Raw genomic sequence first — 57,139 nt, forward strand, 5'->3', positions numbered from 1 at the left:
CCATAAGCTGTAAGATTCGTGGAAAATATCTGGTTAGTGAAGATGCACTTGCTCCTCTTGCTGATAATGAGATATTTCCAGCCAAATAATCCACCTCTTCATTAAAAGCATCTTTTGAAATAGATGTCGTTCCATTTCCCATCAAAGCTAATGTAATTTCAGAAATTCCCGCCTTATCTCCCTCAAGAATAGGAGCTTCATCAATGTTCAAACTAACACTTATTTTAGGAAGCTTATGATTTTCTACCACTAATAATGTTAATCCGTTAGGCAATTTATACGTTGTGGGAGTTCCCAAATTAATGGTAGGAGTTTTTCCTGAAACAGGCATTTTTGACCTATCTACCTGAGCCTTTGTCATTGACATTGCAAATAAAAAAATTGATGTTATTAGAAATTTTATATTCAGTTTCATACGCGTAATCATTAAAATTATTGTTTTAAGTTTTCAGGCAAATAATCAAGATCTAAACGCTGATTTTCATTAAGATATCTTTTAGCTACACGCTGAATATCTTCTCTGGTTATAGAGCGATATATATCTATTTGCTTGTTTATCAAACCAGTATCTTTATAAAAAAGATAATAATTTGCCAATGAAAGAGCAATTCCCTCCATATTTGAATTGGCACTTACAAAGCGACTCTCTATTTGATTTTGGAGTTTGTCGAACTCTCTTTTTGAAATCAACTCATTTTGAAGTTTTTGAATTTCCTCATCCATTTCTTTACCAAGCGTTTCTAAGCTGATTCCTGCCATTGGCAAAGCCCCCATAATATATGTTCCGTAATCTTCCTGCGAATCTGAAAAAGCTAACACCTGCAAAGCTGTTTTCTTTTCATCAACCATCTTTTTATACATACGTGAACTTTTTCCTCCTGTTAAAATTGAAGAAATTAAATCTAAAACATACGCATCTTTTTCAGTCATTCCAGGAGTTCGATAGGCGTATATTTTTATAGGCAGCTGAATATTTGCATCATAATCAGTTACTTTAATAGCTTTTGTAATCGGTTCTTCCTGAATTTTTGTACGAACGATTTTTTCTCCCGTATTAGGAATTGACCCAAAATAGTTCTCAATCCACTTTTTAGTTTGGAGCTTCTCAAAATCTCCTGTAACAACCAAAACGGCATTATTCGGATTGTAGAATTTCTTTTTGAAAGCGATAAATTCTTCCAACTTTGCCGCGTCTAAATGTTCAATTTGTCCAATAACGGACTCTCCATAGGGATGTTTTTTGAATAAATGTGGGTTTATTCCTGTACGATACATAATTTTCCCATAAGGAGCATTGTCAAGACGTTGCTTTTTCTCCTCTTTCACGACAGAATTCTGTGTACTTACGCCAATTTCATTAATTACAGGGTGTAAAAGTCGTTCAGATTCCATCCAAAGTCCTAATTCAAGACTGTTTGAAGGAAAAACTTCGTAATAGTAGGTCTTGTCTTGTGTCGTGAAAGCGTTATTTGTACCTCCGTTTGAAGATACAATATCGAACCATTTTCCCCGTTCAATGTTTTGCGTACCTTCAAACAAAAGATGTTCAAAAAAATGCGCAAATCCTGTACGAGTCCTGTCTTCGTCTTTTGCCCCCACGTGGTACATAACTCCCACAGCTACAACGGGTGCCGAATTATCCTGATGCAAAATAACGTGTAAGCCATTTGTCAGGTCATACTCCTCAAAAGCAACTTCCTGTGCCATACTAAAACTTCCTGAAAGCATAACTGCTGTTAATAATAATTCATTTTTCATACATTAAATGGTAAAATTTCGGCTAAAATAAAAATTAATTCTTTTAAAAAATACATTTTTTCAAAATGTCTTACAAAAAAATTCTTCAAGCTTTCATTTCTCTAAAAAATTAAAAAAACAACAACATACTTTTTTCTAAAAAACTGCATTTATTTGAAATAATATAATATATTTGCCGTTGATATTTAGCATATATTTATAATGGAACACAAAAACAAAACTGCATTTAAATGGCTTTTGGTAGTCATTGTTTTGAGTTTGGGAATTGGTAATTTATTTGCCCAAACAAAGATTGTAACAGGAAGAGTTACAGATGCTACTGGTATTGTTTTACCAGGGGTTAGTGTTATTATTAAAAACACAAAGAAAGGTGTAGAAACTGATTTTTACGGACAATTTCAGATTGAAGCTCAAGAAGGTGACATACTTGTCTTTTCATACTTAGGTATGGACACTCAAGAAAAGAAAGTAACTTCAACGGACAGCAATTTTTCAATTGTTCTTAAGGAATCTATCAATCAGCTTGATGATGTTGTGGTGGTAGGTTATGGCTCTGCTAAAAAAATTAGCACCATTGCAGGTTCCATTGTAAAGGTAGAAGGAGAAAAGCTAACAAATAAGCCTTCAGCAAGTGTTTTAGACGCTTTGCAGGGAAAAGTAGCTGGACTTTCTATTTTTTCTACCTCTGGTGAGCCTTACGGAATGGGAAGCATTCGTTTACACGGAATGGGTTCTACCTATGGAGGAGCAGATAATCCTCTGTTCATCCTTGATGGTTCGCCTGTATCAAAAGACGTCGTAGTTTTGCTTAATCCTTCTGATTTTCAAAGCGTTTCAGTTTTAAAAGATGCTTCAGCTACATCAATCTATGGAACCAGAGCTGCCAACGGAGTGGTTTATATAACAACCAAAAGTGGAAAAACAAGAGAATCTGCTACAGTTACCATAAGTTCTCAGTATGGTTTTTCAAGTTTGGCAAGTAGAAAGTTCTTTGATGGTATGATGAATCCAGAAGAATATGCAAGTTTCTTGGTTGAAAAGGGAGAAAAAACACGAGAAGAGGCTGATGAACTTCTTAAAGAATTTCCTAATAAGGTGCGTTGGGACAGGGTTTACTTTAAAGATAATGTACCTGACCAACAAATAAATATCTCCTTTATGGGAGGAGGAAGTAATACTCGCTACTATGCTTCTGGGGGCTATTATGAACAAGAAGGACTTATGTATCGTTCTGGTTTTAAGAGATATACAGCTCGTTTCAATCTTAATAGTAATATAAATAATTGGCTTAAAACTGAACTTAGCCTTTCATCTGGATATGCAGAATATATGCAAAATCCTAACGCAGGTGGAGGTATTAATAGTTTTTATGGAAGTCTTTCTGTACTTACCCCCCCTATTTATTCACCTGTTGATGAAAATGGAAATCGTTACGACTATATACCTGTCATAGGGCTACCTCACCCACACTATTTGGCAGAAAACAATCCATCTTTGTCAAAAAATACTAATTTTACTCCACAGGCAAATATTACAATTACACCAATCCAAAATTTGATATTGAAATCACAATTTGGGCTGCAATATTTCAATGTGCGTAGTGAAGAGACATTACTTCCTTCGTATGTAGAAAGAGCAAAAAGAGAGTATTTTTTCAGAGGAGAGGCTTTTGCAAGTAGAACCATTGTAGAGCGACTCATAAAAACATTCACCAATACTGCTGAATACAAATGGAATGTTAATGATAGTAATACCCTTACTTTCCTATTGGGGCAAGAAAGTATTGACGAAAATTATGGTTTTGTTAGTGCTTCGACACAGGGGCAAACTTCAGATAAAGCCACATTACTCATACACGGAGATAAAAACAAAGAAATAGGAGAAAGACGTTCAGAAATTGGTTACAATTCATTCTTTGGACGTATTGATTATCAACTTAAAGACAAATATTTCTTTGATATTTCTGCACGTCGTGATGGTTCTTCTCGTTTTGGTGCAAATAATCAATATGCTAACTTTTGGGCTTTTGGTGCATTGTGGAAAATTGGTGAAGAAAACTTCCTTAAAAAGCATTCGTGGATAGACAATCTTGATTTGAAATTCAGTATTGGAACCAGTGGAAATTCAGATGTAATTTCTGACTATGCCTCTTTAGCTTTAGTTCGTAATAATAGTTACTATAAGGACAAAACAGGCTATTTGTTGAGTGATCCTGGCAATCCAGATTTACAATGGCAAAAACAATTAAAAACCACTATTGGATTCAATGTTGCTCTTTTCAAAAAAATCAGCTTAGGTGTTGATTTTTACGAGCGAAAAACTACCGATATGTTAGGTCATATTTATCGTCCTTCCTTTTCAGGTACTATAGGAATTATGGAAAATGGAGGAAGCTTTAGAAACAGAGGTGTTGACGTTTCATTTTCAGCTAACCTATTTGCTAATGAGAAAAATAAATTCTATGTAACACCTTTCATATCTCTTAATTACAACCAAGAGAAAATTCTTTCTTTACACGAAGGAAGACCATACATTATCGGAGAATCTAGCCCAGTTAGCCAAATTGTAGGGCAACCCTTATTGTATGTATATCCTATATTCAAACACGTAAATCCTGAAACTGGACGTTCAGAGTGGTATGTACCAGGAGAAGATATCACACAACGAGTTAAAGATGATAGCAAGGTTACGACTACTTTTGATGAGCACGATCTTCGACAAAATACGGGTATCAAGCGAAATCCTCCTTTCAATGGTGGTTTTGGTTTGAATGCTGGTTATAAAGCTTTTAGTTTGCAGATGTCTTTTTCGTTTTCATCAGGAAAATATATGATAAACGCAGACCGTTATTATACTGAAAATCCAATTAATACAACTTTACATCCAGATAATAACCAAAGTAGAACAATATTTGACAACTGGAAAAAACCTGGTGATATCGCTCGTTTCCCAAGTTATGAACATGGAAATTTATTTACACAGTACGACAGCCGCTTGATTGAAGATGCTTCTTTCATTCGTATGAAAGATATAACACTCTCTTACACTCTTCCTGAGGAAGCTATCAAGCAAATAAGATTTTTCAAACAAATTCGTTTCTTCGGAACAGGACGTAACTTACTTACATTCACTAAATACACAGGATTAGACCCTGAGTTTGATGTGGATATATCATCAGGAGCAAACCCAAGTACGAAACAATATACTTTTGGAATAGAAGTTCAATTTTAATTAAAAGCAAAATGAAAAAGTTTACATATATTATCATTTTTGTAATTACCTTATCATTAGGTAGTTGTAGTAACTTAGATAAGTCACCCTATGAAGAAATTTCTAGGAATGAAACTTTTGAAAAAGTTATAGATGCCGAATATTGGACAAATGGTATGTACATTCGTCTACGACAAACTGTATATGGAGCATATGTAGGTATTAATGAAGTACAAGCAGACTTACTCAATATGGTCTCTTCAAGATCTTATAGCGATATACACCGTTGGGAACCTTTTACAGCCTCAGATGGTAACATTCGAGAAATATGGGCTGAGAATTATAGAACTATTGCTAATATCAATACAGCCCTTGAAGGATTCCCAAAAATTAAGCCAAAAGACGCTGATGAAGAGGAATTGCTAAAACAATATACTGGTGAAATGCATTTAGGTAGAGCCTTTTTGTACACACGATTAGCAACTGCTTTTTGTAAAGTGTATGATGCCAATACAGCTTCTACTGATTTAGGATTACCTTTGGAAAAAGTTTATGATGTGAAAACTAAAAACCAAAGAGCCTCTTTACAAGAAACTTATGATTTTATTCTATCCGACATAACAAAAGCAGAAGACTTGCTAAAAAATAAAACAGGAGCTATCAATGCCGATACTTTTACTATTGATGCTGTTAAAGCCTTAAAAGCAAGAGTTTTAATGTATATGGGAAAATGGGAAGATGCTTACAAAGTAGCAGAAGATTTAATTTTTTCGAATACGTATGCCTTAGCTACTTCTTCTGATGAATTGAGAGAAATATGGCACAAGGATAATGCACAGGAAAGCATTACGCAACTTTACATTGCTACTCCTAATCAGTTGCCTTCTACTAATAACATATATTTTTACATAGATTCCTCAAAACGATATAAGTCTGATTACGTTCCTACAAAATGGACTGTTGATTTGTTCGAAGATAACGATTACAGAAAAAGCGTTTATTTTGAAAAAGTTGAGTTATTTACAGCATTTAACAAACCTTACTCTGATATTTACATCGTACATAAATATCCTATAAATGAAGCCTTATCAACAACAGGAAGCGATAACTATGCTCACGCACCAAAGGTTTTCCGCATTCCAGAGTTGTACTTAATAGCCAGTGAAAGTGCTTTCAAAAATAATGATGAGGGTAACGCACGAAAATACCTCAACTTATTAAGAGAAGCAAGAGGTTTATCAAGTGTAACAGTTACTGGAGATGCTTTATTTCAGGAAATTAAAAATGAGCGTTCACGTGAGTTAGCTTTTGAAGGATTCCGACTTTTTGATTTAAAAAGATGGAAGGAGGGCGTTACCAGAAGAACTCCGCAAAATACGGAATTTTTGGAAGATACACCAAAAGACCAATATTATGAGTTAAATCGTCCAGCTGACGATTTCAAATTCGTGTGGCCTGTTCCTGCAAGAGATAGAGAACACGGAAAGTTGCAACAAAACCCTGGTTGGTAGAAACTTATCATAATATAAAAAAGGAGCGAAAATTTGCTCCTTTTTTTATATCTTATTTTTCAATAAAATTCTATTTTTCTTTCACTAAAATATTATTTTTAAATAAATTTCGTGAGTTTTCAATAAAAATATTCATTGAATCGATTGTTTTTTTATCTAAATCCTTAAAATTATCCTTCTCATATTCTTTACACGGAAGTATTTCAAAAAGATGATGTTTACTATTGATTTTCTGAGTTTTATTTACCCAAACCAAATGATAACCTTTATCTATAATTTGGGTTGTTTGTCCATCTTTAAAAAATGTTATCTCGAACATAGCTCCACCATCACAAGGACTTTTTCTTTGATTTGAAATAAAATTTCCTAAAGAATATACCACCAGACGCTCGTTATGCAAACTCGTCATTGGAGTGTAGTACATCGGTTGCAAAACGTGTGGATGTCCACCAATGATAACATCTACTCCATTTTCAAATAAGAAATTCGTAATGTCCTCTTGTTTTTTATTCTGTTTTTGCTGATATTCTACTCCCCAATGAATCACCACGATTAGTTTATCAAGATTTTGCTCTTTTGCCTTTTCTACATCTAACTTAATTCGCTCTAAATCAATCAAATTCACTATAGTAGGTTCAGGAATAGGTAAGCCATTTGTACCATAAGTATAGTTTAAAATTCCAACACTTATTCCATTTTTTGATAAAATCAAGAGATTGTTTTTACCGAAATCTTCCTGATTTCGGAAAGTTCCTGTATGAGCTATTTCAAGTGAATCCAATACATTTAAAGTCCTGATGATTCCTTCCTTCCCCCTATCACACGAATGATTATTTGCTGTAACAAACACATCTATTCCGCTTTCTTTACAAGCAACTGCCAAAGCATCAGGTGATGAAAATTGTGGATATCCTTTATAGGGTTTTCCTGCTAAAGTCACTTCCAAATTAGCAATAGCAAAATCAACCTTTTGAAAAAAATGTTTTACTTTTTCAAAAACAGGCTGATAATCATAGGTTTTTGTTTCAGGATTATACGCACCATCAATTTGAGGACTATGCCCCATTACATCTCCCATAAACAAAAGAGACATTGTATTACCCGATTGTTGAGCTTTAACTTCGAAAATAAAAATTGAAAATAGTAAAAAAAATATTTGCTTCATTACAGATTTTTTTCGCAAAAATAGTAAAATCTTTGACAATTACGCATTTTCACGTTTTATTCTACTTTATGTAACCTTTGTTACAAAATCATTGTTATTGATATATTACTTTTGCCCCCAATTAAATACAAAATATACTTTTTATGGAATGGATTTTACAGCCTTGGCCTTGGTATATAGGAGGTCCCTTAATTGGTTTACTAATGATTTTACTTATTCTATTAGGGAAAAGTTTCGGATTTTCCTCCAACTTCAGAACGCTTTGTTCCGCAATGGGAGCTGGGAAATCGTGTAGTTTTTTCAATTTTGATTGGAAAGCCCAACGATGGAATCTATTATTTTTAGTAGGGTCAATTTTGGGAGGAGCAATTGCTTTCCACTTCCTGTCGGATAACCACGTTCCAGAAATTTCCGAAAAAACAATCGTTGAATTGAAACAACTTGGTTTTAATAGTGCGGGTGTAATGTACTCTCCTTCAGAACTTTTCAATGACTTATCTGTAAAAAATATAATTATTTTACTTGTTGGAGGTTTACTTATTGGTTTCGGAACGCGTTACGCTGGAGGATGTACATCAGGACACGCTATTTCAGGATTAAGTGACTTACAACTTGGTTCATTAATTGCCGTGATAGGCTTCTTTATTGGAGGTCTCATAATGTCTCACTTTTTACTACCTTTAATTTTTGGATAAAATGAAAAATCTGGTTTACATATCTTTAGGAGTTATTTTTGGAATCATAATGTACAAAACTGAAACTGCTTCTTGGTTCAGAATTTATGAAATGTTTCACTTCCAATCGTTTCATATGTACGGATTTATTGGAGGTGCCTTAGTTATTGGAATACTAGGCATTCAATGGATAAAACGAACAGGTGAAAAAGATTTTGAAGGCAACCCCATTGTTATTCAACCTAAAGAAAGAAAAATTGCTCGTTATCTTATCGGAGGGACTTTCTTCGGATTGGGTTGGGCTTTAGTTGGAGCTTGTCCAGGACCTATGTTTGTGTTATTAGGAGCTGGTGTCTGGTCTATTTTGATTGCCATTATCGGAGCCTTAATTGGGACTTATCTGTACGGAGTTTTTAAAGATAAATTACCTCATTAATCGTCGTTTTTTTCGAACAAATATCATAATTTTGTACATTCGAGTTTTCTATCTCTTTAAACAAAAGTAGAAAATCAAAATAAATTATTGATAAAATGACTTACAAAGAGCTTGTTACTAAAGCTTACAGCCATATTTTTGAAGATGAACTAATCTCTGAAATAGTTGAAGTATCTCACTTCGTGGAATTTAAGCAAGACGATGTACTGATGGACATAGACGCATATATCAAGTCGATACCTCTAATTTTATGCGGAACTATCAAAGTTATGCGGAGAGATTTCGACATTGGTGAGTTATTGCTTTATTTTGTTGAAAGAGGTAACACTTGTGCTATGACCTTAAATTGCAGTTCTGGAAACAAAAAAAGTAAAATTCGAGCTATTGCTGAAACTGACGGAATTGTAGCAATGATTCCTGTTCAAAAAATGGAAGAATGGTCAGGAAAATACAGAAGTTGGCGAACATTCATTTTTGAAAGTTACAATAATCGCTTTGAAGAATTGCTTTCTGCCATAGACAATATCGCATTTATGAATATGAATGAACGTTTGTACAATTACCTTTCGGAACGAAGTAAAGTTGAAAATTCAAGCATAATCAACAAAACGCATCAAGAAATTGCTGGGGAGCTCAATAGTTCGCGTGTTGTTATTTCCAGGTTATTAAAACTTCTTGAAAGAGAACAAAAAATAAAACTCAACAGAAATAGTATTGAACTCTTGTAAAAATTACTTTTTTTCCGTGAGATATTTCCAATATCTTTTAGGAAGATGTTGTAAGTGTAATTTTTTATTTTTTCGTTCTTTTATATTGGTACTATCAAAATAATTTTTCCAAAGTAACTCATAATTTCGTTCTTTTTCGTGTAAAAGTGATGACGGATTGTGAAGATTTTTTTTCATTTGTTCATCAGGAATGAAAAAATCAACCTGTTGTAAATCATAAAATATACCATAATTTCTGTGCAAATCGTAAATCATCCATTTTTGAGAGGAATAACGATTTTTGAAATGTGGAGCAATTAAGGGAAGTACATCAAAATCAGGAGCTATATGAGCATAAAATGAAGAATCCTGAAGTTGCTGAAAGCGAACAAAAGCCTCCATACGATGCTTTTCCCTTTTTACAGATTTTACAATTTTCGAAATTTGCATTATGTAATTGTCGGCAAAATTTTGGAAAATATTTCTTTTTTCTTGTACAAGGTATTTTATGGCATAGAAAATTAAATTTTCTCGTGAATTATTTTCTGATAGGAAAACCAAAAGCAACATCGTCACCGCCGCTCTGTCAGCATATTTTTCAACGCCTTTTATAACACGCTCTGCTTTTTCTGAATTGGTAACAACAAGATGCTTTTCAGCGAATAAATGTGTCATAACAAACTGATTTGAAACAATATTCACATCATTATACTTGTACTCAAACACTTCAAAAACAGCAGTGAGTAGCCCTTCAAAACTACCATCGTAAATCAGTTGTGTCATCAGAATAAACTCAATTGTTGCGAAAAATCTTTTCTGTATTTTGATTGTGAATCTTTCAGAATAATTTGACGTAAAGATATTTTATCCAAATGCTTTAAGAAAGGATTTGTCGTCTGAAAATCAATAAAAAACTTAGCTCTATTAACAGCTACTCCCATTTTTTTCAAATGTTCTATTCCAATGATTTGGAATCTCCGTGCATTGATTATTTTTCTGACTGAAATTTGTCCTATTCCAGGTACTCGAAGTATCATTTCTAATGGAGCAACTTGCAGATTTACAGGAAACTTATCTATATTCCTTAATGCCCAAGCCAATTTTGGATCAATTTCCAAATCCAAAAAAGGACTTTTAGGGTCAAGTATTTCCTGTGCCTCGAACCCATAAAAACGCATTAACCAGTCAGCTTGATATAATCGATTTTCCCGAACCATAGGCACAGGTGTAGAAATAGCTGGTAATCGATTATCTTGAATTACAGGAACATAACCAGAATAATAAACACGTTTCAGATTGAATTTTTTATAGAAATAATCAGCACTTCGTATTATTTGAATGTCATTTTCACCAGCCGCTCCAATTATAAACTGACTGCTTTGTCCTGCTGGTGCATATTTGGGAGTTGATTTGATTATTTTCTTTTCCGTTTTATGACGAACGATTTCATTTTTCACGAAATCCATTGGTTTCATCATTTCTTGATGATTTTTGTCTGGAGCGAGAAGTTTTAGTCCTGAAACTGTCGGAATTTCAAGATTTATACTTAATCTATCGGCATACAAACCCGCCTCAAGTAGTAGCTCTTCAGAAGCTCCTGGAATAGTTTTCAAATGTATGTATCCGTTAAAGTTGTGCGTCAATCTGAGCTCCTTTGCAACTCGTACCAAACGCTCCATTGTATAATCAGGATTTTTAAAAATTCCTGAGCTCAAGAACAAACCTTCAATATAATTCCTTTTGTAAAAATTAATTGTTAAATCCACCACTTCTTCCACAGTAAAAGCAGCTCGTTTAATATCATTGCTTTTTCGTGAAACACAATAAATACAATCGTAAATGCAATGATTTGTAAGTAAAATTTTCAGTAAAGATACACATCTTCCATCTTCCGTATAGGTATGGCAAATCCCTGAAAAAGAGGAATTTCCCAATCCTCCTTGAGTGTTTTTTCTATTACCTCCACTTGAAGAACAAGACACATCATACTTGGCAGCATCTGCCAAAATGGAGAGCTTTTCGTTGATTCTATCAAAATTCATTTAGATAATTTTCCAGTTATTTTTTAGGATTTATTTTGACAAATATGAATTTTATTTATTACTTTTCAAAATATTTTGCAGTAGTTTTGACATAATCATCTATTTTTTCAGAACTTTTAAGCATTTCTAATTGATTTTCTGTGATTCTGGTAGGGCGACTAAAACTTTTGTAGTAACCATCTTTGCTTATCAGAATATTATGAGGAATTCCTGCTATCTGAAAAGCCTCTCTCGTTTGCCTCTCATTAGTTGAATTCAACTGAATTCCAGCAGGTTTTTGTTCTGATATAAATTTTTCCCACGAGGAACGATTGGTATCTAAGGAAATATCTATAAAGATAAGATTTTCGTCATTTTTAAACATTGCCTTAATTTCCTCAAGTCTTGGCTTTTCAGCCTTGCAAGGTCCACACCAAGTAGCCCAAAAAGTCACATACACATTTTTACCTTCAAAATCAGAAAGTTGCACATCTTTTCCTTCTAAATTTTTAAATGTATATTGAGGTAACTTCGTAGGTGATGACTCTCTGAAATCCCACAAAACCATCACATTATGCAAATTTCCCATTTCATCTACGGAAAAGCCTTTCTTTCTGATTATCAATGGTTGTGAAAATAAAAAATATCCAAAAATTCCTAACAGAGGAATCAAAAACAGGAAACGTGTTTTTGGTAGAATTTCTTTTCGCGAAAGTAGCAAAGCCAATACAGCACACAAAATCAAGACAAAAACGAACGGAATGTAAAAAAATTTTAACGGAACGAAAGCAAAAAGTCCTACAAGTAAAAAAGGTAAAAGAGACAATCTAGTTTTTTGATTAATACGTCCAGCAAGGTAAAATCCCAAACAAGTCATTAGTATAGGAATCCACTTTAATGTTCTTATTTGGTGTATCTCAATAAATCTTGCTAACAAAAATATTATCCCAAAAGTTGCTGCATAAACTAAAACTCCTAATATCAACCTACGAAAATCTCCCGTTTTATTCATAATGTATAATCCTTTTCTGGCAAAGTTAGCACAATATCAAAATAAAAACAAAACATGACAAAAAGTCATCATTAAAACAATATGTAACAAAAATAACAATCTAAATAAAAAACTATTATACAGACATCTAAAATAAAAAATTACTTTTAACATATTGAGTTATCAATTTAAAAACAAGACAAAAAGTCATTTATTTTTCAATGGTATAAAAATTGACTATACGTAACCGAACACACAAAAACATTAGGACTATGAATTTTAACAATTATACCATCAAATCGCAAGAAGCCGTACAACGAGCCCAGCAAATTGCTCAAAGTTACGGACATCAAGAACTGCAAAACGAACACTTTTTCAAAGCCATTGAAGAAGTTGACCAAAACGTATTGCCTTTCTTACTTAAAAAACTAAATATCAACAGAGAGCAACTCTCAAAAGTGTTAGAAACTGCCTTACAAAGTTTTCCAAAGGTTAGTGGCGGACAAATGTCGCTCTCACGCGAAGCAAACACAATGCTAAACGAGGCGGCTAACATCGCCAAAAAGATGAATGACGAATACGTTTCTATCGAGCATTTAATTTTAGCTATCTTTAAGTCAAACAGCAAGATAGGACAATCTCTTAAAAACCAAGGCGTTAAAGAAAAAGACCTTGAAAAAGCCATTCAGGAATTGCGTAAAGGCGAACGCGTAACTTCGGCTTCCGCAGAAGAAACTTACAATTCGCTTAACAAATATGCGAAAAATCTGAATCAAATGGCGGATAGCGGCAAACTTGACCCTGTGATTGGGCGTGATGAAGAAATCCGTCGTGTATTGCAAATCCTTTCCCGACGAACCAAAAACAACCCAATGCTCGTAGGAGAACCTGGTGTAGGGAAAACTGCCATCGCCGAAGGATTAGCTCATCGTATTGTTCAAGGAGATGTTCCTGAAAATCTGAAAGATAAATCCATCTATTCTTTGGATATGGGAGCCTTGATTGCAGGTGCGAAATACAAAGGCGAATTTGAAGAACGACTAAAATCCGTTGTAAAAGAAGTTACTTCTTCAGACGGAAATATCATTCTTTTCATTGACGAAATCCATACGCTTGTGGGAGCTGGTGGTGGCGAAGGAGCAATGGACGCTGCCAACATTCTCAAACCTGCTTTGGCTCGAGGCGAATTACGTGCAATCGGAGCTACAACATTGGACGAATATCAAAAATATTTCGAAAAAGACAAAGCCTTAGAACGTCGTTTTCAGAAAGTTATGGTAGAAGAACCCGATACAGAAAGTGCTATTTCTATCCTTCGCGGAATTAAAGAAAAGTACGAAACGCATCACAAAGTTCGCATCAAAGACGAAGCTATCATTGCCGCCGTTGAACTCTCCGAGCGTTATATAACCAATCGTTTTCTGCCCGATAAAGCCATCGACCTAATGGACGAAGCCGCTGCAAAATTGCGTATGGAAATCAATTCGAAACCCGAAGAATTGGATGTTCTCGACCGAAAAATAATGCAGTTAGAAATTGAAATTGAAGCCATTAAGCGTGAAAATGATGAACAAAAACTCAAAATGCTTTATGCCGATGTAGCCAATTTGAAGGAAGAGCGAAACGCTATTTTCGCCAAATGGCAAAGCGAAAAGAATGTGATTGACGAGGTGCAAACCACTAAAGAAGCCATCGAAAATTACAAACTCGAAGCTGAAAAAGCTGAACGCGAGGGCGATTATGCCAAAGTAGCCGAACTTCGTTATGGAAAAATCAAAGAAGCTCAAGACAAATTAGTACTTCTTCAAGAAAAATTAGACGAAGCACAAGGAAATTCACTTATAAAAGAAGAAGTTACATCGGAAAATATCGCCGAAGTAGTTGCCAAATGGACAGGAATTCCTGTAACGAAAATGTTACAAGGCGAACGCGAAAAATTGCTGAAATTAGAAAGCGAACTGCACAAACGTGTCGTAGGGCAAGAGGAAGCCATCGAAGCCATTTCCGATGCTATCCGCCGAAGCAAAGCAGGTTTACAAGACCCGAAAAAGCCTATCGGTTCGTTCCTTTTCTTGGGTACAACTGGGGTCGGAAAAACTGAACTTGCCAAAGCTCTTGCCGAGTATCTGTTTGACGATGAGAATGCTATGACGCGTATTGATATGAGTGAATATCAAGAACGCCACGCCGTAAGCCGATTGGTGGGAGCGCCTCCGGGATACGTTGGATACGATGAAGGTGGGCAACTTACTGAAGCCGTTCGCCGAAGACCTTATTCGGTAATTTTGCTGGACGAAATCGAAAAGGCTCACCCCGATACGTTTAACATTCTGTTACAAGTACTTGACGAAGGACGACTTACAGACAACAAAGGGCGTACTGCCGATTTCAAAAATACAATTATCATTATGACCTCCAATATTGGCAGCCATTTGATACAAGAAAGTTTTGAAAAATACGCGAACGACCTTGAAAAAGCCACTGAAATTGCCAAAGATGATGTTTTGAAATTATTGAAGCAATCGATTCGTCCTGAGTTCATTAACCGAATTGATGATATTGTGATGTTTACACCACTCACTCGCGAAAATATCCGAAGCATTGTACGTTTGCAATTGCGTTCTATCATTAAAATGGTGGCTCGTGAAAATATTTTGCTCGACGCTACCGATGAAGCGATTGATTATCTGGCAGAAAAAGGCTTTGATCCTCAATTTGGAGCTCGTCCCGTAAAACGAACACTTCAAAAAGAGGTACTCAACCGATTATCCAAAGAAATTTTGAGTGGCAACATCCACAAAGACAAAACCATTCTGTTAGATGCCTTTGATAATCAATTAGTTTTCAGAAATTAGAAAATTGAAAAATGAATAGTGAAACAAAACTTTGCTGAAGTAAAATCTCGGCAAAGTTTTTGTTTTTATACCTCAATTCATAATCATCTCTTTTTAGGAAATTTACAAATCAAAATTGATATCATTTTTTTAGCTTTCAATATCTATTCAAAAATAATTTTGAAATTTCAATAAAAAAGTATAGTTTTGCTGAGTACTTAAAGCATAAGAATATGAGTGTACTAGTTAATAAAAATTCAAAAATAATTGTACAAGGTTTCACAGGGAGTGAGGGAACTTTTCACGCTGAACAAATGATTGAATACGGAACAAATGTAGTCGGAGGAATTACGCCAGGAAAAGGTGGACAAACTCATTTGGGAAAGCCTGTTTTTAATACTGTTAAAGAAGCTGTTAAAGAAACTGGAGCCGATGTTTCTATTATTTTCGTTCCGCCAGCCTTTGCAGCTGATGCTATTATGGAAGCAGCCGATGCAGGAATAAAGGTAGTTATTACTATTACTGAGGGAATCCCTGTAGCTGATATGATTCGAGTAGCTAATTATATAAAAGGAAGAGATTGTCGTTTGGTAGGACCTAATTGCCCTGGGGTAATTACGCCTGAAGAAGCAAAAGTAGGTATTATGCCAGGCTTTATATTCAAAAAAGGAAATGTAGGTATTGTTTCAAAATCAGGAACTTTAACATACGAGGCTGCTGATCAAATTGTGCGTCAAGGACTTGGCATTACAACTGCTATCGGTATTGGAGGCGATCCAATCATTGGAACAACCACTAAAGAAGCCGTAGAGTTATTGATGAATGACCCTGAAACAGAATGCATCGTGATGATTGGAGAAATTGGAGGTCAGTTGGAGCCTGAAGCAGCACGTTGGATTAAAGCTAACGAAAATAAAAAACCAGTGGTAGGATTCATCGCGGGAGAAACTGCACCAAAAGGAAGAACGATGGGACACGCTGGTGCTATCGTAGGTGGAGCTGATGATACTGCCGAAGCTAAAAAACGCATATTAAAAGAATGCGGTATTCACGTGGTTGATTCTCCCGCAAAAATTGGAGAAAAAGTAGCTGAAGTCATTAGAAAGTAATTTTTCAAAATATATGCAAAAGCAGAATTCAAAATAAGGAACTTCTGCTTTTATTTTTTGTTTCAACCTAAAAACACTTTAAATCAAGTACATACTTATAAAAAATGCAAACAGATAATATACAATATTACAACAACGTTTTGGAACTAATGGGAAACACTCCTTTAGTTTCTTTAGAAAAAATCACAAAAAATTTAAAAGGACGTTACTTTGCTAAAGTAGAAGCCTTCAATCCAGGGCATTCAGCAAAAGACCGCATCGCTCTCTATTTAATTGATGAAGCGGAACGCAATGGAGAATTAAAACCTGGCGGAACAATCGTTGAAAATACATCTGGCAACACAGGTTTTAGCTTAGCGATGATTAGTGCCATCAGAGGTTATCGATGTATTTTAGCCATTAGCGATAAATCTTCGCAAGATAAAATAGATATGCTAAAAGCTATGGGAGCAGAAGTACACGTTTGCCCTGCAAGCGTTCCTGCTGATGATCCTCGCTCATATTACAAAACTGCCGAACGACTGCACAAGGAAACTCCTAATTCTATCTACATTAATCAGTATTTCAATGAGAAAAATATTGATGCTCACTACCACTCCACAGGAAAAGAAATTTGGGAACAAACCTCTGGAAAAGTCACACATGTGGTGGTTTGTAGTGGAACAGGCGGAACTATATCTGGAATAGGACGTTATCTGAAAGAAAAGAATCCGAATATAAAAGTTTTAGGAGTTGATGCCGAAGGTTCTGCTATTAAAAAGTATCACGAAACTCGTGAATTTGACCCAAATGAATTACACTCGTATCAAGTAGAAGGATTAGGTAAGAATATGATTCCTACTGCAACTGATTTCGATATTATTGATGAATTCGTTAAAGTAAACGATAAAGAAAGTGCTTTGGCTGCCCGTAAAATCACCACCGAAACAGGAATCTTCTGCGGATATACCAGCGGTTCGGCATTTGTGGCAACAGAAAAATTCGCTCAAAAAGGCTCTTTTGACGAAAACAGCGTAGTTGTTATCCTTTTTCCTGATCACGGCTCCCGCTATATGAGTAAAATTTACAGCGATGAATGGATGAAAAAACAAGGTTTTTTATAACAACAAAATATAAAAATCTTAAGTAGATATTTATACAAAAATCAATCTTATAGATATAATTTTCATCAACAACAAAGTAAAAACAACACAAAACATATATACATCTTCTAAAAGATATGTATATAAAATAGTAAAAATGTATATATATTTTCAAAAAGATATATATACATTTTTTATGAGTTATAAATATCAAAATATAAATACATATACTAACAACTTAACTATCTTGATTTCAATTATTTTATTTTAAATATATTTTTATGAGAAATTATTTATTTTTACTATTAATCACAAGTGTTTTTATTAGTTCTTGTATCAGAGAAGAAGGAGCTAATCTTGAAGCTGATATTGAAAATGCAACTATTCCTGATGCAAAAAAAATGCTTCGTTCTGAACCTATTATCGAAAATAGTTCAATTATTTTCACGCTAAAAGAATTCAACGGAAATTACTTATTCTCTCCAAAATTTGAGCTTAGCAAAGGTGCTACAATATATCCAAATAATAGCACTGAATTAGATTTTAGTAAGCCTCAGAAGTATACTGTTATCTCCGAAAATGGAGAATGGAAAAAAGAATATAGCGTATCTTTTGTTGTTGATAATAACACTGCTCTTCGACATTATTCTTTTGAAAATGCAGAAACTATTAACACAACTTACCCAGAAGGACACTTTCATAAATTCTTCGAAATACTTCAAGAACAAAAAAGATATGACTGGGCTACTGCTAATGAAGGTTATAATACATTAGCAAAGAACTTATTAAAAAAGGGAGAAGAGTTCACTCCTGCTGTATATCCTTCGGCACAAATTCCTGATGGATATAGAGGAAATGGTATAAAGTTACAGACAAAAAGTACGGGTATTTTAGGAGATTTTTTTGGAACTCCTCTAGCAGCTGGAAATCTTTTCTTAGGAACGTTCAAACAAACTTTCCCAATTATTAAATCAACAAAGTTTGGAATGAACTATAACTTCAAGGAAGCACCTAAAGCTATTAAAGGTTATTTTAAATATTCTGCTGGTGAAAATCTAACGATAACCAAGAGAGGAACAAACCTAACACGCGATACGTGGGACGCTTATGCTATATTATTTGAAAAAACCGAAAAGGATAATTTTCTATACGGAAACCACGCTTTTAAAGACCCGAGAATAGTTAGTGTGGCACGTTTAAAGCCCGAACAACGAATTGAAACTAATGAATGGACACCATTTGAACTATTTTTTGAGAATATTGATGGGAAGAAATTCAATCCCGAATCCGAATATATGTTTACTATTGTACTGACTTCCAGCATTGAAGGCGACGTATTTAACGGAGCTGTGGGTAGTACTTTATATATAGATGAAATACAAATTATCACTGAATAAATTAATTTTATGAGAAAAATAATACTTGGAATTGCCCTGCTAACAGGGATTATGTGTAATGCACAACAAGCAGAAACATCAAAAAATCACTTCTTTAACACTAATATTGATTACCAAATAAGAGCTAATTTCAGCGTTGGAGGCAGTGCTCCAATAGGTATTCCTCGGGAAATCCGAAAGATAGAAAGTTATAACCCTATGATACTTTTGGGAGCAGAAATCAATACAACTAAATGGTTTTCTGACGAGAAAATATGGGGAATACGCTTAGGAATCCGTTCTGAAAGAAAGGGAATGGAAACAAAAGCTCAAGTAAAAAACTACATCACTGAGATTGAAAAATCAGGAGAAAAGATACGAGGTTACTATACAGGAATGGTTAAAACTGAAGTTATAAACTCATATATTAGTTTACCTATTTCGGTAGTTTACAGAATTTCTGATAGATGGAATCTTTACACAGGTGGATATTTCAGCAGAGCCATTTATCAACAATTTAAAGGTTCTGTATCAGAGGGTTATTTACGACAAGATACTCCCATTGGAGCAAAAATAAGTTTTGAGCAGAACGAACAAGCTAAATATGATTTTTCTGATAAAATTCAGAAAACAGAATGGGGAGCTTTGTTAGGAGCAGAATGGTATTTAAATGATAAATTTTGCTTTTTCCCAGAAATCACATACAGCTTCAATAGTTTACTAAATCCAAATTTTGAAGCTATTTCTTTCAGTTTGCACAATGTATATCTGAATTTAGGTTTCGGATATAGTTTCTAAATTATTTACTAAAAATATAGAGAAAAAAAGGTGATTGATTTAATAAATTTTTAGTAAAACAAGTTCATCAAAACGATAAAAACATACACAGTTGATTGACCTCTCAAAAAAAGATAATACAATTTAAATCAACAACTTAAAACAAAAATACATTATTAAAAGGGATAATTCTAAAAGAAAAATAATGTTAAAAGCAGATAGACTTTAAGAACTTTATGAAAAATTAAATGGTAAATAAAAATTTACTCTTAAATTTGTCCCTCAAAAACGATGAAAAATTAAATAAATATGAAAGATTTATTTGAACACATAAAAGAGAATAAAGGAAATATCGGTCGTTGGGCATCACACGCCGAAGGGTATTATGTTTTCCCTAAATTGGAGGGAGAATTAGGACCAAGAATGCAATTTCAAGGAAAAGAAATCCTAAATTGGAGTATCAACGATTATTTAGGTTTGGCAAATCACCCTGAAATTCGTAAAGTTGATGCCGAAGCTGCTGCTGAGTACGGAGCTGCTTACCCAATGGGAGCTAGAATGATGAGTGGACACACGTCAATGCACGAAGAGTTAGAAAGAAACTTAGCTGAATTTACGCATAAACAAGCGGCTTACTTGCTTAACTTCGGTTATCAGGGGATGGTTTCTATCATCGATGCGTTGGTAACGAAAAACGATGTGATTGTGTACGATGTGGATTCGCACGGTTGTATTATTGATGGGGTTCGTCTTCACTTCGGAAAACGATTTACTTACAAACATAATGACGTAGAGAGTTTTGCTAAAAACATTGAACGAGCTAAGAAACTTGCCGACACTACAGGCGGAGGTATTTTGGTAATTACTGAAGGTGTTTTTGGAATGCGCGGACAACAAGGAAAACTTAAAGAAATCCTTTCATACAAAGAGAAATATGGTTTCCGTATTTTGGTAGATGACGCTCACGGTTTCGGAACGCTCGGAAAAACAGGAGCAGGAGCAGGTGAAGAGCAAGGCGTTCAAGACCAAATCGATTTGTATTTCTCTACTTTTGCCAAGTCAATGGCAGGAATTGGGGCTTTTGTTTCGGGAGATAAAGAAATTATCGACTATTTGAAGTACAATTTGCGTTCGCAGATGTTTGCTAAAGCCTTGCCGATGATTTACGTAAAAGGGGCTTTGAAACGTTTGGAAATGCTTCGCACGATGCCAGAGTTAAAACAAAAACTTTGGGACAATGTAAACGCACTCCAAAACGGACTAAAATCCAGAGGATTTAACATTGGCGATACAAACACGTGTGTTACACCTGTCTTCTTAGAGGGAAGCATTCCTGAAGCTATGGCAATGGTAAACGATTTACGCGAGAACTACCGTATTTTCCTTTCCATTGTAGTATATCCAGTAATTCCAAAAGGAATGATTCTTTTGAGAATGATTCCAACGGCTTCTCACACAATGAAAGACATTGAAGAAACGCTTAATGCTTTTTCTGCTATCCGTGAGAAATTGGAAAGCGGTGTATATCGTGAGCAAAACGCAGCCTTAGCGGAGCAAATGGGACATATGTAGCAATTAACTACATCATACAAAAATAATAATAGGGCGAATTACAGTTCGCCCTTACTAATTAAGTATCCATACAAATTACGAATGCTTGTAATCATTCCCACATATAACGAAATTGAAAATATTGAAGCTATCATCAGAGCGGTTTTTAGCCAATCCGAAAAGTTTCATATTTTGATTGTAGATGATAATTCTCCTGACGGAACAGCTAAAAAAGTGCAAGAATTACAGCAGATATTCCCTGAAAGATTGTTTTTAGAAATCAGAACAAAAAAAAAAGGGCTTGGAACAGCATATATTCACGGGTTTAAGTGGGCTTTACAGCATAATTACGACTATATTTTTGAAATGGATGCTGATTTTTCGCACAATCCAGCTGATTTATTGCGTTTACACGCTGAATGTAGCCAAAATGGAAGTGATATAGCAATAGGTTCACGATATGTTAAGGGAGTAAATGTGGTAAATTGGCCTCTTTCTCGTATTTTGCTCTCATACGGAGCTTCTCTGTATGTAAAAATTATCACAGGAATGAAAATTCACGATCCAACAGCAGGATTTGTTTGTTATTCTCGAAAGGTAATTGAAAGTATTAACCTTGATGAAATCAAGTTTGTGGGATATGCATTCCAAATTGAGATGAAATATAAATCTTTCCTTAAAAACTTTAAAATCAAAGAAGTACCTATTATTTTTATAGACAGGGCAAAAGGAAGATCTAAAATGAATGGAAGTATCATCAAAGAAGCCATTTGGGGTGTGATAGCTATGAAATTGCGAAATATTTTTTAACTTTGTCCACTTACTTTAATAAGATGATTACATTTATTAATCGAAGAATCAAGAGTTTATATTATGTATTAATAGGGGTTTGGCACTTAATTCGCGAAGAGCCACCAATATTTGTACATACATTTGTTACACTACTTCTATTTTTTGTAGGATTTTATTTTGGAATTTCAAGAACTGAATGGATGATTCAGATTCTTTGTTGTGGCATTGTTTTAACAATTGAAAGCCTCAATACGGCAATCGAAAAAATTTGTGATTTTATCCACCCAGATTATCACAAAAAAATAGGAACTATTAAGGATATTTCTGCTGGTGCTGTGGGTTTTGCTGTAGGCACTGCAACAATTGTTTTAGCGGTTCTCTATTATCCCTATTTCTTTTAAAAAAAAAATCAAAAATAATTTTGTCATTTTCACAAGTTATTTTACATTTGCCGCGATTTACACAAAAAGATAATTGTTTAACATAAAAAAACACGAAGTAAAAATGCTTAATTTCATTCAAAATACCTCCGTTTGTCTGTCATTCTCAGTGGCACGACTTCGTGTTGTTGCATATTCTTAGAAAAATAGTATAACGAAATATACAAAACCCGAAGTCAGCAGATTTCGGGTTTTTATTTTGCTTATAACACTCCCCCCTGCTTATCCAAATTCTTGGATAAAATTTATCATAAAGAAAAAGTTTTATTGCAAAATAATTCCCAAAATCTTTTTTTAATCAATTGATAAACAAAGAAAAATGGGAAATTCATATATAGAAAACTCTCGATTAAGAAGCCTTAGAACACGAAAAAGATTGATAAAAGAGGCTTTCGAGAAATACATTCGTCAGCAAAATAAACTATGGCGAAAACTTTGGAATCAGAAGCGAGACATTCCTCTGGTTCCGCTACCTGAACCTTATCAAAAGGGATTTGTGCGTTTTTTTGCACTTCGGGACGACATCGCTCGGAGTAGAAGTGCCGATTTTTTCAATCAAATTTTGGAGAAAATCAACACTTATCAATATTCCGACAATCGTAAATTTCTGAAAAAGAAACGAAAACGAGGTAAAAAAATACAAGTTCCATGCGAACAAAAATTACACAAAATTATCGAATGGCAATTTCCAAAGTATAAAAAATTGGAATTCAACTACAAGGAACAGATGTATTTTGTGAAAACCGAAGAATACAATCCGCATCGGAAAGTTTTTGAAACTTACTACGAATTTCGAGACCCTTGGCGATTTGTGTTACGTGTAAAACCTTATATGATAACACATTATCGTCCACTGGATTTGGATTTGGAGCGAGAACTTGCTCAGTTGGATAAACTTCTGGATAATCATAAAGTTCGTGGCATCATACAAAAGAAAATAGTTGGTAGAAGCTATGGTTGGAAAGGTGTTGAGAAGAAAAAAGGAAAGGAAAAATACAAATACAACAACTTAAAAAACAATAATTTATCAAAAATGAGGCTTTCTGCTATCGAAATTGCTTCTATTTTTGAAGAAACTTTTTAAAAGAAATTGAAAATGAAAAAGATATATAAAGAAAAATACACTCATCTTTGGGAAAACGGAACTTGGGTGGTTTGTCCGAATTGTCAAAAAAATGCTATTATCCATAATACAGGCGAAACTTTCCCAAATCATTCAGTTTTGAAGTGCAATCATTGTGGTTTAGTCAAAAAAAGTGGTGATTTATCACTTTTTAATTTGATTGTTAAACTCAATTGTCCATTTTGTGGCAACAATATTGAACTGACATACCAAGATGTCAAAGAAAAACAATCTTTAATCAATATCAAATGCCGAAAATGTGATAATTTACTCTCCGTAAAGCCTCGTTATCAACCCAATTATTCAACACTTTATACCGATAAAGTAAACGGACTGATGTGTGATAATACTTTCGGTCTGCCCTATTTCTTTCAGGAGAATGTTCGTGGGAATTTGTTTTGGGCAAAAAACGACAAACATTTGCTGGAAATGGAAAATTACATCAGTTCGGATTTGCGTCCTCGAGAAGGAATGACAATGGTAGCAAAATTGCCGACTTTTATCAAAATCAAGAAAAATAAAGAAATTGTACTTAAAATTTTAGAAAAATGGAAAAAATCATACAAATAACTTCAGGAAAAGGACCTTTGGAATGCCAATGGGTAGTCGCTAAAATACTGAAAATCTTTTTGCAAGAAGCTAAAGAAAATAACATACAAACAGAAATCCTCCACCGAGAAGAAGGTGACGAAAACTTAACCTTAAAATCTGTCACACTTCTTTTGAAAGGAACTAATTTACAAGATTTTTTAAAGAATTGGCTCGGCTCGATTTGTTGGGTAGGAAAATCTACTTTTAGGAAATTTCACCAGCGGTCGAACTGGTTTATTGGTGTTTATGAGCTTTCTCCATCAGAAAAAATAGCTTTCCGTGAAAGTGATATTTCATTTCAAATGGTACGTTCGCAAGGCAGTGGCGGACAGAATGTGAACAAAGTAAATTCGGCAGTGAGGGCAACGCATCAGCCTTCGGGGGTGAGTGTTTTTGTGCAAGATACGCGTTCACAATTGGAAAACAAGAAGTTAGCCATCGTCCGAATTAAAGAAAAATTACAACTTTTTGAATTGGAGAAATTCAGACAACAAGCTCAAAATCAGTGGAACAATCATCAGCAAGTGGCGAGAGGCAACGCGGTTCGCACCTTTCACGGAATAGATTTCAAACGGAATTTTGTGGATAAATCTTACAAAAAAGAACGAACAAAAAATAAGAAAATTGATTTTGATGAATAATTGCTAATTGTCAGTTATTAATTTTCTTCTTGTAGACACTTTGTAGACACTCATTTCTTGATGGCGTAAGCATTTGTCAGTAGTTTTGCCAAAAAATCATTAACCATTGACAATTAACCTTTACAAAAATGTGGAAAAATGATAGAAAAAATATAGGAAAACGAGGTTCAGAAGAGGGAATTATTATTTCCGATTTGGAACACAGCAACGGAGCCAGAATAACAATAGAAAAAGACGGATTGACCGCTCCTTTTTCTGTAACGCTGGGTGTGTACGGAGAATTTATGCATACCGATTTTTTCTCAACACAATCAGAAGCAGAAAGTTATCAGACAAAAGTAATGCTTGAAATAGAAAAATTATTCGCAATTTTATCCGAAGAAAATCCTGACAGAGGAGCGGAATATCAAGCGATTATCAAAAACATTACACAGTGAAAAATTTAAAATTAAGAAAAATGAAAGACTATATCGCACAAATGTTAGAACTACAAGAAGAAAAGAATAGTTTGTTTTTTGAGTTTCGGAAACTCCCTATCAATGAGCAAGTTGAATATCTGAATACAAAATTAGATTTACAACAATATAACAAATTAAAAACGAATTTTCTGTTAGATGTAATGAATAACTATTACATTGATAATGAAGTACTAATGCAAGTTTGGAAATCTTGGCTTGGCACAAGCATTATGCACGAATGTTGTACGCGTATAGGATTGATTACTTTTTTTATCAAAAATCCTGAGTTAAAATCAGAGATGATAGCGGAAACTTTTGATTTTATTGAGAAAAATTTGATTGTACAATATTCTGAAAATAAAAGCTATACTGATGAAATAATCGTGTATCACGCTGCCTTACTTTTATGGGATTTGGGCTACAAAAATGCCTTGCAATCACTCATCAAAAAATATCAAACCATTTGTGACGATTATTTTGATGAAGAGGAATATGCAGAAATAGACAATTTAGTAGAAAAATGAAAAAGAAAGAATTAAAAAATAGAGAAAATTACAAGAAAATAAGTAAATTCATCAGTTTGGTGTTGCGACACAGCCCTGAAGTTATCGGTATTAGCCTTGACAAAAACGGGTGGACAGATACTGGTATCTTAATAAAAAAACTTTCCTCAAAGTTTGATATTGATTTGAATATTCTCAAAGAAATTGTAGTCTCAGACGACAAGCAACGTTATAGTTTTTCATCTGATTTTACGAAAATTAGAGCCAATCAAGGTCATTCCGTTTCGGTGGATTTGGAGTTACTTCCGCAAAAACCTCCCGTCATTTTGTATCACGGCACAGCTCAACGTTTTGTGCAAAGTATTTATAAAAAAGGTATTCAGAAACAAAATAGACAATATGTACATTTGAGTAAAGATGTGGAAACCGCTCAAAAAGTAGGTAGCCGACACGGAGAAGTTTTTGTTTTTCAGATAGATACTCACAAAATGCTCAGCGAGGGGTATTTGTTTTACCTTTCGGAAAATGGTGTTTGGCTTACTGATGAAGTTCCTGCAAGGTTTTTAAATCCTTATAACAAACTTGTGGAGTGAAAATAATTTGAAAAACAAACAATGGGAAATTTAAAATTAAAAGGAAAAGATATATTAAAGTTAGGATATCCTAACAATCAATCGGTTAATGTAGCGTTAGAAGTGATGAAACGCAATTTTAACAACAAAAATCAGGCGTATATAAAATCTTTATTAAAAGAAATTCTGGCAAATCCAAAAGCGTTTGAAAAACATCTGACCTTTGGGCAAATCGCTGAAGAAGATTCCTTATCTAAGTTTGCATACTGAACAAGGTCTTTTGTTTTTCCTATCACTTGATGTTCACTAAGTGTAGACAAATCTTTAATTAAGATTCCGTATTCATCTCCATCTTTAATCTTGATTTGTATGTTACTATTTTTAGAAGCTTCAACTATTTTGCCATTTCCTGTATTTATTAAGTACCTATCATTATGTTCTTGAATAAGTTTTTCTAACTTAAAATATTCCATATTCTTTCCATAACTCTCTAAAATAGATTTGTCAGAGGTATCTAACTTCTGCAATTTACAAATCTTTGAAAATCCCATTTGTGAGAGTTGGTTTACTTGCTCTTTGTTAAGTACTCTTCGATAAGGTATTTGCTGATATTCAATATAAGCATAGCCTAAACCTATCACATAGCCTTCGTAAGGAAATCCTGTTTGCAGGTAAAACTGATACTGCTCGGGAGTGATATATATTTTTCGTCGGTTCATACTGCAGTAGTTTTACTTTGTCCAATTATTGTGATAGGGTTGTCCGTTGATAAGAAGACTTTCAGCTGAAATTACTAAGATGGTTTCTACCCCCTGATTAATATTCTGGTGCATTTCTAAGCAATAGGCATTACTGAAATTTACTTTCAAAGGTGAAGAGGAACTACCATTACGAAATACGATTTCTCCTTCTTTTTTCAAAAATTGATTTGTAGCCCAGTAAGAGAGTACTTTATCAGGAAATTGTAATAGCTTTAACACTATTGTACCCCCAAAAACTTCACTCTGTGGCTCTCCGTTTATATCCGTGATATTGAACCAAACAAAAAAATATAAATTACTGATATCTTTAACTCATAAACTTTGTAAAAACTTTAATTAACATACCAATTAGAAATACTATCAAAGCAATAGTTATAAAAATACCTAAAAATTTATTTATACTAAATTCTGAACTTTTCTTATTTTGAACTTTTGATAAATCTAATACGCCAGTAAATAATAACTGAAAATACTCTTTTGCAGATAAATGCTTTTTGATTTCGGGGAGTGCGATGGCTTTCTTCATTTCATCAAAGTTTTTATAATGTAAGCCCATTATCTTGAAAGCTGTTTTATTTTGCTTATTAACTAAATACACAACTTCATAACTTCCTGAACTGCCTGTTTCTTGTATAGTTATCTTACCTATGTATTCATCTAAAAATATCGTTTTGCCAAAGGGACATAAAAGAGAATAATAAGTTAAGAATTTTTTATCTAGTTTAATAATACGAATATATTTTAGGAAGTTAAGACAAAGAATGTATAAAGAGATTATAAACAATAATATATATACATGTTCAATATTAATAATATCTTTATTTAATATTTTTCTAAAAAATAAGGTAAATACAAATATTACGAATATCATACCTGATATATAAAATAATACATCTCTTTTAAATTTACTTTTTATCATAGTTTATAATTTTAGTTTAATATAATCCTTCATATACTTCAATTGTTCCTACACTATTATCAATCATATCTGATAATGTTTCAAATTCATCATTTACAAAGTAATTATAAGCTCCAGTTCCCATATCAACTAAAAACCAAGCTCCTGCAATAATAGAACCTATGCCTGTTGATGATAGAGCTAACATTCCTCCACTTATATAATGTGAGGCTCTAGCTTCTCCAGACATTATCATATCTGCACCTAAAAGTACCCAACCTGCTTTAGTGACTTTTTTAGATCTATCTATTGCTTTCTGTACTGTTTTTACTTGTTTGTTTCGCCAAGATTTCGCCCCGTTATTATTCCATCGAGATTGAAATCTATTAGAAATACCTCTAGTTTTAGTTTTATGCCATACATTATTCCATTTGTAATATCTCGCTCCATAAATGTAATAGGTAGAAATAGAATTTATTCCTACATTTAAAGAAAACATACTATCTTCTAATAAAGGATATTGAGATGATTCAGGAGATACTACAACCTCAGATAGTACTTCAAAAATAGATTTACTCATATCTCCCTTACGGTAACAATTCCAACCTCCACGATTATTTCCTACAAAAAGATATTCTTGGTCTGATGTCCACCATTTCTCTCCCTCATAATGACTATCATAAGGTGGAGACTCAACAGGATAAGAATTAGATAATTCATATCCTAAGCTTAATGACACACATTCAGCAGAACTATCTAAGTGCTGTACATTAAATATAGTTCCTTCTGTAGCTTCTGTACCTGAAATATAATGTTTAGGGGTTAAAATATAGTCTTGAGAATAAATTGCTTGAAATTCTACCCAAGCATAACCTTTACCTATAACAAATCCTTCATAAGCTCTACCCATTTGGCAATAACTTGAAAATAAAGAAGAACTTATAAAATTTTGTTTGAAATTATTCTTATTCATTCTTTAAGTATTTAATTATACCAACCATTATCAAATAAATTATCATTAAGATATAATTCTTCCGAAGAAATAACAAAACTAGTAGAAGCACCAATACTATTACTTATTGTTTGTTGTAAGTTCACACAATACGCATTTTTAAAACTTATCTTCAAAGGTGCTGAACTAGTTTTATTACGAAATACTATTTCACCACTTTTCTTTGAGAATTCATTTATAGCCCAATAAAAAATTTGATTGTCTGGAAATTGTTCTATTGTTACTATTAACTTACCTCCCTTAATTTATGATTGTGGCTCACCTTTTATATCCGTATGTTGTACAAAATCACAATTAAATTGACTAAGTTCATATTCTTTACCATTCAATATTAGAAATACTTCTAAATTAGCATCAGGTTGAAATAGTCCTATTGCATTATTTGCTATATTTGAAAAACTCATAACTATATAATTTTATACATTTAACCATTTATTTTCTATTTCTCCTTCTGGAAATATAAGATTTTTAGCTTCTAATTGAATATGTAAACTAAAAAATCCTTTTCCTTTTGATATATATTTCATTTGCATTCTTGTACAAGCTGCCTTTTTAAAGAAAATTCGCATTATTGAAGCATTATCTTCCCCAAGAGTAGTAATAACTCCTTCTCTGTATCTTCTTGGATTAAGCATCCATTCTATGATTTCATTTGATGGAATACTATCAATAGTTAGTTGTAACGTACCACCACAAACTTCACCTTGTGCTTTTCCCTTTAAATCAGTAGGCTGTTCCAAAGCATAAGAAAAACTACTTAATTCATAACCTGACTTTAAGAGACTACCAATGTCAAGCGATTGAATATTTCTAAGTTTTGAAAATATTCTGTATCACTATATAGTTTTATTATTTTAATTTTAAATAGTTATCAATTATATTATAAATTTAATTAGTATAGCTTTCAAATAAATCAAATCTATATTTTTAATATTATCTTTTGGCTTTCATTTACTTCAAACCAATATATTTATATCCATTTTCTATTTTGGAGTACTTCCAACTTGTAAAACGAGATTAAATATTTCATTTCGGAATACTTTCTAACTACTATATTACATTAAATATTTTATTTCAGACTACTTCCTAAATAGCATATTATATTAAATATTTTAATTTGGAACACTTCCTAAATAGCATATTGTATTAAGTATTCTAATTTGAAATACTTCATAAATAGTATATTGTATCAAATACTTTAAGTTATAATAGTTTTATAATTATAAAAAGATATTTTTTTGAATATGTAAGTATTTTTTATGTTATGAATCCCAATTTTTAATAGTAGCAAGAACAAGAAAAGTTATAGCACTTAATATCATATAAGCAATTATAAACCATTTCCTTTTCTTACGCTGTTTGGGAGTTTCCTTTTGGAACTTATCATAAATCTCTTCATAAGATATTTTTCCAAGTAATAAGTAAGTAAGATATGAAAAAATAGCAAACCATCCTATGCTGTATAGTAGCCTACCTACTAATTTATTTTCAGAAAGGGTAAATGGAAAATCCAGAAATTTATCAATATAATTACCAATATAAGTATTATAAAAAAGGATTATTATTGAAAGAAAATTAAAATATATAATAATAACCAATAGAGAAAAACCACTAAATTTGTATGATGAATACAATCCTTCTTTTCTTTTATAGTATTCACTAAATCGATAGTACATATATTGTACTACTTCTCTAAAATTTTTAATCTTCACAATATGGTAATCTTGGGAGTTGTTCTTTTTGATTGATTTCATACATTAATTTTTTCATTGAGTTATTATTAGAAGGTATTCTATCTTTTACAGGAGTGTACTCTTTATAAGGAAAGATTTCTTTTTCCTCTTTTTTCTTACTGAAAATACTCTTAATAGTTTCTTTTGAAAGAATTTGCTGATTTGGAGATAAGCCTGTTTGTTCTATTACCCAATCTATTACTCCTGTAACATCCAATAAAAAGTAACTTCCTGCTATTAATGAAATTAATGCATTACTTCTATTTATTTTTGATTAACATAAATAGAAGAGACAAATAAGATAATCGTAAAAATAATATAACCTACTATAATCCAACCTCTCTTTCTACGTTGATTGATTGGTTCTTCATTAAAACGGGTTCTAAGTATCCAATATGTTGGTTTACCTATAGCATAATATACTAATCCTAATATAATAATAAGAGATATAATTACTTTTATGTATTTCTCTAATTTGGATTCTACTTTTAGTATTTTATCTACGTATATAGATAAACAAGTTACATTAAGAAAGAATAGAATTGTAAAATATTTAATAACAAAAAGAGTTCCTAAAACCGAAAAACCTCTTATTTCTGCTCCAGTGGGACTTTCTTTCTTTTCATAAAAATAACTAAATCGATAATACAAATACTGAATAATATCTCTAAAGCTTTTCAACTTTGTTTTTTCCTTATTTTTTAATTCTTTCTTGTTCATTGTTTTTTAACATTGGAATATTTATGTTAATCTCTCTATCTCTCCAATCACCTAATAATTTTGTATCAGAGAATTCTTCAAAATATACCTCTTCTACTACTCGTGTTTTAGGTACTTCAATATAGTCAAATTCATAATTTGACTCCTCTCTAAACATTTCTATTAACCAATCAATTACCCCAAATGCATCTAATATAAAGTAAATTCCAGATACTATCCAACCAAAATTAGGAACGAATGCAAATATAGCTACTGCTAAATCAAGTTTTTGTTTAAATGTTGGTCTATAATTATTCTCACTTATATCGTACATAACGATTCCAAGATTTAGAATATTTAATATTGTTCCTCCAGCTTTTAGTAATCTCCCTTTAGTATAGTGCCATTTTGCTTGTTTAGATCGAAATTGAGGTTTGTTATTTTTGAGTTGTATTTCTCCTTTTTTGGTTCTCTTATATATATCTACTTGCTTTCCTTTATTAGGACCCTTAGTAACTTTATATAATTTCTTATTATATCTAAAAGTTTCATATAAAGATAATCCTAAAGAAGATGAACCTACTGTAAGAGATAATTTTTTTAATAAGTCTTTTCTTCTTTCCCCAAGAGCAGTTTGCTCAATAAAGTCTGAAGTGTTTCCTATCACTTGCTTGTAATTGGGTGAGTTTGCTTCCTTAACTGTAACAGAATACTCATTATTATTTAATATATTCAGTTGTATTTCACTATTTTTTGATGTTTCAACTATAGTACCATCACCCATATTTACATATAACTTTCCGTTACGTTCTTCTATGACTTGGTCTAATAGATTTTCTCCATAACTCTCTAAAATAGCTTTGTCAGAGGTATCTAACCTTTGCAATTTACAAATCTTTGAAAATCCTATTTGCGAGAGTTGGTTTACTTGCTCTTTGTTAAGTACCCTTCGATAAGGTATTTGCTGATATTCAATATAGGCATAGCCTAAACCTATCACATAGCCTTCGTAAGGAAATCCTGTTTGCAAGTAAAACTGATACTGCTCTGGAGTGATATATATTTTTCGTCGGTTCATACTGCAGTAGTTTTACTTTGTCCAATTATTGTGATAGGGTTGTCCGTTGATAAGAAGACTTTCAGCTGAAATTACTAAGATGGTTTCTACCCCCTGATTAATATTCTGGTGCATTTCCAAGCAATAGGCATTACTGAACTTTACCTTCAAAGGTGAAGAGGAACTACCATTACGAAATACGATTTCTCCTTCTTTCTTCAAAAATTGATTTGTAGCCCAGTAAGATAGTATATTATCAGGAAATTGTAATAGTTTTAACACTATTGTACCCCCAAAAACTTCACTCTGTGGCTCTCCTTTATAATCAACATCTTGTGAAAGCTGAAGATTGAATTGTTCTAATTCATATTCTTTTCCTTGAAAAATAAGTACAACTTTTAAATTAGCATCAGGTTGTATCATTTTCATTGCATAATTTGTTATATCTGAAAAATTCATATTCTTAAAAATTTAAACGTTTAACCAATTTCTTTGTACTTGTTCTTCTCCAAATTTTAAACTTTGAGCACTTACTATAAATTGCACACTAAGATACTGACTACCTGAATGGATATAATTAATATTCATATCAATACAAAAAGCCTTTTTAAAGAATACTCGCATCACTGAAGCATTATCTTCTCCATAGGTAATAATAATTCCATCTTTATGTCTTCTTGGATTTATCATCCAATCAAGAAGTTCATCAGTGGGAAACCCATTAAATGTAAGTTGCATAGTACCTCCTTGTACTTCACCTTGTGCTTTTCCTTGTTCGTCAGCAGGTTGAATAAGTGAATATGAAAAATTACTTAACTCATATCCATTTTTTAAGATACTTATAAAATCTATATTTTCAGTATCTCCAATTTTTAAAAATGTTCTGTATCCGTACATAATTCTATGATTTTAATTTGTATTTATTGTGATTTTTCTTCTGGTTTTATTTTTTTAAGCATACCCATACGCTGTTTCCTTAACGAAACCGTATCATCAATTAGCTTATTTATCATTTTTACAAATGTAGTTGCTTCATCTGAAGGAGTGATAAGACTACTTGCATACGCCCAATTAGTAATAAGGTCATATTGTTTTTCTGTAGTTTTACGAAGTTCTTTAACGCTAGGTAGTACTGTCTTTACTTGATTTTCAGCACGTTCTTCAGTAAGTTTACTATATTGCTTATTTACTTCAGTAAGTTCGGTTATAACATCATTTACTCCTAACACTTTCAAATGCTTAGAATTATCTGTTTTTGATAAATCTTGAATCATTGAATCAATAATGTTTGTCTTTTGTCGATTAGGTTGTTTTGAAATTCCTAAATATGATTTCATTTGACTATAAAGCATACTTCCTGCTTCTTTTTTATTTTGCATAGTCGATTTTGATTCTACTCTAAAAACAGATAAAAGATAAATAACTAATTCATTACGCCTTTTGTTAAGTTCATTCAATTTTTTAGTTTCGTGCCTTGATTTACTTTGATTAGTTGCATCAATCAATAATTTGATGTGCTCTTTGAATGAACTAAATACATCTTCTTTGACAGCAAGTTTTTCAGTTGTTGCTACTTCTACCAAATTTTCAACACTTTTCAGAAATTGCGAATATTCATTATTATTTAATGAATTTAAGCTGATTGTTTTTACTTTTACAATTGTGTACATAGTTTTATGATTTTAAATAGTTATTACTTATATTATAATATTAATTATTATAGTACTCATATGAATTAAATCTATATATTTGATATTGTCTGTTATTTTTCATTTACTTCAAACTAATATATTTATATCCATTTTCTATTTTGGAGTACTTCCAACTTGTAAAATGAGATTAAATATTTCATTTCGGAATACTTCCTAATTACTATATTACATTAAATATTTTATTTCAGACTACTTCCTAAATAGCATATTATATTAAATATTTTAATTTGAAACACTTCCTAACTATTATATGGACTCATTTCTATAAAACAAAATACTTTCTAACTAAAATATTGATTGCAATATTATAATTAGAAAGTACTCCATAATAACTAAATTTATATTTTAAAGTGATTACATATAGTTTCTTATTACCATATGTTATATTTTTTATAACAATACATCATCATTTATCACTTTCTTTTGTTCTCTTACTCTTTTTGCAATGATGAGTTGTTTTTCAGAAAGTTTATTTTCTTGGAATGACATATCAGGGTCAATATATTTTCGTGGCAAAAAGAATGAAGGTTTTGTATAGAAGACCCATCCGTATGGTTCTTCTAAATTATAGTACTCAATAGGAGCTGAAAATTTACGCTGATTATAGTCAGATAGGATAAGTTCAAACCAATCTCCTAAAATCATTTCCTTAGTTGATTTTGCTTTGAGTCGGGTAGGTTTTTCATCTGTTGTAGTTTTATATACTTCTATTTCATATACTAATAACGCTCCAGTATCAATGGGTACTACTGGTGTTCCTTTATTTGTTCCATCGTATATTTTCATTTTATAGATTTCAATTGGTATATTCAAATAGGATTGAAAGGTTTGCATAAAAAATGGTGCAATGAATAGTGAAACAAGGCAAGTACTTGCCCAAATTCCGTACTTGAAATCATTTACTAAATTAAAAATTAGAGAAAATAAGGCACCACTAATCAGTATTTGGATTAGCAATACAAGAAATTTTTTCCAAAAAGGACTTCCTTTCAATGTTTTTATATAAACATCATATAAACGATAATTAAAATACCCCATAATCAGATAAAATACTTGTAGTGCAATATATGCATAGGGCATAAAATCAACTTGCAAATATCCTAATAAGCCAAGTGAAGAAAATATTACTGAAGATAAAAGAACATAAAAAACAGCTTTTTTATCACTCAGTAATTGATTTTTCTTAGCAATGAAAATTACAACAATTCCTAATAGTACAGTAATGATAGGAATGAGCAGTTGTGAGGTAATGAGTTTCTGTAAAAATGTATTCATTATTTTATTTTTATGAAATGTGATTTATTTAAACTATTTAGTCAATAAAAATTCGATAGTTAAAGGTCATTGGTGAGTGCTTCACTAACTGGTTGTACATTGTTTCAGTAACCATTTGTTCATTTTCTACTTTTCCGAATGGTATTAAATGTACATCAATGGTACGAATAAGTCCTTTTTGGGGAGGATTTCCTACACTTATTCCTTGCTCAATGCGTACGTCAGCTATAATATCAGGGAATTCTGCTATGCAGAATGTTTTAATATCATTATTAGTAACTACTCTACCCCGACTGTTGAGTAAAAACTTAAACTGAGCAATGCGTTCCCGTTCCGAAGGCAGAGCAGTGCCTCCTAAAGTAGGAGTTATCAGTACAGCATCAGAAGTACTTGTGTCCCTTCTTGTAAGTATAGTACCTATACGTATTCCATTGGCAGCTTCGCCCAAAGTAGTCCAATATTTAACAAAAAAGTACGATGTATCATATACTCTGTCCAAGAAAATATAATATGAAAGTTCTTTTCCCATTCTGTGCTGAACAGAAATATCTCTTTCAAGTCTGTTGATAAGTTTTTCGATAAGTTGTACGTTTTCGCTACTTGCTGTTTTCAATGATGAGAATATGTTTGCTTCATCTTCCAAGAGACTTTGTAGCTTTATTAATAATTCCTTAGCATTACGAAAATCGAATGCCTCAGTACCTCCCTGACGTAGCGTATAGTTACGAGTAAAATTGCTTGACTTAAAGCCATGCGAACGAACATATTCTTGGTCTTTTTCATCAGAAAGAGAAATCATTCCTAAGAAGAACTCTTCAGGATTCATTTCAAGTGGAATAATTGCTAATCCTTTTTGTAAGGTAGATGTAATAGAATGTAGTTTCTTATTAACCAAAGGAACAGCATTTGTAACTACTTGAATATCTGAAATGATATGTGATTTGAAAGATTGAGGTAAAGTGATTTCTATCCAACATAGCTTTTCATTGAATACAGCAGAATTTTCTAACCATAAATTTTGTATTTTAGGGTCAGTTATAGGAAATGTAGTATATTCATCTTGTGATATTTGTAATTCTTGGTCAATAGTAAAGTAGTTTTGCTTGTAAAAATCAAGAATTTTAGCATTCATACGCTCATTAAAATTCTGATTTTCAAAAAAATGGTCTAAACTATTTTCTTGCGAATGAGTATCTGTATTATAAATACCGTTTTGGACAGATATTTTATTCCCCTTATGTGTCCAATTTGCATAACTTAGTATTTTTAAGCATTCACTACGAGTATCAATATTAGGAAAATTAATATAGAAAGATAAGTTTTGCAAATTCATTATTATATCTTCAGAAGAGATTCCTATCCATATTTTGTTGTAATTTTCAGGTGTTACTTCTGTACGATATAGCAAACGTTTTGAAAAATCAGAGTTTATTTCATACACATCTCCAGCTGAAATGATTTTCTTTACATTGATACGTTTTAGAATTGTTCTACAAGCTGGATAAAAGGCATAATCTGTTTGTGCTTTTCTGTTGGGAAAAGGCGTTTTGGTTGAAAAGCAACTCTCTTGAGTTATTTCAGTTTCTTCCCATAGGGGTTTTAAATAGGCGATAGTGTGAGAAGGTTTGGTCATCAGTACAGCATCAGGTAAGAGTACTTCACTCAAACGTTGCATCATACGAGTTTCAAGACTTGCAATATCATTGGAAATCTCGTGTAGTTGCTCTGCCAGAGCCTCCATAATAAGGCGTACCAGAGGGTCCAAGTTTTCAATGTTTTTAATGTTCCAGAATTGCAACGCTGTTTGAATCATACGATTCTTTATTTCTTCTTTACTTTCTCTGTAATAACTCATAATGAATTGATTGTTATTTTTTGGATAATGGGCTTAAATATAATCGATAGTGAAAAGTACAAGGCTCTTCAGTACTCTTAATTATTGCCTGAAGATAAATATCTACACACTTGTGTATGTTTACATTCTTCGAAAGTTTATCTTCTTGTTCTACCTCTGTAATCTCTAATCTGAATTGACAATTAGTAATACGAGGTTCATACTTGGCAATAGACTCTGATAGATATCCTATGAATCGGTCTTTCCATTTACCTACTGATACGATGTATTCAAAATCCATTTCCCAGATGGTAGTTCCGTACTGTTTATCAAAGGAATGTTCTCCAGGGCAGGTAGTTATCAGTAGGTCGATATGTCCATCAATAGATTCAATTTCAGAGCATTTGTCAGTTTCTTTTTCTTCCAAAAGATTTTTGAAGTTTACTGGAAACTTATAATAACTTTGATCGCTGCCAATTTTCATAAATTCTATTTTGTGAAAAAATGTGATTATTTAACAAGATAGGCAAATATACAATAAAAGAAATAATAACCGATATAAATATAAAAAAATAATAATAAAAAGCTTTGTATGTGAGGATTGGAAGTTATCAATAGGCGGTTATGAGAAGTTAAAAAAATAACATTTTGAAAAGAAAAATTATAAAAATATTTGTAACTACATAAAATTATCTAAATTTGCAGATGAATAAATTTTTGGAATTTCATAATTAAAACAATCTGAGAAACATATACAAAATGGATAAGTTTGTACACAGACAGGTTAATTGGGGTGAAATGCAGGTGAGAGCTACGCATTTTATTGAAATGGAAAATTTTTTGCTGGAACGCATTTTACAAACAGCATCGGTTTCACACACCAATCATTATGGGCTTTTGCCTACTAACAGGGAGACTGCTATTGAAATCCAAACTATGAAAATAGGAGAGGTTACACGCGTCTATCTAAAATCATACAATGGAATTACTTCTGGCGGATATTTGGTGCGAATTCAAGATTCGGAGGAGGAAGATGAACTATATTGTGAATTAGAAAATAAAACAGAAACTCCACAGGAAGCCTGGGACATAGTATTAACTATTGACCCTTTTGAAAGAAAACCTACAAATATACTTGACATCAAGGCTGATCCTCCCCGCTATGCTTACGTAACTGCAACTTATCGACTAAATACAATACCACATAAAGAAAACACAATATATCCCCCTAATAGTATCGTGGTAGGACTTTTACGAAAGAATGACTATGGATATCAATTAGATGGCAATTACATACCCCCTGCATTGACTATGTCTTCACACGAGTCACTAAAGGGTTATGGATATAACTTTTCTGAATGGATATCCTCAATAGAAAAAGCATTACAGAAGATATTAGAAAAAATACAAGCACAACCCAATAGGACCAGTGTGGCTAATAGTATTTTGGTTCTCAGTAAGGAAATGCTCAGATTTTTATCAACTATAAATTATCATTGGAAGAATAACGTTAAGAATCTGACCCCTTATCAGGTAACTGAAATTTTGAGTTCTTTCGCAGCTAGTATGCTTACATCTCTTCTTTTTGTTTCCAGAAAAGAAAAAGAAGAAATGCTTAAGTATTTTCACGAGTGGAATGGTATTACTCCATCAAACTTTGAACAGATGCTTGATGAGATTATAAATAAGAAATACAACCACAATCAAATCAATCAATCAATGGTTTCTGTAGGAAATTTGCTGCAAATGCTTAATGAGTTATTTGTTTCACTATCCCAACTTGAATTTGTAGGACAACACCGAGAAAGTATTGTTATCTCTGAACGACAAGCCCAAACAAATACCACCAGCGGTAGCCGATGGATGGTAGACTAAACGGTTAAAACCTCTTTTATGAAAAAGAAGAAAATATATGAGTTACCTAGTAATAACCTATATACAAATTACAAGGCAGAAGTATTTGCCTCTGGAATGATTCAGGAAGGAATTCGAAAAAACAAAATAAGAATTATTCGTAAAGGAAGGGCTAAACGAAATGTGGCAAAGGAGGTAGATAGGTTGGCTTGTGACTTCTCTTCTCAAGAAGAAATCTATACCATTTATACCAATAAAAGAGATTTGTATGACTCTTTGCCTAAGGGAGTATTCCACGAAGCAGGAAGTTCCAGTAAAGCACAACAAAAATCGGCCGTCTTAAAGTCTATTGAAAAAGGGAAAAAGGAAGAATTTAATGCAAGATATTTCTTCAAGCCTTTTGAAATGTTTTTAGATGAGGTACTTATTAATTTGCAATTATACGAACGACAACTTGAAAGACCTCATTCTCATCCTGACTTTATTAATCTTTTTGTTAATAATTGGAAATTCATAAAAGACATTCCTTTAGATAAGGCCTTATTTTTATTAAATTTTCTCTCTCAAAGCAATAGAATAACGAGAGGTGAGCAAACAGCCCAAATTTTGGGTTCATTTTTGGGATGTGACGTGAGTATAGAAAATGATGTTGAACCAGTAAGTTTTCAAATTCCTCACAAATGGATATTGGGGAAAGGAGAATTAGGAAAGAACTCTTTTATTGGAAATACTTTCATAGATACTTTACCAACAGTTAATTTAAAAATAGCAAATCTTAGGCAAGAATATAAAGAGCTTGTTTATTCTGGTAGTGCAGCCAGAAAACAATTACATATTTTATTAGACTTGTTCATTCCCGCAGATGCTCAATTACGAATACATATTGAGGGATACAAAGAAGAGACACTTTTTAAACTTACCTCAAATGCTGACAAATCAGCTATTTTAGGTTTTTCAACAAGATTAGAATATTAGGATATGAAAGCATTGAATCGTAAAGAAGTTTTCACTTCATATTTGAATTTTACCAAGTATATGATATTTTTGGTTACAATAGCCTTAGTTTGTGTGTTTGTCTTTTTCAAAACAGCATCAACAGAAATAGATAAAATACAGTTGTTAGGTGCGGAAAGTCAGCGTATTTTTGATCAACAATTATCACTGAGTGATGATTTTGATTACATTTTCCAAACTTATCAGTCACTTGACTTGGTGGAGGAAAATAATACTCCTTTTTTGATGAGTAGCATCGCTAACAAAAAAATGAAGATAAATACTGCTATACAAAAAGTTCCTAAAAAAGATGTTTATGTTCACAAACATCTGGTAGATCAAATGGATAAACTTTTACGTACAAGGGATTCGATAAATGCTTTGAAATTGACGGAAAATGTCTATAAAAATGACGTGATTCGCTGTACAGAGGAAAATAAAGTAATCACCAGAAAAGTGAAAGTGGGAAAACTTTCTTATGATAAAAAATAGAGCATATGGAAGCTAAAAATGAAACTAATAAAATTACCAATTCAAGGGAACGAACCATAGGTTTCCTCTATGTTTGTATTATTTTTTCTGTGACTACAATGTTGTGTGGTTATATTCTATTTTTCGCTAATAATCACTATCAATCGTTGGAAGGAAAGAAAGCAATTCTTGAACAAATACAACGTGTTCGTCAATTTGAAAAGGAGCAAGTTACTCAAATGGATAAAATTCAGCAAATTGATAAAAAAATAGCACAACTTAATCCTGCATTAAAGGCTGCTTATGAAAAACAAGAGGTTGCACTTCTCTTGGGAGAAATTCGCAATGTATATACACAACAAAAATGGGATGTACGTTATAAGATATTTGATCATATAGCAACTTTTTATGAATTTCAAATGTCTGATAAAGATCGTCTGTGGAACATTCAACAAAATATTGAGAAGTTCAAATTGGATTTGGAACGTTGTCGTGCCAATACAGAAATCAGACGTAACAATTTAAATCAGCAATAATTAATATATGGATAAAATTTTCACACGTTGGACTATAATTATCGTTGTTTTTATAAGTCTTGTTGTCGCTCTAACTTGGTTTCTGCAAGGTAATGTTACAAAGACAGAAATTCGAGCTTGGGTATCTCCAAAAGAAGTGGAACTCGGAAATCCAATTCGTTTTATAGATAGTACTTCAAATGCTAAGGAAATTCTTTGGGAATTTGGAAATGGTGATTTTTCCAAAGACAAGGCAGGAAGTTATGTATTCTCTCAATCAGGAAGATACCAAATCCGATTAAAGGTAAATAACTCCCTTGAACAGCGATTCATCATAACAGTAAAAGATAGTAAACGTGTGAATGACTTTCGTCCAATTAAAATTATTGCACCAAGTACAGCTATTCAGAATGAGTATATTTCATTCTTTGCTGATGGTTATTCAAAAGAATGGCGTTGGGAGTTTGGAGAAACAGGAGATATAGACTCTTATGAAAAAAATCCTACTTATTCCTACAAATTACCTGGCATTTATGAGGTAAGGCTAACTTCAGAAGATATGGTATATCCTGTTGTGCATCACATAGAAATTGTTCCTGAATATAGTGAAACTGACACTTCCGATGTATTATCTCTTATTGCTAAAGATATTCAGGAACGATTGCAAAATATTATAGATGGGAGTTCTTTCAATGAGAATTATAACTACATATTAAACAAATATCTGTGTAGTAATCCCAATCAAAAAGTGCTTATCAATGGTGTAAAACAGGTTGACTTTTATTCTTATTGTCATAACTTAAAAATAGTAGGAAGTCAGTTAAGTACAATTATTAATGAAGTAGTAGTTGAGCCTGATAAAGAGTCCAATTGTGTAAAACGCATATTAGTAAAACAAAATTCTCAATCGCCAATAAACAAGTAATAAAATTATGAAGCGTATCTCATTTATAGTTATTTTTATAATATATTCATTTTTAGCAGGATGCTCTCCAATTACACCACTTACTAGCGTAAAGAAAACACCTAAAATTTACACTCAGAATTTTTGTTGCGATCAGGAAGTAAAACGTTATTTGGGAAAGAAAGTACCTTGGATTGTATATTCACAAAGTGATAATAATCCTACATATTACAATCCAGGAGGAAAAATTGTTCTGAAAAAAACCTCTTATATGGAAGCCTTTTTGGTTATCGGAAAGAAAGGAGAGTACTTGCGTTTGATAAAACATAAGCCAGAAATCATTGAAAATAGCACGCTAAAAAATAGAAAACAAATTGAATATTATGGGTGGATACATCAAGACAATTTACTATTGTCTTCAAAAGCCTTAACTGATATTGAATCGGGAAGAACACATAAAATGATTACTATGATGAAGAGTGAGAAACCCTTATCAAAAACGGAAAATTTTCTTTCAAAAGATTCTTTAGTACTTTATAAGGAGCCAGAATTACTCAATCCCATAAAAAAGATAGCTCTTCATTCATTAGTTTACTTGTACAAAAAAAATGATGATAGAAGTAAAAGTTTGATATTTGTAAAACCACAAATTAATCCTGAAAACGCCCAACAAGTTATTTCTGGATGGGTATCTTCATCATTCATAACTCCTTATGGAACATCTTTTTATAGTAAAATTTCTGAGATGCCTTTAGAAAAGATTACTTTGATTGACAAATTAAAAAGGGAAATTCCACAGGATACTATTGTGTTTGACGCTAATGGATCTTTTTTGGAGCTTAATCCGATTTCTTCACTAAAACAGGAACAAAAATTTATTGACATAGACACATACGTTCCCATCCCAGTTGTAGATAATGGAGCTAATTACGTTTATGGACTTTCGGGAAACGTAATAAATTACGAAGATTTTAAGAAAGTAAAAAAAGATTTAAAACATATCAACATTGTGTTTGCTTTTGAGAGCCAACAAAGTGTTATTTCTAATTTTGAACAATTGGTAGTTTCAATCAATCAACTTAAAAATCAATTACCTAATAAAGATGGTTTTGTTTATAGAATAGGTGCGGTTATTGGCTTTGGAAGGCGATACAATGCGTTGCTACAAATACCTTTGTCTAAAAACGTAGATGTAGCCGTTAAAGAGTTAGAAAAGTTGGCAGATTCAAAAAAAGAAATGGATTTTTTTAAAACCGAATCTTGGAGTGCAACATTACAGGCATCACAAATACTATCAGAATATAAAAATGAAAACAATATAATTGTCGTAATTGGAGAAAGTGGAAATGATAAAGAACAGATAGATAGTCATTTAGTTCAGAAGATAGTTTCTTCTAATGCTCGTATATTAGGGTACCAATTGTATTCCGATATAGGTAACTTGTATAATAATTTTATTTTGCAAATTCAAGACATAATCTCACGTTCTAGTCAGGAAATTATTAAAAAGAAGAAAAATTTTTTAGTTAATTCTACTCAACTTTGCACAGAAAATTTATTTGTCGAGCATAGTGAAAACATTTACAGATTAGATTTTTCCAAGCAAAGTATGTGGCAAGGATGGATTGTTTTTCCTAAGAAAAAAGAGCAAATGTCGCAAGATTTGTTAGTTTCATCAGTAAGTTCATTTATTGAGGAAATTCAGGTTGATGCTCAAAACATTACTGATGAACTACAAAAGTCATTTATTGCCTCGGGAATGTCTCGAAGTAAAATTAATCCGCAATGGGTTTCTTTACAAAATCTTTCTGAAAAATATTCTCCTGATATTACTTTTGCTAAAGCTTTGGCAGGGACTGAACCTTATACTTTTTTTCCAGCCTTAATTCAAGTTAAAAAAGATGTTTGGGATAAAGGAGAACATTTTTTACTGCTATCTGAGGATGAAATTGATAATATTCGTAGCTTTTTTGTAGATATTACTAAAAAACGGGTAGATTACAAGTATGATGCTAAAAAAAGTGAAAAAACACAAAAAAACTCTTTCTTAGATGATGACGGAATTTCTGTTAAAGATGACACGAAACAAAGTCAAAAATACCTTAACACACGAAAAGTCCGAAAGTCTTTACAAAAGAGCTATTACAAATGGTCGAAAGTTAATAGGTTGTATCCGCCTAAAAAACAAAAAATTAAAAAAGCTACTCTCGCCGAAGCAGGTAGATATGCCGTGTTATTTCATTCTCCAAAGCTTATTTTAAAACAACTCAAAGTAGGGGAGATTCGTAATAGAAAAAAAATATCTGATAAGGATTTAGATGAACTTATTGAATATTTTGTAAGAAAAAAAGATTCTTTTGAACAAGCTATCACAACTGAAAATCAGCTTAAATCTAACGGAGAAATTTTTTACAAAATAAATGTAGAAAATCTACCATAGTTATTGTTAAGACAACTTAGAAATGAAGTCTATTCGAAATTAAATGTTGAATTTGAATAGACTTTATTTATTATAAAAATATTTAAAATTTGAGTTTACCAAATTAAGTTTAAAAAAGAATGAATTATCAGTCACCTATTTGCTTAAAGACATCAAAGCTGATGAAAATTACGGCAAGTTGGGTAGCTCACGACTAAAAACAAACAATATGAAATTAAGGTATTGTTAAACTATACTATGTAAAAATCAACTTTTTATTATTAGGAGTTAAAGCAACTGAAATAAAAAATCCGCAAAGTATAAATCATCTACTTGCGGATTTCTTTCAGACTTCATTTCTACTTATCTTGTTGATATTCACTCTCCCAATTAGTCCCATCATCTCCCTTAGTTCCATCTAACTTAATAACAAAGCTTTTTGATGGAAAATAAGGTGATATATGAATATCCAAATAAATTCTATCTTTCTGTACAGGATCTCTTTCTATACGAAGAATTTTGAAGCTTTCAATCAGACGCCCTGGTCCTTGAATACCATCTAAAAACTTAACAATCTGGCTTCTCAAATCCTGCTCGGTTCGTACATTCCAATTTTCAAAAGAACGACGATTTAAAAAATCAAATAATACCTTCGTGATATAATCAAATACACGTACTACAGAATAAGTTTGTAATCCCAAGTTATCTCCGTTGAAAAGTGTTTTTGCTGAAAAAGCCATCACTTTCCCATATTCGTTGACCATAGGCACCAATCCCATAGCTTCCAATTGAGAAATTTCACTTTTTTTCAAAGGGAATACTACCGCATCCACCTCGTTAAGACCTCCAAATTTCTTTCCTGCGGTTACCTGCGACATCAATGTTTTATAAACCTTTCCTGCCAATGCTGAAGAAGGTGATACGTGCAAATCATCTTCCTCTCCGATTTCCTTATATGCTCCTCTACCAATAAGCCAGTTACAACTCATCACTGTATTACTTTTGAAAGTATCACCACCAGCTAAATTAGAAGAGAAAAACATATCGACTACATCATCTGGCTTGTCCAAATCAGCAAAATCAGTAAAAAGCATTACCTTATTGTTATGAGCTATCTTTGCCCATTTTTCTATTACTTTATTGGAACCCAAAAAACCAGGAATTACTAATATAGAGTAGTTCTCACGTAAATCTAAACGGTCATAGTTCTGATTAATTTCATCTGCAATGAAATCAATAAACCTTGAATTATCAAGGTCAGAAAGTTGTTCTGGAGAAGCATTGACAATTGTTATGTTTGATAATTTATCTAATTCTGTATTTTTGTAAAACAATTGCACTGCACGGTATGACTTCTCCAAATCTCGAACAGCCTCTACTGCAACAAGCTGATTTTTAGAAAGTAAACTCGCCGTAGCATTAGCTTCATTTTGGCTCTTATCCACCATCTCAGATATAGATTCATTATTGGTTAAAAGATCCAACCACAAATCTATCTTTTCGGCTAATTCATCACGTTCACTCTGCTTTTGTTCTTCTACCAAAAACATTTTCTTACGTGCTTTTCTCTCTGGATTTAGGTTTTGAATACCCTCAATTGTCGCCTCTAAGAAGCTAAACCCTCCCAAACGAGAAAGTCCTGACAAAGCATCATCTAATACTGATTGAGAAAACTGTTCTGATACTTGTTCACGAACATTGGGAGATATATTCTGATTACTCTGTTGTTCTGCCATATACAATAAAATTTTTTATTTTAAGCTTCTCTAAGCTCATTTCTTAATTGAGTCAACGCCTGAATAAACGCCTTTTTAGTATCTTCATTTTCTAATGCTCGTTGAAGAATTTTATTAGTACGAAGTTGCTTTACCAATTTGGTATAGAAATCACGCTGTATTTCTAATTTTTTCAGAAATTGACTTTGTGCAGTTAAGTTCTTTATTTGAAAGTCTCCCGTATTCTGAAAAGAAAAATTCTCCTGAACAGGTTCTCCTTCTGCAGTTTCAAACTCAATATCTACATTTGGCTGAAAAGTAGCGAACACCTCATCTATAGAAGTTAATCCCTCTATGGCTTGGGGCGTAATAGGGTCCTCTGAGGTTAACTTTTCAACCAAAAGTGTACGATTCTCAGGAATGTTACCAATAGCTTCCGAAGCCTCCGTTTTTACCTCATTCCCTCCTATTCCATAATTTAAAATACCCATATTTTTCCTATTTTACTCAAAACACAAAGTGCTTGTCATTAATAACAAGCACTTTGTTTTCTACAATTGTTTGTTAACTCTTTGGCCAATTCTCCTGATGCTCTGCACCACCTATTTTAATAGTTTGAGCTGAAATTGTAATTTGAAGAGACATTGGGTTAGAACCAACCACATCAATTCCTTCTTCAAATTCAATAATGTAAGCATTTTCAAACGAAAGTTCCTTCATTTTTGCCTCTTCATCACCTTTTTTGAAAATAATACTTCCTGAGAAAGGTTTAAACTGATTTACCATATGTTCTAATATGGTTGTGTCCGATGTGGACTCTACACGAACTGTAATACGTCCACCATAGATGTTAGATGCTGGTCTCCCTTTTGAGTCTACATCTCTACGAAGTGAATACTTGCAATCAAGTACATCGTACTCTTTTCCTCCTAAATTAAGTGTTGAACTGAATGCCATAAATTTAATTTTTTTAATTTAACATTACTTTTTTTGATTACAACCATAAAAAGAAAGTCTCTTGAAAGTGTCGTAATCGAGTGCAATTTAAGTGATTATTTTCATCTGTGCAAGAAAAAAATAATTTTTATTAAAAAATATAATTTAACTGACTTTAACATATCAAATATAATACTAAGTAATTAATAGGTTACCTAATAATCTCTATTTCATAAAAATCTAAAAATCAGAGAAATGATATTAATTTATTATTTCTATAGACTCAGATACATCGTTTTCTTTTTTGTACTTTTAGGAAATACATAAAGCTAAATACCAAAATATATCTGTTTTGAAATTCAACTTCTCTCAAAAATAATACAATGCATCATATTTAGCTTTTATTTCATCAAGACGTTCATTAACATACTCTTGCTTGGCTTTGGGATAGTGGTATTTAATAAACTTCTCATAATCTGATTTTATTTTTGCCCATTTGTACGACCATTCGCTTTTGTGTTTACATACCATCCGAGAAAAAATATTCGTTCTCCTAATTTGAAAAATCATAAATAGAACTTAAAATCCAAATAGAGTCTCTCTTTTTGAATATAAATGATACATCTATTCCATTATCTATACCCCATAAATGGTAATCCACAGAATCCTTAGTTTGTATAATTTTAACTTTATATGCATTTTCCTCCAAATTATATGAAATACTATCCTTTGTAAAATCTATAAATTTTATGTCCTTTTTACTCTTAAAGTTTCTAACCAAATTATCAAAATCATCACACTCATAAATAGTAATTATTTCTGAACAACGCCTAAACTGAAATAAACTATCTTTTTTAAATCTATTAAAAAAAATAGTAAAATCCTCTTCAGAATACATAGGACTTGTAAAAACATCATATTTTTCTATTCGCTCATTAGTTTCATTATTGTTAACATTTTTGCAAGTAACCAAAATAAAGATTACTACATAATAAAATAAATACTTCATTTCAATCATTAATTAGTGTTTGTGGATCTAATAATTCTTTTGTTTTTATACCTCTCCCTTCCGTTGGGTATATTACTTCACTGGGATTTAGTTTATCGTCAACTCCTCTTATCTCATAGTGTAAATGAGCAGACATTTTTGAGTGTACATCACTTCCCAAATATGACGCACCTAATTCTCCTATTTTTTCTCCTTTTTCAACCATTTGACCCTGTTTCACATCTATTTTACTTAAATGTAAATAGCGTGTCATAATTTTTTTTTATTATGAGAAATTATGACAACATAGCGTCCTGTTTTTCCCGAAGTATCTTCTTTTGATTTATGTACAAAACCATCGTGAGTAGCATAAATTGGAGCTCCTATATCTGTATTTCCTCCACCTGAAAAATTGATGTCTAATCCTTGATGATTCTTACTGGCAGTGGATAATTCTGTTACATTTCTTTTTCCCACTCCACTAGCAATGAAACGTGTCCACTTTTTATAAGTAGGTTCAATAGGCCACCCTCCAAGTTTTTTAATTTCTTTCCTCTCAAACACCTTGTTCATTTGCTCCACCCAAGCAAAAGACTCAAAATGCCAAAATATATCTGTTTTTTATTTACCATATTTGTGTTTAAACTCTTCCCAACCATATTTGTAATATCCGGGATTGGGACTAAATTCACTTGCTCCTATATCGAAATTATCCGAACAAGGAATACGTTCTTTACCCCAAGAAGCAACAGAAGATTTTTTAGTTCTGTAACTTGTCCAAGTACCAAGAAATTTGTAATTACCTGCGGGATCTCCAAAATCGAAAAGACTTGAATAATCGGGTTGTTTTCCTTTATCTTTATACCAAAGAACTAACATTTCACCTTCAAAAACACCTGTTGCAGAAAGTTTTTCATCTTCTTTTAAAATGTACGAAAAAGTAGAAAAACCTTCATTATCTCCTTCTTTTAGTGAGTCAAGTGATGGTTCTAAAAGTCGATAATATGAAATTAAGGTAAAAGTTCCTCTAAAATTACGTTTATTTTTATTCATCACAGTACTAAAGCCTTCCACCTCGTAAATATTACTATTATCTTTATTTTTTATGATGGAGGTAAAAGTAATGCACAAGCGCTTATAATTCAACCCAATAAAACCAAAAAAACCTGATTTCTCTTCATTTAAAACCTTTTGCATATCAAGAGTTTCATTGTATTTTTCATAAGAGTGTCCGTGAGTGGTATCATCAATTACATATATAAATGTACAATTACTTTGTCCATATAAAAAAGTGTTTAAGAACAATATTATTACGATAGATAGCCATTTTTTATCGAGTTCTTTTTTTAATAATTTCTCCGTATTTTTCATCTTCTTTATTTTTAGTTTTATCTATTTCATCTGTTCTTAAGGCACATAATCCTCCCAACCGTATTTGTAATACTTGGGATTAGGGCTAAACTCCGCTGCTCCAATGTCTAAATCACCTGAGCAAGGGATGCGATATTGCCCCCAATTGCATTGTTGTATTTTTCCTGTTTTATAACTCGTCCAAGTGCCTATGAAAACACTATTAAAATAAGAATCTGAATCATCTTCAATATCATCATACAAAAATTTATTATTCTGATCAATATACCAACGAATAAGCCCCTTCCCTTTAAAAATACCAGTCGCTGAAAATTTTTCATTTTCTTTAAATTTATAGTTAAAAACTATTATTCCCTGATCTTTAATCTTTCCTTTAAAAAAGTCATCAACTCCACGAGAAAAAAATGAAAAAGAAAAAATTTTTTCAATATTAATAATGCCCTGAAAATCAACATCATTTTTCTCAACTATTGTATTCCCTTTTACTTTATAAATTTTACTATCTACTGTTCTTTCAATAGAATGAAAATTTATTTTTAAGCGTTTTTTATTTCTACCAATAAAACCTAAATAATCTACCTTTTGCAATAGTATAGAAATATCAATTTCTTTTTTATCAATTTTTGAAGGTAATAATTCTGCATATTTATTGTTAAATACATCATACGGTTTCGCTGTTTCTATAACGTAATTGATTTCACAATTTTTATTTTGTGCATTTGTTAATGATGTAAAAAAGCCAACAATAATGATCAATAATTTATCGTATCTCATCTTTAATTTCTATCTTAATATTTTCTATTCCTTTTTCTTCTATAATAGAAATTATCTCATAAAACTTTGAAATACTTCCTGATATAGAAATTACTTCATCATTTTTTTTATGAATTTTACCACCAGGCAGTAAACACCCTTCGCTATCTGCTCCTGTTGTACCTGAATGAATTAAAATACTTCTATCAACAGAAACTTTTTCATTGTACAACTTAGGAAATCCATATTCTAATTTAGAATATCCCTTTTTAACATATTTGTTTTTGGGGAATTTTTTAGAAGTATGCCACATTAAACTATAGGTTCCTACTGGTATGCGTTTGTCTTTATTTCGTTCTGTAGTTTCGGGTCCATAGGGCTCACATATGTATCCCTCTAAATCTCCAAATTTAAAAGTTCCAAATGTAGCACTACTTTCATTTTTTCCTGTCCATTTTTCCCATTTTCGGGTAATGTATATAGTATTTTTATCTAAAACACTGAACACCCTCTTCATCTGCTCCACCCAAGCAAGAGGCTCAAAGTACCAAAACGTGTCTGTTTTGAAATTCAACTTATCCCAAAAATCATACAATGCTTCATATTCAGCTTGTATTTCATCAAGACGTTCATCTACATACTCTTGTTTGGCTTTGGGATAGTGGTATTTAATAAACTTCTCATAATCTGATTTTATTTTTGCCCATTTGTACGACCATTCGCTTTTGTGTTTACATACCATCCGAGAAAAAATATGACTCAATTCGGGTTTGTTATACGAAGCTTGTAACTCTTCGTTTTGGATTTTGCGGTCTTTGTTCTTGTCTATAAGAGCAATTATTTTCTTGATAAACTCAGATGTACCTTCGTAATTATTCACACTTTTTATTGGATACATCCTACGATTTTCAGCATCGTACGTCTTAAATCCAAATTTTATTCCATTCCCTCATCAAAATCAATACAAGGATATTCTTTATTTTTGTCCATCTCTATAAGTTTTCCTACTTTTACGCGCCAAATAGAGTGTATAACAGAATTATCTATCACAATAGAAGCTAGTGTTTCTCCTGTTGGTAATACACATCCTTCTCCCATTGACACTTCTCCTTCTATAATTCCAAGTCTTTTGTAATCATATATTTTTCCACGTTTTAATTTTCCATCAGACCAAACTTCAGTACTTTCAACACTTAAAGCATATTCACCATTATTATTCTTACATAGATTTAATAACAACTCTTCTACCTCATCTATGAGAGCATCCTTATCGTGCCATCCCAAAAAACCATATCCTACTACCTCTCCACAGGGATACTTAATTTCAATTTCGTTTATTTTTATTGAAAAAACTGAATCTTTAACAAACTCTTTATTTTCTTTTTGTTGGGAAGTCTTTTTTTCATTTTGTTTCTGTTTACAATTTAGCAATAATAATGCTACAAAAAAAATTATAATCTGTCTCATAATCTAATCTCTATTATATTTTTGTTTATCTAAATCTGCTTTCACAAAATTCACATAGAAAGCTGGATTTTCTCTGTTCAATAGGTCGTAATAACCCTCTGTACTTCTAGAACTTAACACCTCAAAATGTAAGTGTCTATTTTTGGAGGAGGAAATAGTTTCAGCATTTCCTGTTTTTCCTCCTGTTGCAATTTGTTGTCCAGCTGTTACCTTATCTCCTTTTTTAACTAACATCGTATCAAGGTGTGCATAAAGCAAATAACGCTCATCACTATCTCCAAAACCTTTTCCTTTTTCGACCTCTCCCTTACCATTTTTAAAAGGATTAGGAAATTCTAGTTTATAACTATTGCGACAAGCTTCCAAATCTTCTTTAGCCACTTTTATGATAATGGTGTTGCCATATCCTGTTGTTTTTGTTTTTCCTCGATATTGTGCTGAAACAACCTCTCCATCCAAACAGGCATAAATTGGTTCTCCTATTGAAGCGAAAATATCTATCCCTCCATGATTTTTTGAACCACTTTTTCTTGTTGCACCAAAATACCCACTTCTTGGAGAAGGATATCCCAAGTTAAACCAAGCTCTTTCAGGATTTTCCACAGGTTCGTGCCATTTTGAAACACTAAAAACCCTCTTCATTTGCTCTACCCAAGCAAAAGGCTCAAAATACCAAAATGCATCTGTTTTAAACTCTAATTTATCCCAAAAATCATATAAGGCATCAAATTTAGCTTTTTTGTGTCAATAAACTGAAATAATAATTTCACTTCAAATTTAGCATAAAATTTTTTATCCTATTTTTCTCTTCTTCAGAAATCCTTTCACGATACTGGTCTTCTTCAATCTGTGAGAGTAAAAATTTTTTTCTACCACTTAAGGCATAAACCATAGGTATATTATTTTCCTCAAATAATCTATATTTAATTTCTTCAAAGGAAATACCTTCCAATTTATCATAATCATTATAACCATACGTATATATTCCATAGTATTTGAAAGGATTGTTCTTTGAAAATCCCACTATCTTAAAAGAAGGAAATTCTTCTGAATAGGTAGGGTACATTAAAAAATACTGTTTTTCTCTTTTTACTATTTGTATGTCCTTTAAACCTGTAAGTAAATTCTCTGCATTTTCATATAACATTGCGTATAATTCAAAAGAAAAAATATCTTCTTTGTATAAAAATTTTCGTTCTGATTCTATAAAAAAAACAAGATAAAAAGGAAAATCCACAGAATTAAACTTTAAAAGTATTATGTTTCCATCTGTTTTTTGAGTGATAGTATCTCTTACAACATTATCTATACTTGTCCCTGCAATAGCATTAGAAGTTCTTTTTTTTATTAAATTACTTGTCTCCTTTATAATTCCATTTTGAACAATATCTTTTTTTCCTACATTTTCATTGTTCCGTATATTATTGTTACCTGTACAACCAAGTAACATTAAAATTATAATAACTATACTTATTTTCATCATTTGATAAATCCTTTAATATTTGCAAATTTTAGTTTTTCCTGTCCGTATATTTCTTTTAGTTGACCTTTATTTTTCTCATCTAATTGTTTTTTCTTTTCTTCCTCTGATTGTTGATTGAATCCTTTATATTTTACAAAAAAGCAGGGTTTATACGATAGTTGATTGCATCATCACCCATTTTGTAGTAACAAAATATCTCAAAATGAAGATGGGGAGCACAAGTACCTGCTTCAACCCCTGAACGTCCAGTAGTACCTAAAACATCGCCACATTTTACTTCTTCTCCAAAATTAAATTCTTTGACTGAATCTAAATGAGCATAAAACAGGAAAATATCTCCTTCTTCACTCCAAGAAACACCTTTTTCCATCTCACCTGATTTTTCATATTGGAGTTTATAATTTTGTTTATGGCAGAGGAAAGATTGGACATCCTTTACCTTAAGTGTTAATGTATTTCCGTAACCTCCGTGCCATCTTCTATTATATACGATAGCATCTACACAAGCATAAATTGGTGTGCCTGTTGTTGCAAACAAATCTAATCCTAAATGTTTTGAACCATTTCTTGTTTTTCCAAAAAGCCCCCAATGTTTTCCAAATTTACCTCCACCTCCTCTTTGCATATATAGGGTACATATCGGATTATCTACTGGTTCGTGCCATTTTGAAACACTAAATACCCTCTTCATTTGCTCTACCCAAGCAAAAGGCTCAAAATACCAAAATGTATCCGTTTTAAATTCTAATTTATCCCAAAAATCATACAAATTTTCACAACTAACCTATGATTTTTATCCTTCAAAATCTCCACAATCAGGAATGCCTCCAAATTTTTCTAAATCCTTTTCAAATATTAGAAAATTACTAATACCTATACCGAAATAAACACCATCATTTATTTCACCTTCACAGCGAAGAGAAAAAACAGGAATATTCTTTTGTTTAGTAATAACAATTTTTGATATTTCATCAGAATTGGTCTCAATAATTAGACTCTCACCCAACACATAACAATTAACAATATCATAATGTCTGCTAATTTCTGTGTCAAAATAATGAAATAACGAAATTTTTTCCTTACCAATATTCATTTTCAAAAGGTTGTAGGAATAACAGACACTTTCAAATGTAACATAATATTTTTCGTAACATTCTTCTCTATTTTCATTACCATAATTTTCAACACCGATTAAGTTTTTATTAATAATCCCATAAAATCTTCTGTACAAAATTTCCTTACAATATCAACTGTAACTTCAGTGTTTTTTAGCTCTTTATCTTTGACTGTACCTATTTTCTTCTCTATTGTAGAAACAGAAGCCTCATTTTGTTTTTTATCTTTACAAGAAAATACAAAAAACACAATTACTAATATTAAAATTATCCTTTTCATCTTTTTAAATTATAAACCTGTCTAAACTTTTAGAAAAGTAAAAGTCTAGACGGTTTTTCATATAATTTAATACAGTTACTCTTCCTCATTATAAATATCAATGCTTTTTATCTTGTTACTATGAAGAGAGTCTATTAGTACTACCGAAGAAAAATTTTTCATTTTTTGAGTTAAAAAACCTGTTTTCTGATCATAAATTAAATTCAAAGTATCGTAGTTTTCCTTATTCTCTTTCATATTCAAAACGTATTGTAATAAGGAATCTTTTTTTGAAATTTTTAAAATATTCCACTCTGATACTTCCATTACGTTATTTCCATTAATAAAAGTATTTTGTTTAAATACATATTTTGGCATCTCAAAATCTCCTGAATACTGAGGATATTTCTTTAGAACAAAATCCCCCTTCTCTTCTCGTTCTAAAAAATAAAATTTTTTATTTTCTAATTCATTTTGAAATGAAGTATTTAAATTTTGAACAGTATCCTGAACTAATTCCTGTTTGTTAACTAAAATACTTTCATCTTTTTTGGGTTTAGTTTTACAACATTGAAATAGTAATAAAAAACTAATACTTAATAACTTTATTATTTTCATCTAAATTTCTTCTTATTTGAATTACTGTAAATGTTTTATTATTTGACTTATAGGTTCTGGGGGCAAAAAGTGTCCCATCGCTCTGTTTTATAAAATACCATTCTGTAGAGGCTCCTCTTGAAGTTCCTACATCCCAAAAAATATATCTTAATTCATTATTGACTGTTTTTCTACCTACAATAATCACATAATGATCAGTTGTTGTTTCGTTTATATAATCTTCTGAACTTCTATAATCAAACGTGTGATTTACGCCCACCAAAATTGGATGACCATACTCTAATGACTTATCTAAATAATTATTCGCGTCTTCTAATACTTGGTTATCTCTGAACACCAATGTGGTACGTTCCTCATTTTCATCCGCTAATTGATAATAACTCTCATATCGTTGTATTCCTTTTATTGTAAAAGGATATTTCTTAGCTTTAATAGTTGCTCCCTCTGGCACAACTCCCATTCTCTTCATTATTCTTTTGCAAGTTATATTACAATCACTACGTCCTTTTTGCGGTTCAAAAATCATTAAAGGTCTCAAATCAATATCTGGTTTTATTGAAGAAAACACCCTCTTCATCTGCTCCACCCAGGCAAAAGGCTCAAAGTACCAAAACGTGTCTGTTTTGAAATTCAACTTATCCCAAAAATCATACAATGCATCATATTTAGCTTGTATTTCATCAAGGCGTTCATCTACATACTCTTGCTTGGCTTTGGGATAGTGGTATTTAATAAACTTCTCATAATCTGATTTTATTTTTGCCCATTTGTATGACCATTCGCTTTTGTGTTTACATACCATCCGAGAAAAAATATGACTCAATTCGGGTTTGTTATACGAAGCCTGTAAATTTTATATTGACAATTGTTTGCAAACTAAATACCATAGTATTCCTCATTTTCAACTTTTATCCCTTCTATTAAAATTTCAACAAATCTCCCTGTTTCACAATCAACTTTCCAAGCTTTATACATATTCATAAAAAACTCTTCTTCATATTGCTCTTTAATTATAGCAGCGATTGGCAGATTTATTACTTTTCCATATTTTATGTACTTATCGGAAATTAATACAAAATTTTCAGGTTGTTGTAATAGTCTTTCTTGTGAGAGATTCAGAACATCTGTAATTTTAAATTGCCTTTCAAATTTATCATCATTTTTTTCAACAAGTATAAGTAAATGAGGAGATTCGTTTTCTTCAAAATAGACCTTTATTATGTCTATTTTTTTTTTCTCCACATTCTATTAATACATCAAATCCTCCATATCTACAATTTTTAAAATCTTCAAATTCATCAAGATATTGATACTCTTTTCCCACAAAACTTTCCCTATTTAGTCTCTGAAAGTTTACATAGGTCTCTTTTTCTCTTGTACCATCTCTATGAATTTTATGTTCAATATCATCCTTATGTGTATATTTCTGTTCATTTCCTTGTTTTTTGTCTGCTTTACAAGAAAATAATAAAATTATTAAAATATATAAATATCTCATATCTGTTTTTTTTACCATTCACTACTTGGAGTTATACTGTCTTGTCTTTTATGCGTTTCCTCTCCACTATAGTCAAAATTAATATATTCTTTTAGTAATTCGAAAGGATCTACTCTAACTCCATTCGATTTTTTTATACCAAAGTGCAAGTGATTTTTATCTTTCCCTTGATAAGAATTTCCTGTTGATCCTGTATAACCTATAACGTCTCCTTTCTTGACTTTTTTCCCCTTATAAATACTCTTAGCCACTTTGATATCAATAGTATTTTTATCTATCAATAGAGTTTTATTTTTTTGGTCATAAGACATTTTATATACCTCTCCAACCAAAGGATCCTTAAGTTCTGAGTCTAAATCATTATAGTCAAGCCAACCATCATTAGTTACATTTTTATTATTCTTGTAGTTATTATAAAATCGAAATTTATCATTTTCTATTTCCATCAGATGCATATATTGAAAAGAATAAACTTCA

Annotated in this window: 67 protein-coding genes and 2 pseudogenes (2 of these 69 cut by a window edge); 26 read left to right on the forward strand and 43 right to left on the reverse strand. The window is 32.0% G+C overall.

Annotated elements, in window-relative coordinates:
* Together CGC48_RS01880 and CGC48_RS01885 are read right to left on the reverse strand one after the other, a co-directional pair.
* Nucleotides 1-367: the 5' portion of a M16 family metallopeptidase gene (locus CGC48_RS01880; RefSeq protein WP_232780534.1), read on the reverse strand. It extends 1,658 nt beyond the left edge of the window; the window shows 367 of its 2,025 coding nt (coding positions 1-367); the start codon lies at nt 365-367; its stop codon lies off the left edge, out of view.
* Between the two features lie 65 nt (nt 368-432).
* A complete protein-coding gene (locus tag CGC48_RS01885) occupies nt 433-1,707 on the reverse strand; it encodes a M16 family metallopeptidase (RefSeq protein ID WP_098029734.1) in 1,275 nt (424 codons plus the stop codon).
* A gap of 252 nt (nt 1,708-1,959) precedes the next feature.
* Here CGC48_RS01885 and CGC48_RS01890 point away from each other — a divergent pair, with 252 nt between their 5' ends.
* Nucleotides 1,960-4,989, forward strand: coding sequence for a SusC/RagA family TonB-linked outer membrane protein (locus CGC48_RS01890; RefSeq protein ID WP_098028235.1), 3,030 nt, complete (start codon nt 1,960-1,962; stop codon nt 4,987-4,989).
* An 11-nt stretch (nt 4,990-5,000) separates the two neighbouring features.
* Nucleotides 5,001-6,479, forward strand: a complete 1,479-nt coding sequence (locus CGC48_RS01895) for a RagB/SusD family nutrient uptake outer membrane protein (protein ID WP_098028236.1) — start codon at nt 5,001-5,003, stop codon at nt 6,477-6,479.
* 70 nt (nt 6,480-6,549) lie between these two features.
* On the opposite strand, the gene CGC48_RS01900 is transcribed toward CGC48_RS01895, so the two are convergent.
* Nucleotides 6,550-7,644 carry a CapA family protein gene (locus tag CGC48_RS01900; RefSeq protein WP_098028237.1) on the reverse strand — a complete coding sequence of 365 codons (1,095 nt, stop codon included), beginning with the start codon at nt 7,642-7,644 and terminating at the stop codon, nt 6,550-6,552.
* 143 nt (nt 7,645-7,787) lie between these two features.
* Between CGC48_RS01900 and CGC48_RS01905 the strand changes: the two genes are divergently transcribed.
* The 3 genes from CGC48_RS01905 to CGC48_RS01915 all read left to right on the forward strand — a co-directional run bounded on the left by CGC48_RS01905 (nt 7,788) and on the right by CGC48_RS01915 (nt 9,482).
* Nucleotides 7,788-8,339, forward strand: a complete 552-nt coding sequence (locus CGC48_RS01905; protein WP_098028238.1) for a YeeE/YedE family protein — start codon at nt 7,788-7,790, stop codon at nt 8,337-8,339.
* A gap of 1 nt (nt 8,340) precedes the next feature.
* Nucleotides 8,341-8,754 carry a DUF6691 family protein gene (locus CGC48_RS01910; RefSeq protein ID WP_098028239.1) on the forward strand — a complete coding sequence of 138 codons (414 nt, stop codon included), beginning with the start codon at nt 8,341-8,343 and terminating at the stop codon, nt 8,752-8,754.
* A 95-nt stretch (nt 8,755-8,849) separates the two neighbouring features.
* Nucleotides 8,850-9,482, forward strand: a complete 633-nt coding sequence (locus CGC48_RS01915) for a Crp/Fnr family transcriptional regulator (protein WP_098028240.1) — start codon at nt 8,850-8,852, stop codon at nt 9,480-9,482.
* Between the two features lie 3 nt (nt 9,483-9,485).
* Here CGC48_RS01915 and CGC48_RS01920 read toward each other — a convergent pair whose 3' ends face one another.
* The 3 genes from CGC48_RS01920 to CGC48_RS01930 are packed head-to-tail and all read right to left on the reverse strand — an operon-like array spanning nt 9,486 to nt 12,494.
* The gene (locus CGC48_RS01920) at nt 9,486-10,244 is read right to left on the reverse strand and encodes a TIGR03915 family putative DNA repair protein (RefSeq protein ID WP_098028241.1); all 759 of its coding nucleotides are present in this window, start codon (nt 10,242-10,244) and stop codon (nt 9,486-9,488) included.
* Nucleotides 10,244-11,503, reverse strand: coding sequence for a putative DNA modification/repair radical SAM protein (locus CGC48_RS01925; protein ID WP_111995079.1), 1,260 nt, complete (start codon nt 11,501-11,503; stop codon nt 10,244-10,246). Before CGC48_RS01925 ends, CGC48_RS01920 begins: the two co-directional genes overlap by 1 nt.
* A 58-nt stretch (nt 11,504-11,561) precedes the next feature.
* Nucleotides 11,562-12,494: a TlpA family protein disulfide reductase gene (locus CGC48_RS01930; RefSeq protein WP_098028242.1), complete on the reverse strand. Its 933-nt coding sequence runs from the start codon at nt 12,492-12,494 to the stop codon at nt 11,562-11,564.
* 251 nt (nt 12,495-12,745) lie between these two features.
* Here CGC48_RS01930 and clpB point away from each other — a divergent pair, with 251 nt between their 5' ends.
* The 15 genes and pseudogenes from clpB to CGC48_RS11815 form a co-directional block, all read left to right on the forward strand.
* Nucleotides 12,746-15,328, forward strand: coding sequence for an ATP-dependent chaperone ClpB (clpB, locus tag CGC48_RS01935; protein ID WP_098028243.1), 2,583 nt, complete (start codon nt 12,746-12,748; stop codon nt 15,326-15,328).
* 212 nt (nt 15,329-15,540) lie between these two features.
* Nucleotides 15,541-16,416, forward strand: a complete 876-nt coding sequence (gene sucD, locus CGC48_RS01940; protein WP_098028244.1) for a succinate--CoA ligase subunit alpha — start codon at nt 15,541-15,543, stop codon at nt 16,414-16,416.
* 104 nt (nt 16,417-16,520) lie between these two features.
* Nucleotides 16,521-17,519 carry a PLP-dependent cysteine synthase family protein gene (locus CGC48_RS01945; RefSeq protein ID WP_098028245.1) on the forward strand — a complete coding sequence of 333 codons (999 nt, stop codon included), beginning with the start codon at nt 16,521-16,523 and terminating at the stop codon, nt 17,517-17,519.
* Between the two features lie 260 nt (nt 17,520-17,779).
* Nucleotides 17,780-18,895, forward strand: a complete 1,116-nt coding sequence (locus CGC48_RS01950) for a PCMD domain-containing protein (protein WP_098028246.1) — start codon at nt 17,780-17,782, stop codon at nt 18,893-18,895.
* A gap of 9 nt (nt 18,896-18,904) precedes the next feature.
* Nucleotides 18,905-19,672 (forward strand): outer membrane beta-barrel protein, encoded by a 768-nt coding sequence (locus CGC48_RS01955; protein WP_098028247.1) that lies wholly within the window; start codon nt 18,905-18,907, stop codon nt 19,670-19,672.
* Nucleotides 19,673-19,960: 288 nt separating this feature from the next.
* Nucleotides 19,961-21,223, forward strand: a complete 1,263-nt coding sequence (locus CGC48_RS01960) for an aminotransferase class I/II-fold pyridoxal phosphate-dependent enzyme (RefSeq protein ID WP_013997110.1) — start codon at nt 19,961-19,963, stop codon at nt 21,221-21,223.
* Nucleotides 21,224-21,304: 81 nt separating this feature from the next.
* Entirely contained in the window at nt 21,305-22,012 is a 708-nt protein-coding gene (locus tag CGC48_RS01965; RefSeq protein WP_098028248.1) for a polyprenol monophosphomannose synthase, read from the forward strand.
* Nucleotides 22,013-22,035: 23 nt separating this feature from the next.
* Nucleotides 22,036-22,395, forward strand: a complete 360-nt coding sequence (locus CGC48_RS01970; protein WP_098028249.1) for a diacylglycerol kinase — start codon at nt 22,036-22,038, stop codon at nt 22,393-22,395.
* 358 nt (nt 22,396-22,753) lie between these two features.
* The gene (locus CGC48_RS01975; protein ID WP_098028250.1) at nt 22,754-23,518 is read left to right on the forward strand and encodes a hypothetical protein; all 765 of its coding nucleotides are present in this window, start codon (nt 22,754-22,756) and stop codon (nt 23,516-23,518) included.
* A 12-nt stretch (nt 23,519-23,530) separates the two neighbouring features.
* Nucleotides 23,531-24,127 carry a hypothetical protein gene (locus CGC48_RS01980; protein ID WP_098028251.1) on the forward strand — a complete coding sequence of 199 codons (597 nt, stop codon included), beginning with the start codon at nt 23,531-23,533 and terminating at the stop codon, nt 24,125-24,127.
* Nucleotides 24,106-24,789, forward strand: coding sequence for a peptide chain release factor H (gene prfH / locus CGC48_RS01985; protein WP_098028252.1), 684 nt, complete (start codon nt 24,106-24,108; stop codon nt 24,787-24,789). The genes CGC48_RS01980 and prfH overlap by 22 nt, the downstream gene beginning before the upstream one ends.
* 128 nt (nt 24,790-24,917) lie before the next feature.
* Nucleotides 24,918-25,226 (forward strand): hypothetical protein, encoded by a 309-nt coding sequence (locus tag CGC48_RS01990; protein ID WP_098028253.1) that lies wholly within the window; start codon nt 24,918-24,920, stop codon nt 25,224-25,226.
* A 20-nt stretch (nt 25,227-25,246) separates the two neighbouring features.
* Nucleotides 25,247-25,771: a hypothetical protein gene (locus CGC48_RS01995; RefSeq protein ID WP_098028254.1), complete on the forward strand. Its 525-nt coding sequence runs from the start codon at nt 25,247-25,249 to the stop codon at nt 25,769-25,771.
* Complete coding sequence (locus CGC48_RS02000; protein ID WP_098028255.1) at nt 25,768-26,343, forward strand: RNA 2'-phosphotransferase; 576 nt, start codon at nt 25,768-25,770, stop codon at nt 26,341-26,343. Before CGC48_RS01995 ends, CGC48_RS02000 begins: the two co-directional genes overlap by 4 nt.
* A 21-nt stretch (nt 26,344-26,364) precedes the next feature.
* Nucleotides 26,365-26,562 (forward strand): annotated as a pseudogene (locus CGC48_RS11815) (RtcB family protein); the annotation flags it as partial.
* On the opposite strand, the gene CGC48_RS11690 reads toward CGC48_RS11815, so the two are convergent.
* The 16 genes and pseudogenes from CGC48_RS11690 to CGC48_RS02075 all read right to left on the reverse strand — a co-directional run bounded on the left by CGC48_RS11690 (nt 26,475) and on the right by CGC48_RS02075 (nt 37,787).
* The gene (locus tag CGC48_RS11690; RefSeq protein ID WP_098028256.1) at nt 26,475-27,041 is read right to left on the reverse strand and encodes a hypothetical protein; all 567 of its coding nucleotides are present in this window, start codon (nt 27,039-27,041) and stop codon (nt 26,475-26,477) included. The pseudogene CGC48_RS11815 and the gene CGC48_RS11690 sit on opposite strands and share 88 nt — an antisense overlap.
* 12 nt (nt 27,042-27,053) lie before the next feature.
* The gene (gene tssD, locus CGC48_RS02010; protein WP_157909909.1) at nt 27,054-27,386 is read right to left on the reverse strand and encodes a type VI secretion system tube protein TssD; all 333 of its coding nucleotides are present in this window, start codon (nt 27,384-27,386) and stop codon (nt 27,054-27,056) included.
* Between the two features lie 4 nt (nt 27,387-27,390).
* Nucleotides 27,391-28,002, reverse strand: coding sequence for a hypothetical protein (locus CGC48_RS02015; protein WP_098028258.1), 612 nt, complete (start codon nt 28,000-28,002; stop codon nt 27,391-27,393).
* A 16-nt stretch (nt 28,003-28,018) separates the two neighbouring features.
* Entirely contained in the window at nt 28,019-28,891 is an 873-nt protein-coding gene (locus CGC48_RS02020; RefSeq protein ID WP_157909844.1) for a hypothetical protein, read from the reverse strand.
* A 74-nt stretch (nt 28,892-28,965) separates the two neighbouring features.
* Nucleotides 28,966-29,397 (reverse strand): annotated as a pseudogene (tssD, locus tag CGC48_RS11820) (type VI secretion system tube protein TssD).
* Between the two features lie 12 nt (nt 29,398-29,409).
* On the reverse strand, nt 29,410-29,820 hold the full coding sequence (tssD, locus tag CGC48_RS02025) for a type VI secretion system tube protein TssD (RefSeq protein ID WP_317045459.1): 411 nt from the start codon (nt 29,818-29,820) through the stop codon (nt 29,410-29,412).
* Nucleotides 29,821-30,255: 435 nt separating this feature from the next.
* Nucleotides 30,256-30,747: a hypothetical protein gene (locus CGC48_RS02030; RefSeq protein WP_198537147.1), complete on the reverse strand. Its 492-nt coding sequence runs from the start codon at nt 30,745-30,747 to the stop codon at nt 30,256-30,258.
* Entirely contained in the window at nt 30,695-30,943 is a 249-nt protein-coding gene (locus CGC48_RS02035; RefSeq protein ID WP_098028262.1) for a hypothetical protein, read from the reverse strand. Before CGC48_RS02035 ends, CGC48_RS02030 begins: the two co-directional genes overlap by 53 nt.
* 47 nt (nt 30,944-30,990) lie before the next feature.
* A complete protein-coding gene (locus CGC48_RS02040; protein WP_098028263.1) occupies nt 30,991-31,446 on the reverse strand; it encodes a hypothetical protein in 456 nt (151 codons plus the stop codon).
* Nucleotides 31,421-32,503 carry a hypothetical protein gene (locus CGC48_RS02045; protein WP_098028264.1) on the reverse strand — a complete coding sequence of 361 codons (1,083 nt, stop codon included), beginning with the start codon at nt 32,501-32,503 and terminating at the stop codon, nt 31,421-31,423. Before CGC48_RS02045 ends, CGC48_RS02040 begins: the two co-directional genes overlap by 26 nt.
* Nucleotides 32,504-32,515: 12 nt before the next feature.
* Nucleotides 32,516-32,941 (reverse strand): type VI secretion system tube protein TssD, encoded by a 426-nt coding sequence (tssD, locus tag CGC48_RS02050; protein ID WP_098028265.1) that lies wholly within the window; start codon nt 32,939-32,941, stop codon nt 32,516-32,518.
* A 12-nt stretch (nt 32,942-32,953) separates the two neighbouring features.
* On the reverse strand, nt 32,954-33,379 hold the full coding sequence (gene tssD / locus CGC48_RS02055; protein WP_098028266.1) for a type VI secretion system tube protein TssD: 426 nt from the start codon (nt 33,377-33,379) through the stop codon (nt 32,954-32,956).
* 23 nt (nt 33,380-33,402) lie between these two features.
* A complete protein-coding gene (locus CGC48_RS02060; RefSeq protein ID WP_041992182.1) occupies nt 33,403-34,152 on the reverse strand; it encodes a DUF6261 family protein in 750 nt (249 codons plus the stop codon).
* A 432-nt stretch (nt 34,153-34,584) separates the two neighbouring features.
* Nucleotides 34,585-35,469 carry a TssN family type VI secretion system protein gene (locus CGC48_RS02065; RefSeq protein ID WP_098028267.1) on the reverse strand — a complete coding sequence of 295 codons (885 nt, stop codon included), beginning with the start codon at nt 35,467-35,469 and terminating at the stop codon, nt 34,585-34,587.
* A gap of 37 nt (nt 35,470-35,506) precedes the next feature.
* Entirely contained in the window at nt 35,507-37,324 is a 1,818-nt protein-coding gene (locus CGC48_RS02070) for a type VI secretion system baseplate subunit TssF (protein WP_098028268.1), read from the reverse strand.
* A gap of 13 nt (nt 37,325-37,337) precedes the next feature.
* Entirely contained in the window at nt 37,338-37,787 is a 450-nt protein-coding gene (locus CGC48_RS02075; protein WP_041992173.1) for a GPW/gp25 family protein, read from the reverse strand.
* A gap of 275 nt (nt 37,788-38,062) precedes the next feature.
* Between CGC48_RS02075 and tssK the strand changes: the two genes are divergently transcribed.
* From tssK to tssR, 6 genes are read left to right on the forward strand one after another with little or no spacing between them, the layout of a single operon-like run.
* Nucleotides 38,063-39,178 (forward strand): type VI secretion system baseplate subunit TssK, encoded by a 1,116-nt coding sequence (gene tssK / locus CGC48_RS02080; RefSeq protein WP_098028269.1) that lies wholly within the window; start codon nt 38,063-38,065, stop codon nt 39,176-39,178.
* A gap of 18 nt (nt 39,179-39,196) precedes the next feature.
* Nucleotides 39,197-40,132, forward strand: coding sequence for a hypothetical protein (locus CGC48_RS02085; RefSeq protein ID WP_098028270.1), 936 nt, complete (start codon nt 39,197-39,199; stop codon nt 40,130-40,132).
* Between the two features lie 3 nt (nt 40,133-40,135).
* Nucleotides 40,136-40,642 (forward strand): type VI secretion system TssO, encoded by a 507-nt coding sequence (tssO, locus tag CGC48_RS02090; protein WP_098028271.1) that lies wholly within the window; start codon nt 40,136-40,138, stop codon nt 40,640-40,642.
* A 5-nt stretch (nt 40,643-40,647) separates the two neighbouring features.
* Nucleotides 40,648-41,157 carry a type VI secretion system transmembrane protein TssO gene (locus tag CGC48_RS02095; RefSeq protein ID WP_098028272.1) on the forward strand — a complete coding sequence of 170 codons (510 nt, stop codon included), beginning with the start codon at nt 40,648-40,650 and terminating at the stop codon, nt 41,155-41,157.
* 7 nt (nt 41,158-41,164) lie between these two features.
* Nucleotides 41,165-42,061 (forward strand): PKD domain-containing protein, encoded by an 897-nt coding sequence (locus CGC48_RS02100; RefSeq protein WP_098028273.1) that lies wholly within the window; start codon nt 41,165-41,167, stop codon nt 42,059-42,061.
* A gap of 7 nt (nt 42,062-42,068) precedes the next feature.
* Complete coding sequence (gene tssR, locus CGC48_RS02105) at nt 42,069-44,480, forward strand: type VI secretion system protein TssR domain-containing protein (protein WP_098028274.1); 2,412 nt, start codon at nt 42,069-42,071, stop codon at nt 44,478-44,480.
* A 338-nt stretch (nt 44,481-44,818) separates the two neighbouring features.
* On the opposite strand, the gene CGC48_RS02110 is transcribed toward tssR, so the two are convergent.
* The 21 genes from CGC48_RS02110 to CGC48_RS02210 all read right to left on the reverse strand — a co-directional run.
* Nucleotides 44,819-46,195, reverse strand: coding sequence for a DUF5458 family protein (locus CGC48_RS02110; RefSeq protein ID WP_098028275.1), 1,377 nt, complete (start codon nt 46,193-46,195; stop codon nt 44,819-44,821).
* 20 nt (nt 46,196-46,215) lie between these two features.
* On the reverse strand, nt 46,216-46,665 hold the full coding sequence (locus CGC48_RS02115) for a hypothetical protein (RefSeq protein ID WP_098028276.1): 450 nt from the start codon (nt 46,663-46,665) through the stop codon (nt 46,216-46,218).
* 73 nt (nt 46,666-46,738) lie between these two features.
* Nucleotides 46,739-47,131 carry a type VI secretion system tube protein TssD gene (tssD, locus tag CGC48_RS02120; protein WP_041992148.1) on the reverse strand — a complete coding sequence of 131 codons (393 nt, stop codon included), beginning with the start codon at nt 47,129-47,131 and terminating at the stop codon, nt 46,739-46,741.
* A 348-nt stretch (nt 47,132-47,479) separates the two neighbouring features.
* Nucleotides 47,480-47,641 (reverse strand): hypothetical protein, encoded by a 162-nt coding sequence (locus CGC48_RS02125; protein ID WP_157909847.1) that lies wholly within the window; start codon nt 47,639-47,641, stop codon nt 47,480-47,482.
* Nucleotides 47,642-47,663: 22 nt separating this feature from the next.
* On the reverse strand, nt 47,664-48,128 hold the full coding sequence (locus tag CGC48_RS02130; RefSeq protein WP_098028278.1) for a DUF4348 domain-containing protein: 465 nt from the start codon (nt 48,126-48,128) through the stop codon (nt 47,664-47,666).
* Entirely contained in the window at nt 48,121-48,372 is a 252-nt protein-coding gene (locus CGC48_RS02135) for a M23 family metallopeptidase (RefSeq protein WP_098028279.1), read from the reverse strand. Before CGC48_RS02135 ends, CGC48_RS02130 begins: the two co-directional genes overlap by 8 nt.
* The gene (locus CGC48_RS02140; RefSeq protein ID WP_098028280.1) at nt 48,369-48,671 is read right to left on the reverse strand and encodes a M23 family metallopeptidase; all 303 of its coding nucleotides are present in this window, start codon (nt 48,669-48,671) and stop codon (nt 48,369-48,371) included. Before CGC48_RS02140 ends, CGC48_RS02135 begins: the two co-directional genes overlap by 4 nt.
* 48 nt (nt 48,672-48,719) lie before the next feature.
* The gene (locus tag CGC48_RS02145) at nt 48,720-49,469 is read right to left on the reverse strand and encodes a hypothetical protein (RefSeq protein ID WP_098028281.1); all 750 of its coding nucleotides are present in this window, start codon (nt 49,467-49,469) and stop codon (nt 48,720-48,722) included.
* A gap of 36 nt (nt 49,470-49,505) precedes the next feature.
* Entirely contained in the window at nt 49,506-50,243 is a 738-nt protein-coding gene (locus CGC48_RS02150) for a hypothetical protein (RefSeq protein WP_098028282.1), read from the reverse strand.
* Nucleotides 50,230-51,120 carry a DUF5675 family protein gene (locus tag CGC48_RS02155; RefSeq protein WP_098028283.1) on the reverse strand — a complete coding sequence of 297 codons (891 nt, stop codon included), beginning with the start codon at nt 51,118-51,120 and terminating at the stop codon, nt 50,230-50,232. The genes CGC48_RS02150 and CGC48_RS02155 overlap by 14 nt, the downstream gene beginning before the upstream one ends.
* 38 nt (nt 51,121-51,158) lie before the next feature.
* The gene (locus CGC48_RS02160; RefSeq protein WP_098028284.1) at nt 51,159-51,689 is read right to left on the reverse strand and encodes a hypothetical protein; all 531 of its coding nucleotides are present in this window, start codon (nt 51,687-51,689) and stop codon (nt 51,159-51,161) included.
* Between the two features lie 3 nt (nt 51,690-51,692).
* The gene (locus tag CGC48_RS02165; protein ID WP_098028285.1) at nt 51,693-52,331 is read right to left on the reverse strand and encodes a M23 family metallopeptidase; all 639 of its coding nucleotides are present in this window, start codon (nt 52,329-52,331) and stop codon (nt 51,693-51,695) included.
* A 124-nt stretch (nt 52,332-52,455) separates the two neighbouring features.
* On the reverse strand, nt 52,456-53,172 hold the full coding sequence (locus CGC48_RS02170; protein WP_157909848.1) for a hypothetical protein: 717 nt from the start codon (nt 53,170-53,172) through the stop codon (nt 52,456-52,458).
* Between the two features lie 130 nt (nt 53,173-53,302).
* Nucleotides 53,303-53,941: a M23 family metallopeptidase gene (locus tag CGC48_RS02175; protein WP_098028287.1), complete on the reverse strand. Its 639-nt coding sequence runs from the start codon at nt 53,939-53,941 to the stop codon at nt 53,303-53,305.
* A gap of 24 nt (nt 53,942-53,965) precedes the next feature.
* Nucleotides 53,966-54,403 (reverse strand): hypothetical protein, encoded by a 438-nt coding sequence (locus tag CGC48_RS02180; RefSeq protein ID WP_157909849.1) that lies wholly within the window; start codon nt 54,401-54,403, stop codon nt 53,966-53,968.
* Complete coding sequence (locus CGC48_RS02185; protein WP_098028289.1) at nt 54,364-54,567, reverse strand: hypothetical protein; 204 nt, start codon at nt 54,565-54,567, stop codon at nt 54,364-54,366. The genes CGC48_RS02180 and CGC48_RS02185 overlap by 40 nt, the downstream gene beginning before the upstream one ends.
* Before the next feature lie 75 nt (nt 54,568-54,642).
* Nucleotides 54,643-55,164, reverse strand: a complete 522-nt coding sequence (locus tag CGC48_RS02190) for a hypothetical protein (protein ID WP_098028290.1) — start codon at nt 55,162-55,164, stop codon at nt 54,643-54,645.
* A complete protein-coding gene (locus CGC48_RS02195; RefSeq protein WP_098028291.1) occupies nt 55,136-55,966 on the reverse strand; it encodes a hypothetical protein in 831 nt (276 codons plus the stop codon). Before CGC48_RS02195 ends, CGC48_RS02190 begins: the two co-directional genes overlap by 29 nt.
* A 74-nt stretch (nt 55,967-56,040) precedes the next feature.
* Complete coding sequence (locus CGC48_RS02200; protein ID WP_098028292.1) at nt 56,041-56,406, reverse strand: hypothetical protein; 366 nt, start codon at nt 56,404-56,406, stop codon at nt 56,041-56,043.
* Nucleotides 56,366-56,662, reverse strand: coding sequence for a hypothetical protein (locus tag CGC48_RS02205; protein ID WP_157909850.1), 297 nt, complete (start codon nt 56,660-56,662; stop codon nt 56,366-56,368). The genes CGC48_RS02200 and CGC48_RS02205 overlap by 41 nt, the downstream gene beginning before the upstream one ends.
* Nucleotides 56,663-56,673: 11 nt before the next feature.
* On the reverse strand, nt 56,674-57,139 hold the 3' portion of the coding sequence (locus CGC48_RS02210) for a M23 family metallopeptidase (protein WP_098028294.1). Its footprint extends 203 nt past the window's final position; only the last 466 of its 669 coding nucleotides appear in the window; its start codon lies off the right edge, out of view — the gene reads right to left on this strand; its stop codon occupies nt 56,674-56,676.

It is taken from the genome of Capnocytophaga cynodegmi, assembly GCF_002302475.1.
Classification (GTDB): Bacteria; Bacteroidota; Bacteroidia; order Flavobacteriales; family Flavobacteriaceae; genus Capnocytophaga; species Capnocytophaga cynodegmi.

Excerpts from the sequence above, each read along its gene's own strand:
- CGC48_RS01885 (WP_098029734.1), bottom strand. The coding sequence starts at position 1,707 with ATGGCACAGGAAGTTGCTTTTGAGGAGTATGACCTGACAAATGGCTTA.
- CGC48_RS01890 (WP_098028235.1), top strand. The coding sequence starts at position 1,960 with ATGGAACACAAAAACAAAACTGCATTTAAATGGCTTTTGGTAGTCATT.
- CGC48_RS01895 (WP_098028236.1), top strand. The coding sequence starts at position 5,001 with ATGAAAAAGTTTACATATATTATCATTTTTGTAATTACCTTATCATTA.
- CGC48_RS01900 (WP_098028237.1), bottom strand. The coding sequence starts at position 7,644 with ATGAAGCAAATATTTTTTTTACTATTTTCAATTTTTATTTTCGAAGTT.
- CGC48_RS01905 (WP_098028238.1), top strand. The coding sequence starts at position 7,788 with ATGGAATGGATTTTACAGCCTTGGCCTTGGTATATAGGAGGTCCCTTA.
- CGC48_RS01910 (WP_098028239.1), top strand. The coding sequence starts at position 8,341 with ATGAAAAATCTGGTTTACATATCTTTAGGAGTTATTTTTGGAATCATA.
- CGC48_RS01915 (WP_098028240.1), top strand. The coding sequence starts at position 8,850 with ATGACTTACAAAGAGCTTGTTACTAAAGCTTACAGCCATATTTTTGAA.
- CGC48_RS01920 (WP_098028241.1), bottom strand. The coding sequence starts at position 10,244 with ATGACACAACTGATTTACGATGGTAGTTTTGAAGGGCTACTCACTGCT.
- CGC48_RS01925 (WP_111995079.1), bottom strand. The coding sequence starts at position 11,503 with ATGAATTTTGATAGAATCAACGAAAAGCTCTCCATTTTGGCAGATGCT.
- CGC48_RS01930 (WP_098028242.1), bottom strand. The coding sequence starts at position 12,494 with ATGAATAAAACGGGAGATTTTCGTAGGTTGATATTAGGAGTTTTAGTT.
- clpB (WP_098028243.1), top strand. The coding sequence starts at position 12,746 with ATGAATTTTAACAATTATACCATCAAATCGCAAGAAGCCGTACAACGA.
- sucD (WP_098028244.1), top strand. The coding sequence starts at position 15,541 with ATGAGTGTACTAGTTAATAAAAATTCAAAAATAATTGTACAAGGTTTC.
- CGC48_RS01945 (WP_098028245.1), top strand. The coding sequence starts at position 16,521 with ATGCAAACAGATAATATACAATATTACAACAACGTTTTGGAACTAATG.
- CGC48_RS01950 (WP_098028246.1), top strand. The coding sequence starts at position 17,780 with ATGAGAAATTATTTATTTTTACTATTAATCACAAGTGTTTTTATTAGT.
- CGC48_RS01955 (WP_098028247.1), top strand. The coding sequence starts at position 18,905 with ATGAGAAAAATAATACTTGGAATTGCCCTGCTAACAGGGATTATGTGT.
- CGC48_RS01960 (WP_013997110.1), top strand. The coding sequence starts at position 19,961 with ATGAAAGATTTATTTGAACACATAAAAGAGAATAAAGGAAATATCGGT.
- CGC48_RS01965 (WP_098028248.1), top strand. The coding sequence starts at position 21,305 with ATGCTTGTAATCATTCCCACATATAACGAAATTGAAAATATTGAAGCT.
- CGC48_RS01970 (WP_098028249.1), top strand. The coding sequence starts at position 22,036 with ATGATTACATTTATTAATCGAAGAATCAAGAGTTTATATTATGTATTA.
- CGC48_RS01975 (WP_098028250.1), top strand. The coding sequence starts at position 22,754 with ATGGGAAATTCATATATAGAAAACTCTCGATTAAGAAGCCTTAGAACA.
- CGC48_RS01980 (WP_098028251.1), top strand. The coding sequence starts at position 23,531 with ATGAAAAAGATATATAAAGAAAAATACACTCATCTTTGGGAAAACGGA.
- prfH (WP_098028252.1), top strand. The coding sequence starts at position 24,106 with ATGGAAAAAATCATACAAATAACTTCAGGAAAAGGACCTTTGGAATGC.
- CGC48_RS01990 (WP_098028253.1), top strand. The coding sequence starts at position 24,918 with ATGTGGAAAAATGATAGAAAAAATATAGGAAAACGAGGTTCAGAAGAG.
- CGC48_RS01995 (WP_098028254.1), top strand. The coding sequence starts at position 25,247 with ATGAAAGACTATATCGCACAAATGTTAGAACTACAAGAAGAAAAGAAT.
- CGC48_RS02000 (WP_098028255.1), top strand. The coding sequence starts at position 25,768 with ATGAAAAAGAAAGAATTAAAAAATAGAGAAAATTACAAGAAAATAAGT.
- CGC48_RS11690 (WP_098028256.1), bottom strand. The coding sequence starts at position 27,041 with ATGAACCGACGAAAAATATATATCACTCCCGAGCAGTATCAGTTTTAC.
- CGC48_RS02015 (WP_098028258.1), bottom strand. The coding sequence starts at position 28,002 with ATGATAAAAAGTAAATTTAAAAGAGATGTATTATTTTATATATCAGGT.
- CGC48_RS02020 (WP_157909844.1), bottom strand. The coding sequence starts at position 28,891 with ATGGGTAGAGCTTATGAAGGATTTGTTATAGGTAAAGGTTATGCTTGG.
- CGC48_RS02030 (WP_198537147.1), bottom strand. The coding sequence starts at position 30,747 with ATGAAATCAATCAAAAAGAACAACTCCCAAGATTACCATATTGTGAAG.
- CGC48_RS02040 (WP_098028263.1), bottom strand. The coding sequence starts at position 31,446 with ATGAACAAGAAAGAATTAAAAAATAAGGAAAAAACAAAGTTGAAAAGC.
- CGC48_RS02045 (WP_098028264.1), bottom strand. The coding sequence starts at position 32,503 with ATGAACCGACGAAAAATATATATCACTCCAGAGCAGTATCAGTTTTAC.
- tssD (WP_098028265.1), bottom strand. The coding sequence starts at position 32,941 with ATGAATTTTTCAGATATAACAAATTATGCAATGAAAATGATACAACCT.
- tssD (WP_098028266.1), bottom strand. The coding sequence starts at position 33,379 with ATGTACGGATACAGAACATTTTTAAAAATTGGAGATACTGAAAATATA.
- CGC48_RS02060 (WP_041992182.1), bottom strand. The coding sequence starts at position 34,152 with ATGTACACAATTGTAAAAGTAAAAACAATCAGCTTAAATTCATTAAAT.
- CGC48_RS02065 (WP_098028267.1), bottom strand. The coding sequence starts at position 35,469 with ATGAATACATTTTTACAGAAACTCATTACCTCACAACTGCTCATTCCT.
- CGC48_RS02070 (WP_098028268.1), bottom strand. The coding sequence starts at position 37,324 with ATGAGTTATTACAGAGAAAGTAAAGAAGAAATAAAGAATCGTATGATT.
- CGC48_RS02075 (WP_041992173.1), bottom strand. The coding sequence starts at position 37,787 with ATGAAAATTGGCAGCGATCAAAGTTATTATAAGTTTCCAGTAAACTTC.
- tssK (WP_098028269.1), top strand. The coding sequence starts at position 38,063 with ATGGATAAGTTTGTACACAGACAGGTTAATTGGGGTGAAATGCAGGTG.
- CGC48_RS02085 (WP_098028270.1), top strand. The coding sequence starts at position 39,197 with ATGAAAAAGAAGAAAATATATGAGTTACCTAGTAATAACCTATATACA.
- tssO (WP_098028271.1), top strand. The coding sequence starts at position 40,136 with ATGAAAGCATTGAATCGTAAAGAAGTTTTCACTTCATATTTGAATTTT.
- CGC48_RS02095 (WP_098028272.1), top strand. The coding sequence starts at position 40,648 with ATGGAAGCTAAAAATGAAACTAATAAAATTACCAATTCAAGGGAACGA.
- CGC48_RS02100 (WP_098028273.1), top strand. The coding sequence starts at position 41,165 with ATGGATAAAATTTTCACACGTTGGACTATAATTATCGTTGTTTTTATA.
- tssR (WP_098028274.1), top strand. The coding sequence starts at position 42,069 with ATGAAGCGTATCTCATTTATAGTTATTTTTATAATATATTCATTTTTA.
- CGC48_RS02110 (WP_098028275.1), bottom strand. The coding sequence starts at position 46,195 with ATGGCAGAACAACAGAGTAATCAGAATATATCTCCCAATGTTCGTGAA.
- CGC48_RS02115 (WP_098028276.1), bottom strand. The coding sequence starts at position 46,665 with ATGGGTATTTTAAATTATGGAATAGGAGGGAATGAGGTAAAAACGGAG.
- tssD (WP_041992148.1), bottom strand. The coding sequence starts at position 47,131 with ATGGCATTCAGTTCAACACTTAATTTAGGAGGAAAAGAGTACGATGTA.
- CGC48_RS02125 (WP_157909847.1), bottom strand. The coding sequence starts at position 47,641 with ATGGTATGTAAACACAAAAGCGAATGGTCGTACAAATGGGCAAAAATA.
- CGC48_RS02130 (WP_098028278.1), bottom strand. The coding sequence starts at position 48,128 with ATGATTGAAATGAAGTATTTATTTTATTATGTAGTAATCTTTATTTTG.
- CGC48_RS02135 (WP_098028279.1), bottom strand. The coding sequence starts at position 48,372 with ATGACACGCTATTTACATTTAAGTAAAATAGATGTGAAACAGGGTCAA.
- CGC48_RS02140 (WP_098028280.1), bottom strand. The coding sequence starts at position 48,671 with ATGAACAAGGTGTTTGAGAGGAAAGAAATTAAAAAACTTGGAGGGTGG.
- CGC48_RS02145 (WP_098028281.1), bottom strand. The coding sequence starts at position 49,469 with ATGAAAAATACGGAGAAATTATTAAAAAAAGAACTCGATAAAAAATGG.
- CGC48_RS02150 (WP_098028282.1), bottom strand. The coding sequence starts at position 50,243 with ATGAGATACGATAAATTATTGATCATTATTGTTGGCTTTTTTACATCA.
- CGC48_RS02155 (WP_098028283.1), bottom strand. The coding sequence starts at position 51,120 with ATGTATCCAATAAAAAGTGTGAATAATTACGAAGGTACATCTGAGTTT.
- CGC48_RS02160 (WP_098028284.1), bottom strand. The coding sequence starts at position 51,689 with ATGAGACAGATTATAATTTTTTTTGTAGCATTATTATTGCTAAATTGT.
- CGC48_RS02165 (WP_098028285.1), bottom strand. The coding sequence starts at position 52,331 with ATGAAGAGGGTTTTTAGTGTTTCAAAATGGCACGAACCTGTGGAAAAT.
- CGC48_RS02170 (WP_157909848.1), bottom strand. The coding sequence starts at position 53,172 with ATGATGAAAATAAGTATAGTTATTATAATTTTAATGTTACTTGGTTGT.
- CGC48_RS02185 (WP_098028289.1), bottom strand. The coding sequence starts at position 54,567 with ATGAAAAGGATAATTTTAATATTAGTAATTGTGTTTTTTGTATTTTCT.
- CGC48_RS02190 (WP_098028290.1), bottom strand. The coding sequence starts at position 55,164 with ATGAAAATAATAAAGTTATTAAGTATTAGTTTTTTATTACTATTTCAA.
- CGC48_RS02195 (WP_098028291.1), bottom strand. The coding sequence starts at position 55,966 with ATGGTATGTAAACACAAAAGCGAATGGTCATACAAATGGGCAAAAATA.
- CGC48_RS02205 (WP_157909850.1), bottom strand. The coding sequence starts at position 56,662 with ATGAGATATTTATATATTTTAATAATTTTATTATTTTCTTGTAAAGCA.